The 57,671-nt window shown below is 51.2% G+C and carries 50 protein-coding genes and 1 riboswitch (2 of these 51 cut by a window edge); of the genes, 31 read left to right on the forward strand and 19 right to left on the reverse strand.

The window, feature by feature from the left end; genetic code table 11:
• The 5 genes from gtdA to dusC all read left to right on the forward strand — a co-directional run.
• Positions 1-830: the 3' portion of a gentisate 1,2-dioxygenase gene (gene gtdA, locus ACK8NJ_RS08565; protein ID WP_000131693.1), read on the forward strand. Its footprint begins 199 nt before the window's first position; 830 of the gene's 1,029 nt are visible here — the last part of the coding sequence; its start codon lies beyond the left edge, outside the window; it ends in the stop codon at positions 828-830.
• A gap of 15 nt (positions 831-845) precedes the next feature.
• Positions 846-1,547, forward strand: coding sequence for a fumarylacetoacetate hydrolase family protein (locus ACK8NJ_RS08570; protein WP_000196041.1), 702 nt, complete (start codon positions 846-848; stop codon positions 1,545-1,547).
• A 7-nt stretch (positions 1,548-1,554) separates the two neighbouring features.
• Positions 1,555-2,199, forward strand: a complete 645-nt coding sequence (gene maiA / locus ACK8NJ_RS08575; protein WP_000781176.1) for a maleylacetoacetate isomerase — start codon at positions 1,555-1,557, stop codon at positions 2,197-2,199.
• Positions 2,200-2,213: 14 nt separating this feature from the next.
• Positions 2,214-3,407 carry a 3-hydroxybenzoate 6-monooxygenase gene (locus ACK8NJ_RS08580; protein ID WP_000170155.1) on the forward strand — a complete coding sequence of 398 codons (1,194 nt, stop codon included), beginning with the start codon at positions 2,214-2,216 and terminating at the stop codon, positions 3,405-3,407.
• Positions 3,408-3,468: 61 nt separating this feature from the next.
• Positions 3,469-4,416: a tRNA dihydrouridine(16) synthase DusC gene (dusC, locus tag ACK8NJ_RS08585; protein ID WP_411962348.1), complete on the forward strand. Its 948-nt coding sequence runs from the start codon at positions 3,469-3,471 to the stop codon at positions 4,414-4,416.
• A gap of 372 nt (positions 4,417-4,788) precedes the next feature.
• On the opposite strand, the gene yohP is transcribed toward dusC, so the two are convergent.
• Positions 4,789-4,872 carry a small membrane protein YohP gene (gene yohP / locus ACK8NJ_RS08590; protein WP_407065918.1) on the reverse strand — a complete coding sequence of 28 codons (84 nt, stop codon included), beginning with the start codon at positions 4,870-4,872 and terminating at the stop codon, positions 4,789-4,791.
• 223 nt (positions 4,873-5,095) lie between these two features.
• Here yohP and mdtQ point away from each other — a divergent pair, with 223 nt between their 5' ends.
• Positions 5,096-6,532 (forward strand): multidrug resistance outer membrane protein MdtQ, encoded by a 1,437-nt coding sequence (mdtQ, locus tag ACK8NJ_RS08595; protein ID WP_411962349.1) that lies wholly within the window; start codon positions 5,096-5,098, stop codon positions 6,530-6,532.
• A 52-nt stretch (positions 6,533-6,584) separates the two neighbouring features.
• A complete protein-coding gene (locus ACK8NJ_RS08600; RefSeq protein WP_085458887.1) occupies positions 6,585-7,346 on the forward strand; it encodes an SDR family oxidoreductase in 762 nt (253 codons plus the stop codon).
• A 118-nt stretch (positions 7,347-7,464) separates the two neighbouring features.
• Here ACK8NJ_RS08600 and ACK8NJ_RS08605 read toward each other — a convergent pair whose 3' ends face one another.
• Complete coding sequence (locus ACK8NJ_RS08605) at positions 7,465-8,043, reverse strand: DedA family protein (protein ID WP_000365433.1); 579 nt, start codon at positions 8,041-8,043, stop codon at positions 7,465-7,467.
• A gap of 169 nt (positions 8,044-8,212) precedes the next feature.
• Here ACK8NJ_RS08605 and ACK8NJ_RS08610 point away from each other — a divergent pair, with 169 nt between their 5' ends.
• Positions 8,213-8,800: a Yip1 family protein gene (locus ACK8NJ_RS08610; RefSeq protein WP_001295454.1), complete on the forward strand. Its 588-nt coding sequence runs from the start codon at positions 8,213-8,215 to the stop codon at positions 8,798-8,800.
• A gap of 173 nt (positions 8,801-8,973) precedes the next feature.
• The gene (gene pbpG, locus ACK8NJ_RS08615) at positions 8,974-9,906 is read left to right on the forward strand and encodes a D-alanyl-D-alanine endopeptidase (protein ID WP_001319943.1); all 933 of its coding nucleotides are present in this window, start codon (positions 8,974-8,976) and stop codon (positions 9,904-9,906) included.
• Positions 9,907-9,953: 47 nt separating this feature from the next.
• Here the strand turns inward: pbpG and dld are convergent, their stop codons facing one another.
• Positions 9,954-11,660: a D-lactate dehydrogenase gene (gene dld, locus ACK8NJ_RS08620; RefSeq protein ID WP_256270433.1), complete on the reverse strand. Its 1,707-nt coding sequence runs from the start codon at positions 11,658-11,660 to the stop codon at positions 9,954-9,956.
• Positions 11,661-11,855: 195 nt separating this feature from the next.
• On the opposite strand from dld, the gene bglX reads away from it, so the two are divergent.
• From bglX to yehW, 5 genes are all read left to right on the forward strand, one after another.
• Positions 11,856-14,153, forward strand: coding sequence for a beta-glucosidase BglX (gene bglX / locus ACK8NJ_RS08625; protein ID WP_000871482.1), 2,298 nt, complete (start codon positions 11,856-11,858; stop codon positions 14,151-14,153).
• 148 nt (positions 14,154-14,301) lie between these two features.
• Positions 14,302-15,219: a glycine betaine ABC transporter substrate-binding protein OsmF gene (gene osmF / locus ACK8NJ_RS08630; protein WP_001578647.1), complete on the forward strand. Its 918-nt coding sequence runs from the start codon at positions 14,302-14,304 to the stop codon at positions 15,217-15,219.
• Positions 15,220-15,225: 6 nt separating this feature from the next.
• Positions 15,226-16,383 carry a glycine betaine ABC transporter permease YehY gene (gene yehY / locus ACK8NJ_RS08635; protein WP_411962350.1) on the forward strand — a complete coding sequence of 386 codons (1,158 nt, stop codon included), beginning with the start codon at positions 15,226-15,228 and terminating at the stop codon, positions 16,381-16,383.
• Complete coding sequence (yehX, locus tag ACK8NJ_RS08640) at positions 16,376-17,302, forward strand: glycine betaine ABC transporter ATP binding protein YehX (protein WP_000569343.1); 927 nt, start codon at positions 16,376-16,378, stop codon at positions 17,300-17,302. Before yehY ends, yehX begins: the two co-directional genes overlap by 8 nt.
• Positions 17,303-17,306: 4 nt before the next feature.
• Entirely contained in the window at positions 17,307-18,038 is a 732-nt protein-coding gene (yehW, locus tag ACK8NJ_RS08645) for a glycine betaine ABC transporter permease YehW (protein ID WP_000783144.1), read from the forward strand.
• Here yehW and ACK8NJ_RS08650 read toward each other — a convergent pair.
• Both ACK8NJ_RS08650 and mlrA read right to left on the reverse strand, forming a co-directional pair.
• Positions 18,019-18,126, reverse strand: a complete 108-nt coding sequence (locus tag ACK8NJ_RS08650; RefSeq protein ID WP_001216963.1) for a protein YohO — start codon at positions 18,124-18,126, stop codon at positions 18,019-18,021. The genes yehW and ACK8NJ_RS08650 overlap by 20 nt on opposite strands.
• A gap of 59 nt (positions 18,127-18,185) precedes the next feature.
• Complete coding sequence (mlrA, locus tag ACK8NJ_RS08655; RefSeq protein WP_001240398.1) at positions 18,186-18,917, reverse strand: HTH-type transcriptional regulator MlrA; 732 nt, start codon at positions 18,915-18,917, stop codon at positions 18,186-18,188.
• A 221-nt stretch (positions 18,918-19,138) separates the two neighbouring features.
• Between mlrA and btsS the strand changes: the two genes are divergently transcribed.
• Genes btsS through ACK8NJ_RS08670 form a run of 3 tightly spaced genes read left to right on the forward strand, consistent with a single transcriptional unit; the run spans position 19,139 to position 22,057 of the window.
• Positions 19,139-20,824: a two-component regulatory system sensor histidine kinase BtsS gene (gene btsS / locus ACK8NJ_RS08660; protein WP_001309587.1), complete on the forward strand. Its 1,686-nt coding sequence runs from the start codon at positions 19,139-19,141 to the stop codon at positions 20,822-20,824.
• The gene (gene btsR / locus ACK8NJ_RS08665; RefSeq protein ID WP_001308766.1) at positions 20,821-21,540 is read left to right on the forward strand and encodes a two-component system response regulator BtsR; all 720 of its coding nucleotides are present in this window, start codon (positions 20,821-20,823) and stop codon (positions 21,538-21,540) included. The genes btsS and btsR overlap by 4 nt, the downstream gene beginning before the upstream one ends.
• Before the next feature lie 46 nt (positions 21,541-21,586).
• Positions 21,587-22,057, forward strand: coding sequence for a DUF1456 family protein (locus ACK8NJ_RS08670; RefSeq protein ID WP_001295430.1), 471 nt, complete (start codon positions 21,587-21,589; stop codon positions 22,055-22,057).
• A gap of 41 nt (positions 22,058-22,098) precedes the next feature.
• Here the strand turns inward: ACK8NJ_RS08670 and ACK8NJ_RS08675 are convergent, their stop codons facing one another.
• The 9 genes from ACK8NJ_RS08675 to metG form a co-directional block, all read right to left on the reverse strand.
• Positions 22,099-22,560: a YehR family lipoprotein gene (locus ACK8NJ_RS08675; protein WP_001295429.1), complete on the reverse strand. Its 462-nt coding sequence runs from the start codon at positions 22,558-22,560 to the stop codon at positions 22,099-22,101.
• Between the two features lie 124 nt (positions 22,561-22,684).
• The gene (locus tag ACK8NJ_RS08680; RefSeq protein ID WP_411962352.1) at positions 22,685-24,685 is read right to left on the reverse strand and encodes an SWIM zinc finger family protein; all 2,001 of its coding nucleotides are present in this window, start codon (positions 24,683-24,685) and stop codon (positions 22,685-22,687) included.
• Entirely contained in the window at positions 24,682-25,818 is a 1,137-nt protein-coding gene (locus ACK8NJ_RS08685) for a VWA domain-containing protein (protein WP_411962353.1), read from the reverse strand. Before ACK8NJ_RS08685 ends, ACK8NJ_RS08680 begins: the two co-directional genes overlap by 4 nt.
• Positions 25,811-28,090 (reverse strand): DUF5682 family protein, encoded by a 2,280-nt coding sequence (locus ACK8NJ_RS08690; RefSeq protein ID WP_411962354.1) that lies wholly within the window; start codon positions 28,088-28,090, stop codon positions 25,811-25,813. Before ACK8NJ_RS08690 ends, ACK8NJ_RS08685 begins: the two co-directional genes overlap by 8 nt.
• Before the next feature lie 10 nt (positions 28,091-28,100).
• Complete coding sequence (locus ACK8NJ_RS08695; protein ID WP_097767189.1) at positions 28,101-29,189, reverse strand: ATP-binding protein; 1,089 nt, start codon at positions 29,187-29,189, stop codon at positions 28,101-28,103.
• A gap of 573 nt (positions 29,190-29,762) precedes the next feature.
• The gene (locus tag ACK8NJ_RS08700; RefSeq protein ID WP_001559439.1) at positions 29,763-30,068 is read right to left on the reverse strand and encodes a hypothetical protein; all 306 of its coding nucleotides are present in this window, start codon (positions 30,066-30,068) and stop codon (positions 29,763-29,765) included.
• A gap of 60 nt (positions 30,069-30,128) precedes the next feature.
• Complete coding sequence (yehI, locus tag ACK8NJ_RS08705) at positions 30,129-33,761, reverse strand: DUF4132 domain-containing protein YehI (protein ID WP_411962355.1); 3,633 nt, start codon at positions 33,759-33,761, stop codon at positions 30,129-30,131.
• A gap of 9 nt (positions 33,762-33,770) precedes the next feature.
• The gene (locus tag ACK8NJ_RS08710; protein ID WP_411962356.1) at positions 33,771-37,520 is read right to left on the reverse strand and encodes a DUF4132 domain-containing protein; all 3,750 of its coding nucleotides are present in this window, start codon (positions 37,518-37,520) and stop codon (positions 33,771-33,773) included.
• Between the two features lie 140 nt (positions 37,521-37,660).
• Entirely contained in the window at positions 37,661-39,694 is a 2,034-nt protein-coding gene (gene metG, locus ACK8NJ_RS08715; RefSeq protein ID WP_411962518.1) for a methionine--tRNA ligase, read from the reverse strand.
• A gap of 131 nt (positions 39,695-39,825) precedes the next feature.
• Here metG and apbC point away from each other — a divergent pair, with 131 nt between their 5' ends.
• The 6 genes from apbC (at position 39,826) to ACK8NJ_RS08745 (ending at position 46,613) form a co-directional block, all read left to right on the forward strand.
• Positions 39,826-40,935, forward strand: a complete 1,110-nt coding sequence (gene apbC, locus ACK8NJ_RS08720) for an iron-sulfur cluster carrier protein ApbC (protein WP_001005448.1) — start codon at positions 39,826-39,828, stop codon at positions 40,933-40,935.
• 262 nt (positions 40,936-41,197) lie between these two features.
• On the forward strand, positions 41,198-41,479 hold the full coding sequence (locus ACK8NJ_RS08725) for a YehE family protein (protein ID WP_001559436.1): 282 nt from the start codon (positions 41,198-41,200) through the stop codon (positions 41,477-41,479).
• Positions 41,480-41,774: 295 nt separating this feature from the next.
• Positions 41,775-42,317, forward strand: coding sequence for a fimbrial protein (locus tag ACK8NJ_RS08730; protein WP_000830468.1), 543 nt, complete (start codon positions 41,775-41,777; stop codon positions 42,315-42,317).
• A gap of 80 nt (positions 42,318-42,397) precedes the next feature.
• Positions 42,398-43,072, forward strand: a complete 675-nt coding sequence (locus tag ACK8NJ_RS08735; protein WP_000677340.1) for a fimbria/pilus periplasmic chaperone — start codon at positions 42,398-42,400, stop codon at positions 43,070-43,072.
• Between the two features lie 15 nt (positions 43,073-43,087).
• The gene (locus ACK8NJ_RS08740) at positions 43,088-45,568 is read left to right on the forward strand and encodes a fimbrial biogenesis outer membrane usher protein (protein ID WP_411962357.1); all 2,481 of its coding nucleotides are present in this window, start codon (positions 43,088-43,090) and stop codon (positions 45,566-45,568) included.
• 10 nt (positions 45,569-45,578) lie between these two features.
• The gene (locus tag ACK8NJ_RS08745; protein WP_137511327.1) at positions 45,579-46,613 is read left to right on the forward strand and encodes a fimbrial protein; all 1,035 of its coding nucleotides are present in this window, start codon (positions 45,579-45,581) and stop codon (positions 46,611-46,613) included.
• An 81-nt stretch (positions 46,614-46,694) separates the two neighbouring features.
• Here the strand turns inward: ACK8NJ_RS08745 and rcnB are convergent, their stop codons facing one another.
• Both rcnB and rcnA read right to left on the reverse strand, forming a co-directional pair.
• A complete protein-coding gene (rcnB, locus tag ACK8NJ_RS08750; protein ID WP_000153067.1) occupies positions 46,695-47,033 on the reverse strand; it encodes a Ni(II)/Co(II) efflux transporter accessory subunit RcnB in 339 nt (112 codons plus the stop codon).
• A gap of 218 nt (positions 47,034-47,251) precedes the next feature.
• Positions 47,252-48,076: a nickel/cobalt efflux protein RcnA gene (rcnA, locus tag ACK8NJ_RS08755; protein WP_096251654.1), complete on the reverse strand. Its 825-nt coding sequence runs from the start codon at positions 48,074-48,076 to the stop codon at positions 47,252-47,254.
• Positions 48,077-48,196: 120 nt separating this feature from the next.
• Here rcnA and rcnR point away from each other — a divergent pair, with 120 nt between their 5' ends.
• From rcnR to ACK8NJ_RS08780, 5 genes are all read left to right on the forward strand, one after another.
• Positions 48,197-48,469, forward strand: coding sequence for a Ni(II)/Co(II)-binding transcriptional repressor RcnR (gene rcnR, locus ACK8NJ_RS08760; RefSeq protein ID WP_000019944.1), 273 nt, complete (start codon positions 48,197-48,199; stop codon positions 48,467-48,469).
• 91 nt (positions 48,470-48,560) lie between these two features.
• A riboswitch (TPP riboswitch) is annotated at positions 48,561-48,657 on the forward strand.
• A gap of 34 nt (positions 48,658-48,691) precedes the next feature.
• Positions 48,692-49,480 carry a hydroxyethylthiazole kinase gene (thiM, locus tag ACK8NJ_RS08765; protein ID WP_411962358.1) on the forward strand — a complete coding sequence of 263 codons (789 nt, stop codon included), beginning with the start codon at positions 48,692-48,694 and terminating at the stop codon, positions 49,478-49,480.
• The gene (gene thiD / locus ACK8NJ_RS08770) at positions 49,477-50,277 is read left to right on the forward strand and encodes a bifunctional hydroxymethylpyrimidine kinase/phosphomethylpyrimidine kinase (RefSeq protein ID WP_001559421.1); all 801 of its coding nucleotides are present in this window, start codon (positions 49,477-49,479) and stop codon (positions 50,275-50,277) included. Before thiM ends, thiD begins: the two co-directional genes overlap by 4 nt.
• Before the next feature lie 64 nt (positions 50,278-50,341).
• Positions 50,342-51,160: a glycoside hydrolase family 25 protein gene (locus ACK8NJ_RS08775; protein WP_411962359.1), complete on the forward strand. Its 819-nt coding sequence runs from the start codon at positions 50,342-50,344 to the stop codon at positions 51,158-51,160.
• A 51-nt stretch (positions 51,161-51,211) separates the two neighbouring features.
• Positions 51,212-51,958, forward strand: a complete 747-nt coding sequence (locus ACK8NJ_RS08780; RefSeq protein ID WP_000434038.1) for a GntR family transcriptional regulator — start codon at positions 51,212-51,214, stop codon at positions 51,956-51,958.
• On the opposite strand, the gene ACK8NJ_RS08785 is transcribed toward ACK8NJ_RS08780, so the two are convergent.
• The 3 genes from ACK8NJ_RS08785 to ACK8NJ_RS08795 are packed head-to-tail and all read right to left on the reverse strand — an operon-like array spanning position 51,932 to position 55,172.
• Positions 51,932-52,897 carry a carbohydrate kinase family protein gene (locus tag ACK8NJ_RS08785; protein WP_000011967.1) on the reverse strand — a complete coding sequence of 322 codons (966 nt, stop codon included), beginning with the start codon at positions 52,895-52,897 and terminating at the stop codon, positions 51,932-51,934. The two genes, ACK8NJ_RS08780 and ACK8NJ_RS08785, sit on opposite strands and share 27 nt — an antisense overlap.
• Complete coding sequence (locus tag ACK8NJ_RS08790; RefSeq protein WP_000846191.1) at positions 52,894-53,898, reverse strand: ADP-ribosylglycohydrolase family protein; 1,005 nt, start codon at positions 53,896-53,898, stop codon at positions 52,894-52,896. Before ACK8NJ_RS08790 ends, ACK8NJ_RS08785 begins: the two co-directional genes overlap by 4 nt.
• The gene (locus ACK8NJ_RS08795) at positions 53,895-55,172 is read right to left on the reverse strand and encodes a nucleoside permease (RefSeq protein WP_000858471.1); all 1,278 of its coding nucleotides are present in this window, start codon (positions 55,170-55,172) and stop codon (positions 53,895-53,897) included. Before ACK8NJ_RS08795 ends, ACK8NJ_RS08790 begins: the two co-directional genes overlap by 4 nt.
• 256 nt (positions 55,173-55,428) lie before the next feature.
• On the opposite strand from ACK8NJ_RS08795, the gene fbaB reads away from it, so the two are divergent.
• The 3 genes from fbaB to gatZ form a co-directional block, all read left to right on the forward strand.
• Positions 55,429-56,481: a class I fructose-bisphosphate aldolase gene (fbaB, locus tag ACK8NJ_RS08800; RefSeq protein WP_000129551.1), complete on the forward strand. Its 1,053-nt coding sequence runs from the start codon at positions 55,429-55,431 to the stop codon at positions 56,479-56,481.
• A 229-nt stretch (positions 56,482-56,710) separates the two neighbouring features.
• The gene (gatY, locus tag ACK8NJ_RS08805) at positions 56,711-57,565 is read left to right on the forward strand and encodes a tagatose-bisphosphate aldolase subunit GatY (RefSeq protein ID WP_411962360.1); all 855 of its coding nucleotides are present in this window, start codon (positions 56,711-56,713) and stop codon (positions 57,563-57,565) included.
• Between the two features lie 28 nt (positions 57,566-57,593).
• A protein-coding gene (gatZ, locus tag ACK8NJ_RS08810; RefSeq protein WP_411962361.1) for a tagatose-bisphosphate aldolase subunit GatZ crosses the window boundary here: on the forward strand, positions 57,594-57,671 show its beginning. It continues 1,185 nt past the right edge of the window; the window shows 78 of its 1,263 coding nt (coding positions 1-78); it begins with the start codon at positions 57,594-57,596; its stop codon lies beyond the right edge, outside the window.

The following is a 57,671-nucleotide window of genomic DNA, read 5'->3' on the forward strand; positions in this document are numbered from 1 at the left end:
TGCGCCGCGTGCTGGTGCTGGAAAACCCGGCGCTGCGCGGGCAGTCTTCCATCACCGCGACTTTATATGCCGGTTTGCAACTGATCATGCCGGGCGAAGTGGCACCGAGTCATCGCCATAACCAGTCGGCGCTGCGTTTTATTGTTGAAGGTAAAGGGGCATTCACCGCCGTTGATGGCGAACGCACGCCAATGAATGAGGGCGATTTTATCCTGACCCCGCAGTGGCGCTGGCACGATCACGGTAACCCTGGCGACGAACCGGTTATCTGGCTCGATGGGCTGGATCTGCCATTAGTGAACACTCTGGGCTGCGGTTTTGCCGAAGATTACCCGGAGGAGCAACAACCAGTAACGCGTAAAGAGGGCGATTACCTGCCGCGTTACGCTGCCAATATGTTGCCGCTGCGCCATCAGACCGGGAACTCCTCGCCCATCTTTAACTACCGTTATGACCGTAGCCGCGAAGTGCTACACGATTTAACCCGCCTGGGCGATGCCGATGAGTGGGATGGCTACAAAATGCGCTACGTCAACCCGGTCACCGGTGGCTATCCGATGCCGTCGATGGGCGCTTTCCTGCAACTGCTGCCGAAAGGGTTTGCCTCACGCGTGGCGCGTACCACTGACAGCACCATCTACCATGTGGTGGAAGGTAGCGGGCAGGTCACTATCGGCAATGAAACCTTCAGCTTTAGTGCAAAAGATATCTTCGTGGTGCCGACCTGGCACGGCGTGTCGTTCCAGACCACGCAAGATACCGTTTTATTTAGTTTTTCGGACAGACCGGTACAAGAAGCCCTGGGGCTGTTCCGCGAAGCGCGTTATTAATTTGGGAGAGAGAAAATGACTCAATACGTATTCGAACCACAAGCGCCCGTTACCGTACCGGTTGTTGGCAGTGATGAACAGTTCCCCGTACGCCGCGTTTACTGCGTCGGACGTAACTATGCCGCCCACGCCCGCGAAATGGGCTTTGATCCGGATCGTGAACCGCCATTCTTCTTCTGCAAACCGGCGGATGCCGTTGTTCCGGTTGCCGCTGGCGAAACGCTGGCGCTGCCGTATCCGGCGCAGACCGATAACTACCATTATGAAATTGAACTGGTGGTGGCGATTGGTAAAAAAGGCAGTGATATCCCGCTGGAAAACGCCCATGAATATGTCTGGGGTTATGCCACGGGTCTTGATATGACTCGCCGTGACCGTCAAATGGAAATGCGCCAGATGGGCCGCCCGTGGGAAATCGGCAAAGCGTTCGATCTCTCGGCCCCCATCGCGCCGCTGCACAAAGCCAGCGAAACTGGCGGTATTGATAACGCACCTATCTGGTTACAGGTTAACGGCGAAGATCATCAGCGCAGCGATATTCGTCATCTCATCTGGTCAGTGAATGAAACCATCAGCTACCTGTCAGGCTTCTTTGAACTGCAACCGGGCGATCTAATCTTTACCGGTACGCCGGAAGGGGTTGGCCCAGTAGTCAAAGGTGATGTGATCACGGGCAACGTCGAGGGCTTAACGCCTATCGCGGTGAAGATTGTCTGAGGTGATGATGAAGCTGTACAGTTTTTTTAATAGTTCAGCGTCTTACCGGGTGCGCATTGCGCTGGCGCTGAAGGGTATCGATTACCAGACCGAAGGGGTGAATATCCGCATTGGTCAGCAAAACGAACTGGCCTACCGGCGGATGAATCCGGTCGGGCTGGTGCCGACGCTGCTGACCGACGAGGGCGAATCACTCGGACAATCGCTGGCGATTATTGACTGGCTGGAGAGTCACTACCCGCAAGTTCCGCTGATGCCGCAGGAAGAACCGGCCCGCAACAAGGTGCTGGAAATTGTCTATGCCATCGCCTGCGATATTCATCCATTGAATAACCTACGCGTGCTGCGCTACCTGACCGAAGAGCTGAACGTCAGTGAAGAAGATAAAAAACGCTGGTATGCGCACTGGATCCAGCAAGGGTTAAGCGCGGTGGAACAGCTACTGCGCCAGAGCCAGTCGGGGCAATTTTGTGTGGGCGAGACGCCGACGCTGGCAGATTGCTGCCTTGTTCCACAGTGGGCGAACGCGCTACGTATGAACTGCGATCTGAGCGGGTATCCGCGCTGCAAAGCGGTGTACGACGCCTGCACGCAGCTGCCAGCGTTCATTGCCGCAGCGCCAGAAAATCAACAAGATAAAATTTCAGCCTGACCAGGAGAACCATAATGACTAAAGTGACACGCGCAGTAATTGTGGGAGGCGGGATCGGCGGTGCGGCAACTGCGTTGTCACTGGCCCGCCAGGGGATCAAAGTGGTGCTGCTGGAAAAGGCGCATGAGATCGGTGAGATTGGCGCAGGTATCCAGTTGGGGCCAAATGCGTTTTCGGCGTTGGATAGCCTCGGCGTCGGCGAAATCGCCCGCCAGCGCGCGGTATTCACCGATCACATCACCATGATGGATGCGGTAAACGCCGAAGAAGTGGTGCGCATTGAAACCGGTCAGGCCTTTCGCGATCATTTCGGCGGCCCTTACGCGGTGATCCACCGGGTTGATATTCATGCCTCGGTGTGGGAAGCGGTACTGACGCATCCGGACGTGGAATATCACACCTCCACCAACGTCGTGGATATTCGCGAGACAGAAGACGATGTCACCGTTTTCGACGATCGCGGCAATAGTTGGATCGGCGATATTCTGATTGGCTGTGACGGCGTGAAGTCAGTGGTGCGCCAGAGCTTATTGGGCGATGCGCCGCGTGTCACCGGGCATGTGGTCTACCGTGCGGTTATCGATTGTGCCGATATGCCGGAAGATTTGCGCATTAACGCACCAGTATTGTGGGCGGGGCCGTGCTGTCACTTGGTGCATTACCCTTTACGCGGCGGCAAGCAGTATAACCTGGTGGTGACATTCCACAGCCGCCAGCAGGAAGAGTGGGGCGTGAAGGATGGCAGTAAAGAGGAAGTGCTCTCTTACTTTGAAGGGATTCACCCCCGTCCGCGCCAGATGCTGGATAAACCGACCTCCTGGCGACGCTGGTCAACCGCCGACCGTGAACCGGTAGCGAAGTGGGGAACGAAGCGCATTACGCTGGTGGGCGATGCGGCCCATCCGGTGGCGCAGTATATGGCGCAGGGTGCCTGTATGGCGCTGGAAGACGCGGTAACACTGGGTAAGGCGCTGGCGCAGTGTGAGGGTGATGCGGCACAAGCCTTTGCGCTGTATGAGTCGGTACGTATTCCGCGCACCGCGCGCATCGTCTGGTCGACCCGTGAAATGGGGCGGGTTTATCATGCCGCAGGAGTAGAGCGCCAGGTACGTAACCTGCTGTGGAAAGGGAAATCGCAGGCAGAGTTTTACCGCGGCATGGAGTGGCTGTACGGCTGGAAAGAAGATAACTGTTTGCAACCACGCTGAGTACTTTAATCCGCTGACCATAGGCGCTAACATAGCGCCTCATTTTTTTGCGGGTGATGATATGCGTGTGTTACTGGCACCGATGGAGGGTGTACTCGACTCTCTGGTGCGTGAATTGCTGACCGAAGTTAACGACTACGATCTGTGCATCACCGAGTTTGTCCGCGTGGTGGATCAACTGCTGCCAATAAAAGTCTTTCATCGCATTTGCCCTGAGCTACAAAATGCCAGCCGGACACCTTCCGGTACGCTGGTGCGCGTGCAGTTGTTAGGTCAGTTCCCACAATGGCTGGCAGAGAACGCCGCCCGTGCGGTGGAGTTAGGTTCCTGGGGCGTGGATCTCAATTGCGGCTGCCCGTCGAAAACGGTTAACGGTAGCGGCGGTGGGGCGACGTTACTCAAAGATCCCGAACTCATCTACCAGGGTGCAAAAGCGATGCGTGAAGCTGTACCGGCGCATTTGCCCGTCAGCGTGAAAGTGCGTCTGGGATGGGACAGCGGTGAGAAGAAATTTGAAATCGCCGATGCGGTTCAACAGGCTGGTGCTACAGAGCTGGTGGTGCATGGGCGGACGAAAGAGCAGGGTTACCGCGCGGAGCATATTGACTGGCAGGCGATTGGCGAGATTCGCCAGCGGCTGAATATTCCGGTGATTGCCAACGGTGAAATCTGGGACTGGCAGAGTGCGCAACAATGCATGACGATCAGCGGATGCGACGCAGTGATGATTGGTCGCGGGGCGCTCAATATTCCCAACCTGAGCCGGGTGGTAAAATATAACGAACCGCGAATGCCGTGGCCGGAGGTAGTTGCTTTGCTGCAAAAATATATCCGTCTGGAAAAGCAGGGCGATACCGGGTTATATCACGTTGCGCGGATTAAACAGTGGTTGAGTTATTTGCGTAAAGAATACGATGAAGCAACGGAATTATTTCAGGATGTTCGGGTGTTGAATAATTCCCCTGATATTGCAAGGGCTATTCAGGCAATTGATATCGAGAAACTCTAAAAAACCATAGTGATGTTTTTTGACAATGTGTTAGCTCTTTATCAATAGGCCGCACGGTTGTTTGGTGGCGTCAAAATCGCCGAGGCGTTCCCCGAAGGCCGGGGCAGCCCACATGGATGTGGGCTGAGGGCGCGTTTTACAGGGATGTTACCTCGCGCCCGACCCGGTAGCCGTAAGGGATAAGCCGAGGGCACCGCGCAGCGGCGATTTTGTTCGCCAGAGCCCGGGGGTGCAGGGGGCGGCGGCGATTGGTCGCCCCCTGCGCGCTCCTTGCGCCAGTGATTATATGAAGCAATGCACATGACAGGAGCGCAACAGGATGAGAGACTGAAATATTCTCGTTATTTTCGGATCTGATGACATTAATTAATTTTAAAATATCATCTTAAATACGCCAGTCACCACCAGTAGCCCAATCAGGAAAATAATCAATACAGCCCAGAATATAATTTTCATTGGCGTTCCTTTATTTGTGAGTGCTGAATAAGTATAGGAAAAAACGAAGCCCTTTGCCGCTATCCATAAACGATTAAGATAAATCGGAAGATATCATTCACTTAGTGTATATTTTTCTGGATATGTCGTTTTATTGCCACTGATGTATTGCCACGCGAAACTAAAAAATATATCGCAACACACGGTAATCTCCGCGCACCTTTTCTTACCTGATTATTCCCCCATGAATCGTGATTCTTTTTATCCAGCCATCGCCTGTTTTCCGCTGTTACTGATGCTGGCCGGGTGTGCGCCTATGCATGAAACCCGCCAGGCGTTAAGCCAGCAAACGCCCGCTGTGCAAGTTGACACCGCATTACCCACGGCGCTGAAAAATGGTTGGCCAGACAGCCAATGGTGGCTGGAGTATCACGATAATCAACTCACTTCACTAATTAACAATGCACTACAGAACGCACCGGATATGCAGGTGGCTGAACAGCGCATTCAGCTGGCTGAAGCCCAGGCGAAGGCAGTTGCCACTCAGGATGGTCCGCAGATCGACTTTTCTGCGGATATGGAGCGGCAAAAAATGTCGGCAGAAGGGTTAATGGGGCCGTTTGCTCTGAACGATCCTGCCGCAGGTACGACCGGTCCGTGGTACACCAACGGTACTTTTGGCTTAACGGCGGGCTGGCATCTCGATATCTGGGGAAAGAATCGGGCGGAGGTAACTGCTCGCCTGGGTACGGTTAAAGCACGAGCGGCGGAACGCGAGCAAACCCGCCAATTGCTGGCTGGCAGCGTAGCCCGCCTGTACTGGGAGTGGCAAACCCAGGCGGCGTTAAACACTGTCTTGCAGCAAATAGAAAAAGAGCAGAACACCATTATCGCGACCGATCGCCAGCTATATCAGAACGGGATTACTTCTTCAGTTGAAGGTGTGGAAACCGATATTAATGCCAGCAAAACCCGGCAGCAGCTCAACGATGTCGCGGGGAAAATGAAAATTATTGAGGCACGGTTAAGCGCACTTACGAATCACCAGACAAAGGCATTGAAGCTTAATCCAGTCGCGTTGCCGAAAGTGGCAAGCCAGCTTCCTGATGAACTGGGGTACTCCTTACTGGCCCGGCGGGCAGATTTGCAGGTGGCGCACTGGTACGTTGAGTCATCGTTAAGCACTATTGATGCGGCAAAAGCGGCATTTTATCCTGACATCAACCTGATGGCCTTCCTGCAACAGGATGCGTTGCACTTAAGCGATCTGTTCCGTCATTCCGCGCAGCAAATGGGCGTTACGGCAGGCCTGACGCTACCCATTTTCGATAGTGGTCGTCTTAACGCCAATCTCGATATCGCAAAAGCCGAAAGCAACTTGTCTATCGCCAGCTACAACAAAGCGGTGGTTGAAGCGGTGAATGACGTGGCGCGGGCAGTCAGTCAGGTTCAGACACTGGCGGAGAAAAACCAGCATCAGGCGCAAATTGAGCGCGATGCCTTGCGTGTGGTAGGTCTTGCGCAGGCGCGCTTTAACGCGGGCATCATTGCTGGTTCCCGCGTCAGCGAAGCCAGAATCCCCGCGCTGCGTGAGCGGGCCAATGGCCTGTTATTGCAAGGGCAGTGGCTGGATGCCTCCATTCAACTCACTGGTGCGTTGGGCGGGGGTTACAAACGCTGATGATATGCGCCTTCTATACTTAATGTTTATTCAGCGTTAAGTGGAGAACTCGATGGCACAGGTCGCGATTATTACCGCCTCCGATTCGGGGATCGGCAAAGAGTGCGCGTTATTACTGGCGCAGCAGGGGTTTGATATTGGCATTACCTGGCACTCTGATGAAGAAGGGGCAAAAGATACCGCGCGTGAGGTGGTTAGCCACGGCGTACGTGCGGAGATCGTGCAACTGGATCTCGGTAAACTGCCAGAAGGTGCGCAGGCGCTGGAGAAACTCATTCAACGACTGGGGCGCATCGATGTGCTGGTGAATAATGCGGGTGCAATGACCAAAGCGCCGTTTCTTGATATGGCTTTTGATGAGTGGCGCAAGATTTTTACCGTTGATGTCGACGGTGCATTCTTATGCTCGCAAATTGCGGCTCGTCAGATGGTGAAACAAGGGCAGGGCGGTCGCATCATCAACATTACGTCGGTGCATGAACATACGCCGTTGCCGGATGCCAGCGCCTACACAGCCGCTAAACATGCGCTCGGTGGGTTAACCAAAACGATGGCGCTGGAGCTGGTCAGGCATAAGATTTTGGTGAACGCAGTCGCACCTGGGGCGATCGCCACGCCAATGAACGGCATGGATGATGGCGACGTGAAGCCCGACGCGGAGCCTTCGATTCCTCTGCGGCGTTTTGGCGCAACGCATGAGATTGCCAGCCTGGTGGTGTGGCTTTGTTCGGAGGGCGCAAATTACACCACCGGGCAGTCGTTGATAGTGGATGGCGGCTTTATGTTGGCGAATCCACAGTTCAACCCAGAATAGCGCAGTGAGGTGCGTGGATATTTCATTGGGTTAGGCCAGATAAGACACGCCAGCGTCGCATCAGGCATGGAACACCCGGTGCCGGATGTGGCGTGAATGCTTATCTGTGGCAACTGCTTTACGCCTGATTATCCGGCTTTTTCTTCCCGCGTCGTTTCAGCCACCAGCGCACGCCTACCACCAGAACCACGACCAGAATCAACCAGACCCAGTGTTTCAAATGCTGGTCGAGATTGTGCAACCACGGCGCAATCACCTGACCACCAGCGTAACCGATAGTGGTAAAAATCAACGCCCAGGCAAATGCGCCAAGGATATTCAGTGGCAGAAAGATTTTCGGCGGCAGCTGGCTGGCACCAATCAGCGTCGGGCCAATCACCCTAAAGCCATACATAAAACGCGTACCAATGACAAACAGATACGGATGGCGTTGGATAAGTTTCTGCGCCCGCTCAATTTTATCCTGATGTTTCGAGAAACGGCGTAATAGCTTGCCGCCAAAGCGCCGCCCGCACAGATAAAGCACCTGGTCGCCAATCATGCCGCCAAGCGCCACAGAAAGTACCACCAGCGGGAACTTTAATAGCCCCTGATGTGCCGCAACGCCTCCCAGCAAAGTCACGGTTTCACCTTCCGCCAGGCTACCGATCACCAGCGCGGCATAACCATATTGTGAGATGAGTGTATTGAGATCCATAGGCCAGTCTGTCTCCCTTTAGTTGCCTGTAAGCATACACCCTGTGAATAGTTCACGCTGACAAAGGACATACATCAGACGCTGCAAATTACATGAGCGAACAAAAAATAATCACAAGCTGACTTATACTTGAACTGTCAGGTTCATGAACTCACAACAAGGGGGCGGTATGAGCCATGTATGGGGACTGTTTTCCCATCCCGATCGTGAAATGCAGGTGATTAATCGCGAAAACGAAACGATTTCTCACCATTACACCCACCACGTTTTGCTGATGGCGGCGATTCCGGTGATTTGCGCCTTCATTGGCACCACACAAATTGGCTGGAATTTTGGCGATGGCACTATCCTGAAGTTATCCTGGTTTACCGGACTGGCGCTGGCTGTCTTGTTTTATGGCGTTATGCTGGCTGGGGTCGCGGTGATGGGGCGGGTCATCTGGTGGATGGCGCGCAATTATCCGCAGCGTCCGTCACTTGCGCACTGCATGGTCTTTGCGGGCTACGTTGCAACTCCGCTGTTTTTAAGCGGTCTGGTGGCGCTTTATCCGCTGGTCTGGTTGTGTGCGCTGGTCGGCACGGTGGCGCTGTTTTACACCGGCTACCTGCTTTATCTCGGTATTCCGAGCTTCCTGAATATCAACAAAGAGGAAGGCCTTAGCTTCTCCAGTTCGACGCTGGCGATTGGCGTGCTGGTGCTGGAAGTGCTGCTCGCCCTTACCGTTATACTATGGGGTTACGGTTATCGTTTGTTCTAGAAAGTTCTTTTGTGTTGCATTGCTGGCGTAAATGTCAGCAATGCAGCATTTCCTCACGATTCTCCTTTGACGATCGCACTTTTTGCTCGTTATGATGGCGTCGCTAGCCTCAGTAAATCCTTACTCCGGCGGTGCGCAACCTGTGCGCGTGAACCACTATCTGAATGCTCATCATGCCGAAATTTCGAGTTTCTTTATTTAGCCTGGCCCTGATGCTGGCTGTGCCTTTTGCACCGCAGGCCGTTGCGAAAACGGCAGCCGCTACCACCGCTTCACAGCCGGAAATTGCCTCCGGTAGCGCGATGATTGTTGATCTGAATACCAACAAAGTGATCTATTCGAACCACCCGGATCTGGTGCGTCCGATTGCGTCTATCAGCAAATTAATGACCGCGATGGTTGTGCTGGATGCACGACTGCCGCTGGATGAAAAACTAAAAGTGGATATCAGCCAGACGCCGGAGATGAAAGGGGTCTATTCGCGCGTACGACTGAATAGCGAAATCAGCCGTAAAGATATGCTGTTGCTGGCGCTGATGTCTTCAGAAAACCGCGCGGCGGCAAGCCTTGCGCACCATTATCCCGGTGGTTACAAAGCCTTTATTAAGGCGATGAATGCGAAAGCGAAATCGCTCGGAATGAACAACACGCGCTTTGTTGAACCGACCGGATTGTCGGTGCATAACGTTTCAACCGCCCGTGACTTAACCAAACTGCTCATTGCCAGCAAACAATATCCGTTGATCGGGCAGTTAAGTACTACCCGGGAAGATATGGCAACCTTCTCTAACCCGACGTATACGCTGCCGTTCCGCAATACTAATCATCTGGTGTATCGCGATAACTGGAATATTCAGTTAACCAAAACCGGCTTTACCAATGCGGCGGGCCATTGTCTGGTGATGCGTACGGTTATCAATAATAAACCGGTGGCGCTGGTAGTGATGGATGCGTTTGGCAAATATACCCATTTTGCCGATGCCAGCCGCCTGCGTACCTGGATTGAGACCGGTAAAGTGATGCCTGTTCCGGCAGCAGCGTTGAGCTATAAAAAACAAAAAGCCGCCCAGATGGCGGCGGCGGGGCAGACGGCGCAGAACGATTAAGTGAAGTACGGATGGCGATACTCTGCCATCCGTAATTTTTACTCCACTTACTGCCAGTTTTTCCGCTTACTGGTTTTACCGATCCCCGGATTCATGCTGTTGGTCGGATCGTTCTCGCGATAAAACTTCTGCAACGTCTCCGGTGCTTTATACAAATGACCGACGTTATGCTCGGCAGGGTACTGCGCGCCGCGCTGCTGTAGCAGTTCCAGCATCTGTTCTTTCAACGCATGCACATCCACGCCTTTTTTAACGATGTAATCCTGATGGAAGACATAGCACATAAAATGGCCGTAATAGAGCTTGTGCACCAGCTGGCTGTCGATCTCCGGCGGTAAATGCTCATACCACTCGGTGTCGTTACGCCGCAGAGCGATATCCAGCGCCAGAATGTCTTCGACTTCATCGGAATGCACCGCTTGATAACGAATTGCTGCGCCCGCAGCGGCGAAACGGTGTAAAAACGCTTTGCTGCCTTCCTCCGGCGTACAGACAAAGAAATCGCCTTCGGCCTGTTTGAAATAATCCACCAGCCACGATTTGGCTTCACCGACGCCATCGCCCGCCATTTTTAACAGCAGATGATGTTCGTATTTATCGCGCCAGTTTTTCATGCGCGGCGGTAAATGGCTGGGGAACAGGTGACCGAATTTTTGCATCGCACGGTCGGTAAAATGCGGACGGAAGAATTTCACTTTCTCCAGCATCGCATCGGTGCGCCCCTTGAGATTAAAGAAGAACGGCATCTTGTCGGTGCCTAACTTATCAATCATCAGGAAGGTGTCTTTGCCGTATTTTTCCGCAATATCGTAGATATCCCGGTGCATATATTCCCCGGCAACCGGCAGATTTTCGAAGTTAGCCAGAATATGACGGCGGATTTCGGTCAGTACTTCCGGCTGGTTGGTGCCGACATAAAACACCTGCTGATTTTTTTCCGCTTCGAAGGTATCAAGACGTACCGCAAAGACGGCCAGCTTCCCGGCGCAACCAGAAGATTCAAATAACCGATCCGGATCGGCGTTATAACGTGCGGGCGTGTTGGCTTCAATATCACGAACGCGGTGGACATAGTCATAATCGTGGGCGTGACGACCATCGTGGCGCACATCGTCATCTTTGATGCGATCGTCATCCAGCTTGCTAAGGATTTGCTCCGGCGTTTCGCCCAGATCAATCCCCAGATGGTTCACCAGCGTCAGTTTGCCGTCTTCATTTATACGCGCGAATAACGACATTTCGGTATACGCCGGGCCACGCTGCACCAGCGAGCCGCCGGAGTTGTTACAAATACCGCCGATGACCGATGCGCCTATACACGATGAGCCAATCACCGAGTGCGGTTCGCGTCCCAGCGGTTTGAGGGCTTTTTCCAGCGAATAAAGCGTGGTGCCCGGATAGGCCAGCACCTGTTCGCCCTTACCGAGGACGTGCAACTTATCGAGACGCAGGGTGCTGATGATCACGATATCGCGATCATAATCGTTACCGTTTGGCGTCGATCCTTCGGTCAGGCCTGTATTGGCAGCCTGCATCAGAATAATTTTGTCAGCGGTGACGCAGGCTTTCAGCACCCGCCACAATTCCAGTAGTGAGCCAGGGAAAACGACAGCAAGCGCGTCGCCCTGACCAGAACGGAAGCCCTTGCGATAGCGGGCCGTTTTTGCGGGATCGGTGAGCAGGTGTGAATGACCGACCAGACGGGCAAGTTCATTCAAAAAGGCTTTATTATCAGTTGTTGTCATGGAAGACATTTTCCACTCCTTGTGGTGGCGAAAAAATATCACAAACTAGAATAGCGCCTTGTATGACAATTCAGCGAGTGAATATTTTGAAAATTCAGACAATAAACTGAGCATTCTTTTTCTCTCTCTATCATGCTTATGGCAAACTACGGTTTTTGCACCATTTTCGCTGCCTCGTCGGGCAACAGAGGAAGAAAAATCCATATGAAATGGCTATGTTCAGTAGGAATCGCGGTGAGTCTGGCCCTGCAGCCAGCACTGGCGGATGATTTATTCGGTAACCATCCCTTAACGCCTGAAGCGCGGGATGCGTTCGTCACCGAACTGCTTAAGAAAATGACAGTTGATGAGAAAATTGGTCAGCTGCGCTTAATCAGCGTCGGCCCGGATAATCCGAAAGAGGCGATCCGCGAGATGATCAAAGACGGGCAGGTTGGGGCGATTTTCAACACCGTAACCCGTCAGGATATCCGCGCCATGCAGGATCAGGTGATGGAATTAAGCCGCCTGAAAATTCCTCTTTTCTTTGCTTACGACGTGCTGCACGGTCAGCGCACGGTGTTCCCGATTAGCCTCGGTCTGGCCTCGTCTTTTAACCTCGATGCGGTGAAAACGGTCGGACGTGTCTCTGCTTATGAAGCGGCAGATGATGGCCTGAATATGACCTGGGCACCAATGGTCGATGTCTCGCGCGATCCGCGCTGGGGACGTGCTTCCGAAGGTTTTGGCGAAGATACGTATCTCACCTCAATAATGGGTAAAACCATGGTGGAAGCGATGCAGGGTAAAAGTCCGGCAGATCGCTACTCGGTGATGACCAGCGTCAAACACTTTGCCGCTTACGGCGCGGTAGAAGGCGGTAAAGAGTACAACACCGTCGATATGAGTCCGCAGCGCCTGTTTAATGATTATATGCCGCCGTACAAAGCGGGGCTGGACGCAGGCAGCGGCGCGGTGATGGTGGCGCTGAACTCGCTGAACGGTACGCCAGCCACCTCCGACTCCTGGCTGCTGAAAGATGTTCTGCGCGACCAGTGGGGCTTTAAAGGCATCACCGTTTCCGATCACGGCGCAATCAAAGAGCTGATTAAACATGGCACGGCGGCAGACCCGGAAGATGCGGTGCGCGTGGCGCTGAAATCCGGCATCAACATGAGCATGAGCGACGAGTACTACTCGAAGTATCTGCCTGGGTTGATCAAGTCTGGCAAAGTGACCATGGCAGAGCTGGATGACGCTGCCCGTCATGTACTGAACGTTAAATATGATATGGGGTTGTTTAACGATCCATACAGCCATTTGGGGCCGAAAGAGTCTGACCCAGTGGATACCAATGCCGAAAGCCGCCTGCACCGTAAAGAAGCGCGTGAAGTGGCGCGTGAAAGCCTGGTGTTACTGAAAAACCGTCTCGAAACGTTACCGCTGAAAAAATCGGCCACCATTGCGGTGGTTGGGCCACTGGCGGACAGTAAACGTGACGTGATGGGCAGCTGGTCCGCAGCCGGTGTTGCCGATCAATCCGTGACCGTACTGACCGGGATTAAAAATGCCGTCGGTGAAAACGGTAAAGTGCTGTATGCCAAAGGGGCGAACGTTACCAGTGACAAAGGCATTATCGATTTCCTGAATCAGTATGAAGAAGCGGTCAAAGTCGATCCGCGTTCGCCGCAAGAGATGATTGATGAAGCGGTGCAGACCGCGAAACAATCTGATGTGGTGGTGGCTGTGGTCGGTGAAGCACAGGGGATGGCGCACGAGGCCTCCAGCCGTACCGATATCACTATTCCGCAAAGCCAACGTGACTTGATTGCGGCGCTGAAAGCCACCGGTAAACCGCTGGTGCTGGTGCTGATGAACGGGCGTCCGCTGGCGCTGGTGAAAGAAGATCAGCAGGCTGATGCGATTCTGGAAACCTGGTTTGCGGGGACTGAAGGCGGTAATGCAATTGCCGATGTATTGTTTGGCGATTACAACCCGTCCGGCAAGCTGCCAATGTCCTTCCCGCGTTCTGTCGGGCAGATCCCGGTGTACTACAGCCATCTGAACACCGGGCGTCCGTATAATGCCGACAAGCCGAACAAATACACTTCGCGTTATTTTGATGAAGCTAACGGGGCGCTGTATCCGTTCGGCTATGGTCTGAGCTACACCACTTTCACCGTCTCTGATGTGAAACTTTCCGCGCCGACCATGAAGCGTGACGGCAAAGTGACCGCCAGTGTGCAGGTGACGAACACCGGTAAGCGCGAAGGGGCGACGGTAGTGCAGATGTACTTGCAGGATGTGACGGCTTCCATGAGTCGTCCGGTGAAGCAGCTGAAAGGCTTTGAGAAAATCACCCTGAAACCGGGCGAAACTCAGACCGTCAGCTTCCCGATTGATATCGAGGCGCTGAAGTTCTGGAATCAACAGATGAAATATGACGCCGAGCCTGGCAAGTTCAATGTCTTTATCGGCACTGATTCCGCACGCGTTAAGAAAGGCGAGTTTGAGTTGCTGTAATGCTTTAGTAAGGGCGCGACGTTTGCGCCCTTTAAGTATTTATCTGATTCTGCAACTGAATCCGCCCAGACAGGCTAACCCTGTCATTATCAACTATGCTTTTCTCTTAATTCGCTGAAAACAACAGTAAAAGAATGAGGAAAGCATCATGCCACTCTCAAAGCTCTGGGCAGGTTCATTGGTTTTGTTGGCAGCCGTGAGCCTGCCGCTACAGGCGGCTTCCCCCGTTAAGGTTGGTTCAAAAATCGATACCGAAGGCGCGCTGCTCGGCAACATTATTTTGCAAGTGCTGGAAAGCCACGGCGTACCAACGGTCAATAAAGTGCAACTTGGAACGACTCCTGTGGTGCGCGGGGCGATCACTTCCGGTGAACTGGATATCTATCCGGAATATACCGGCAATGGGGCGTTCTTCTTTAAAGATGAAAACGATGCTGCGTGGAAAAATGCCGGGCAAGGCTACGAGAAAGTCAAAAAGCTCGATGCAGAGCAAAACAAGTTAATCTGGCTGACGCCTGCGCCTGCAAATAACACCTGGACCATCGCCGTGCGTCAGGATGTGGCAGAGAAAAACAAACTCACTTCGCTTGCTGACCTGAGTCGTTATCTGAAAGACGGTGGCACCTTTAAACTGGCGGCCTCAGCAGAGTTTATCGAACGCGCCGATGCCTTACCCGCTTTTGAAAAAGCCTATGGCTTTAAGCTCGGTCAGGATCAGTTGCTGTCACTGGCTGGTGGCGATACGGCAGTGACGATCAAAGCCGCTGCTCAGCAAACCTCTGGCGTTAATGCCGCAATGGCTTACGGTACCGACGGTCCGGTCGCGGCGCTGGGGCTGCAAACCTTAAGCGATCCGCAAGGCGTGCAACCTATCTACGCGCCTGCACCAGTGGTGCGTGAATCGGTGTTGAAGGAGTATCCGCAAATGGCACAGTGGCTACAGCCAGTCTTCGCCAGCCTCGATGAAAAAACATTGCAGCAACTGAATGCCAGCATTGCTGTGGAAGGACTGGATGCCAAAAAAGTGGCTGCCGACTACCTGAAACAAAAAGGGTGGACGAAGTAATTTCCCGTGACTTATCTACGTATTAATCCTGTTCTGGCGCTGCTGCTGTTGCTGACGGCAATCGCAGCGGCGCTGCCGTTTATCAGTTACGCGCCTAATCGTTTAGTTTCGGGTGAGGGGCGTCATCTCTGGCAGCTGTGGCCGCAAACGATCTGGATGCTGGTGGGCGTTGGTTGCGCCTGGCTGATCGCCTGTTTTATTCCCGCTAAAAAAGGCAGCATTTGTGCACTCATTCTGGCGCAATTTGTCTTCGTATTGCTGGTGTGGGGAGCTGGAAAGGCTGCGACACAACTGGCGCAAAATGGCAGTGCGCTGGCGCGTACCAGCCTCGGCAGTGGTTTCTGGCTGGCTGCGGCGCTGGCATTGCTTGCCTGTAGCGATGCCATCCGACGAATCTCCACGCATCCGCTGTGGCGCTGGTTGTTGCATATGCAGATTGCCATCATTCCGCTGTGGTTGCTGTATTCCGGCGCGCTTAACGATCTCTCGCTAATGAAAGAATACGCCAACCGTCAGGATGTGTTTGATGACGCGCTGGCGCAACATCTGACGTTGCTGTTTGGTGCGGTGCTGCCTGCGTTAGTGATTGGTGTGCCGCTGGGCGTCTGGTGCTACTTTTCCACTGCGCGGCAGGGGGCGATTTTTTCTCTGCTGAATGTCATTCAGACCGTGCCTTCGGTGGCGCTCTTTGGCCTGTTGATTGCGCCGCTTGCCGCACTGGTTACGGCCTTTCCGTGGCTGGGTAAGCTCGGCATAGCAGGAACCGGAATGACACCCGCACTGATTGCGCTGGTGCTCTATGCCTTGCTGCCGCTGGTGCGCGGCGTGGTAGTCGGCTTGAACCAGATCCCGCGCGATGTGCTGGAGAGCGCCAGAGCGATGGGCATGAGCGGGGCGCAGCGATTCCTGCATGTTCAGTTACCACTGGCGTTACCGGTATTTCTGCGTAGCCTGCGGGTGGTGATGGTGCAAACCGTCGGCATGGCGGTGATTGCGGCGTTAATCGGCGCAGGCGGTTTTGGTGCGCTGGTTTTCCAGGGGCTGCTAAGCAGTGCCATTGATTTAGTGTTGCTAGGGGTGATCCCGGTAATTGTTCTGGCGGTGCTTACCGACGCGCTGTTCGATTTGCTTATCGCACTGCTGAAGGTGAAACGTAATGATTGAATTTAGCCATGTCAGCAAACTGTTCGGCGCACAAAAAGCCGTTAACGATCTCAATCTCAATTTTCAGGAAGGGAGTTTTTCGGTGCTGATTGGCACTTCTGGCTCCGGCAAATCCACCACCCTGAAAATGATTAACCGCCTGGTGGAGCATGACAGCGGCGTGATCCGTTTTGCCGGAGAAGAAATTCGCTCGCTGCCAGTGCTGGAGTTGCGCCGCCGGATGGGCTATGCCATTCAATCTATTGGCCTGTTTCCCCACTGGAGCGTGGCGCAAAATATTGCCACCGTGCCGCAATTACAAAAATGGTCACGGGCGCGGATTGACGATCGTATCGACGAATTAATGGCGCTACTGGGGCTGGAGCCAAATTTGCGTGAGCGTTATCCGCATCAGCTTTCTGGCGGTCAGCAGCAACGTGTGGGAGTGGCGCGCGCACTGGCTGCCGATCCGCAAGTCTTACTGATGGATGAACCTTTTGGCGCACTGGACCCGGTAACGCGCGGCGCGTTGCAACAAGAGATGACGCGCATTCACCGTTTGCTGGGGCGCACTATTGTGCTGGTCACTCATGATATTGATGAGGCGCTACGGCTGGCAGAACATCTGGTATTGATGGATCACGGTGAAGTGGTGCAGCAGGGCAATCCGCTGACGATGCTGACTCGTCCGGCGAATGATTTTGTCCGCCAGTTTTTTGGGCATAGTGAACTGGGTGTCCGCCTGCTTTCGTTACGTAGTGTGGCGGATTACGTGCGTCGCGAAGAACGGGCAGAAGGTGAGGCACTGGCAGAAGAGATGACGCTACGCGATGCGCTCTCCCTGTTTGTCGCGCGGGGATGCGAGGTGCTGCCGGTGGTGAACACGCAGGGCCAGCCTTGCGGCACGCTGCATTTTCAGGATCTGCTGGTGGAGGCGTAAGCGTATGAAGATGTTGCGCGATCCGCTGTTCTGGCTCATTGCTTTGTTTGTGGCACTGCTTTTCTGGCTGCCTTACAGCCAGCCGCTGTTTGCTGCCTTGTTCCCACAACTGCCACGACCCGTTTATCAGCAGGAAAGCTTTGCAGCTCTGGCACTGGCTCATTTCTGGCTGGTGGGAATTTCGAGTTTGTTTGCGGTGATCATTGGTACTGGTGCCGGGATTATTGTTACTCGCCCGTGGGGCGCGGAATTTCGCCCACTGGTGGAAACTATTGCCGCCGTTGGGCAGACTTTTCCGCCCGTTGCGGTGCTGGCGATTGCCGTTCCGGTGATCGGCTTTGGTCTGCAACCCGCGATTATCGCCTTGATCCTTTACGGCGTGCTGCCCGTCCTGCAGGCGACACTTGCCGGGCTGGGAGCGATTGATGCCAGCGTGACAGAAGTTGCGAAAGGTATGGGAATGAGCCGTGGTCAGCGACTGCGTAAGGTCGAGCTACCGCTGGCGGCTCCGGTGATTCTGGCGGGCGTGCGAACTTCGGTGATTATCAACATTGGTACGGCGACGATTGCCTCAACGGTAGGGGCCAGCACGCTGGGTACGCCGATCATCATCGGGCTTAGCGGATTTAATACCGCGTATGTGATCCAGGGGGCGTTACTGGTGGCACTGGCGGCGATCATTGCAGACCGCCTGTTTGAAAGGCTGGTGCAGGCGCTTAGCCAGCACGCAAAATAAAGGTATAACCTGCGAGCATGACGCCACCAATTCCGCCTAACGCCATAAACAGGAACAGGGCGATGACCCCAATTTTAGCTATGCGCATAATGCACTCCTTATGTTAACGAAAGGATTGTACAGTAAAGCGCATTTGTTAACGAATCATTAAATGCCGAGTGGGAAAATATCATGGCCTTGTTCCTGCCAACTGGTGAGTTGCTGCTGTTGGGCGGAGGTTCGATTTTCACCGCACCACACCAGCAATGTACGGCCTTCGAACAGTTCAGGGCGTAGTTGATTGAGCGAGTGGGCGAGGACATCAATGCGCCACCCTTGTTGACTGGCAATCCAGCCCTCCAGCCACAGACGGGTGGTATCGTGAATATTCCAGCCAACCACCAGCGCATCTTTACCCTGTTTTTTACGTGCCGAAGCCAGGCAAATGGCGATGTAGTTGATCAGTACGCCGTCGAGGATCGCCAGCAGCGCCTGGAGAGTCGGTTGTTGGCACTGAAGTCGTCGGCGCAGAGGAATAAACAGATGCGTGGTGAGTGTCTGGGCGGGGTAATCCTGACCGCGCTCTTTGATCCACGTTCGCAGGCTATGCAGATTGCCGCTTTGCAGGTAAGTCAGTAATGTTTCTTGCTGATCGCGCCAGCCGTTCTGCACATCAACATTTTCATTACTGAGCAGCATTTTTACTTTGCTGACCTGCACGCCGTTGTCGATCCAGCGTTTGATCTCGCGGATCCGGTCAATATCGGCATCGTTGAACAGCCGATGACCGCCGTCTGTCCGTTGCGGTTTCAGCAATCCGTAACGCCTCTGCCACGCGCGTAACGTGACAGGGTTAATATCACAAAGCAACGCCACTTCACCAATTGTGTAAAGCGCCATCGTCTCACCCTTGCTCGCGAGGTCCCGGTTTAACTTTAGACGCAGTTTTGCGAACCAGGTAGTTTTGCCCGTTTTTTGTGCATCTATAGGGTGATTTTATTTTTGCCAGGCGATTTTGAGTGATCGTACTCACGAATTCTCATTTTTCTGCAAGAGTTCAAAGAAAGTTAAACGCAGGCAATGTATGTTACGCGTTTTAAAGGGAAGTGTGGTTTGCGGGTATGTACGATTTTAATCTGGTGTTGCTGCTGCTTCAGCAGATGTGCGTTTTTTTAGTCATTGCGTGGTTAATGAGTAAAACGCCATTATTCATACCGTTAATGCAGGTCACGGTTCGTCTGCCGCATAAATTTCTCTGCTACATCGTCTTTTCCATCTTCTGCATCATGGGCACCTGGTTTGGGTTGCACATTGACGATTCTATTGCCAATACCCGTGCGATAGGCGCGGTAATGGGCGGCTTACTCGGCGGTCCGGTCGTCGGTGGGCTGGTTGGTCTGACCGGCGGGTTACATCGATATTCGATGGGGGGCATGACCGCGCTAAGTTGCATGATCTCGACCATCGTTGAAGGATTGCTCGGCGGCCTGGTACACAGCATCCTGATCCGTCGCGGGCGCACTGATAAAGTCTTTAACCCCATTACCGCCGGTGCCGTCACGTTCGTCGCTGAAATGGTGCAAATGCTGATCATCCTGGCAATCGCCCGACCTTATGAAGATGCGGTGCGTCTGGTGAGTAATATTGCTGCACCAATGATGGTTACCAATACCGTCGGCGCGGCGCTGTTTATGCGTATATTGCTCGATAAACGCGCGATGTTTGAAAAATACACTTCAGCTTTTTCTGCCACTGCGCTAAAAGTGGCGGCCTCGACGGAAGGCATTTTGCGCCAGGGGTTTAACGAAGTGAACAGCATGAAAGTGGCACAGGTGCTGTATCAGGAGCTGGATATTGGTGCAGTCGCGATTACCGATCGAGAGAAATTGCTGGCCTTTACCGGAATTGGTGACGATCACCATTTACCCGGCAAACCGATTTCTTCGACTTACACCTTAAAAGCGATTGAAACCGGTGAAGTGGTCTACGCTGATGGCAACGAAGTACCTTATCGTTGCTCTTTGCATCCGCAATGCAAACTGGGGTCGACGCTGGTAATTCCGTTGCGTGGCGAAAATCAGCGGGTGATGGGCACCATCAAATTGTATGAAGCCAAAAACCGTTTATTCAGTTCAATCAACCGCACGTTGGGTGAGGGGATTGCGCAACTGCTTTCGGCGCAGATCCTCGCCGGGCAATATGAGCGGCAAAAAGCGATGCTCACCCAGTCAGAGATCAAACTGCTTCACGCCCAGGTGAATCCCCATTTTTTGTTTAATGCGCTTAACACCATTAAAGCGGTGATCCGTCGCGACAGCGAACAGGCCAGCCAGCTGGTGCAGTATCTTTCCACTTTTTTCCGCAAAAACTTAAAGCGGCCTTCGGAGTTTGTTACTCTCGCCGACGAAATTGAACATGTGAACGCTTATCTGCAAATTGAAAAGGCGCGCTTCCAGTCGCGGTTGCAGGTCAATATTGCTATTCCGCAAGAATTATCCCAGCAGCAATTGCCCGCGTTTACCCTGCAACCGATAGTGGAAAACGCCATTAAACATGGGACATCACAACTGCTGGATACAGGGCGAGTGGCGATCAGCGCCCGACGTGAGGGGCAACATTTGATGCTGGAGATCGAAGACAATGCCGGTTTGTATCAACCGGTAACCAATGCCAGTGGGCTGGGGATGAATCTGGTGGATAAGCGTTTACGTGAACGGTTTGGCGATGACTATGGGATAAGCGTCGCCTGTGAGCCTGATTGTTACACCCGAATAACGTTACGACTACCATGGAGGGACGAGGCATGATTAAAGTCTTAATTGTCGATGATGAACCGCTTGCACGGGAGAACCTGCGCGTATTTTTGCAGGAGCAGAGCGATATTGAAATCGTTGGTGAGTGTTCAAACGCCGTGGAAGGGATCGGCGCGGTGCATAAACTGCGCCCGGATGTGCTGTTTCTTGATATCCAGATGCCGCGCATCAGTGGTCTGGAAATGGTGGGAATGCTCGACCCGGAACATCGTCCGTATATTGTTTTTCTCACCGCGTTTGATGAATACGCCATTAAAGCCTTTGAAGAACATGCCTTTGATTATCTGCTGAAGCCAATTGATGAAGCGCGACTGGAGAAAACGCTGGCGCGATTGCGTCTGGAGCGCAGCAAGCAGGATGTTTCGCTGTTACCGGAAAATCAACAGGCGCTGAAATTTATCCCTTGTACGGGGCATAGTCGGATTTATTTGCTGCAAATGAAAGATGTGGCATTTGTCAGCAGTCGGATGAGCGGTGTCTACGTTACCAGTCACGAAGGGAAAGAGGGCTTTACCGAACTGACATTACGTACCCTGGAGAGTCGTACACCACTACTACGCTGCCATCGTCAGTATCTGGTTAACCTCGCGCATTTACAGGAGATTCGTCTGGAAGATAACGGCCAGGCCGAGTTGATTTTGCGTAATGGCTTAACCGTGCCGGTCAGCCGTCGTTATCTGAAAAGCTTAAAAGAGGCGATTGGCCTGTAAAAGACTGCTAAAATGGCTTTTTGCCTCATCAACACCTGAAGGCCTCATGCTAAGTAACGATATTCTGCGCAGCGTGCGCTACATTTTGAAAGCCAATAATAATGACCTGGTGCGTATTCTGGCGCTGGGTAATGTCGAAGCCACCGCGGAACAGATCGCCGTCTGGCTACGTAAAGAAGACGAAGAGGGTTTTCAGCGTTGTCCGGACATTGTTTTGTCTTCCTTCCTCAATGGCCTGATTTATGAAAAACGCGGCAAGGATGAGTCTGCTCCGGCACTGGAGCCGGAACGTCGCATTAATAACAACATCGTGCTGAAAAAATTACGCATCGCGTTTTCGCTGAAAACCGATGACATTCTGGCAATCCTTACCGAACAGCAGTTCCGCGTTTCGATGCCGGAAATTACGGCGATGATGCGTGCACCGGATCATAAAAACTTCCGCGAATGCGGCGATCAATTTTTACGTTATTTTCTGCGTGGACTGGCAGCGCGCCAGCATGTGAAGAAAAGCTAAGACGGGTATGGCGGCCATGCAAAAACATGGCCGCCGACAGATTATTTCACTTCTTTAAAACCAGCGGCTTTCATCACCAGTTCCATTTGCGCCATAGTGATACCTTTTTTGGCATCTTCAGCAGAAACGTTGATTCCTGAAATACCCTGCAGGGCTTTGAAATCCACTTTTTCCATATCGATAGTCACGTTTTCCTGCGCGTAGGTATCGGTATAGGTTAATTTTTCTTCAACACCCGCGATGTTTTTGTATTTGGCGCTTAACGGCTCAAGTGTCTTGGCAGCATCTTCTTTGGTGGTTGCACCAATGGAGGCAAATTGAATTTTGGTTTCAGAAGATTGCTTAAGCACCTTGTCACCTTTGTAGACATAGGTAATGGCAATTTCAGTACCGTTCAGATTGGCGCTGAATTTTTTCGATTCTTCTTTGTCACCGCAGCCAGCAAGAGAGAAAACCAGAACAGATGCAACAACGAGGGAAAACAGCTTATTGAAAGCCTTCATGTAAAACTCCATTTTATTTAATCAAGAAACTGGTGACTCTCACCAGGGGCTATATAGGATATGCCTAATACCGTGGCGTGAGCAGTCCGGAACTGGAGTGGAACTCTTAGTAAAAAGCACTATTTCATCCTTGTTGCTGAAGCATGGGGAATAATTGTTCGCAAATCAAAACACCGTTATTCATTGCTTCTACCCGTGCCTCGCTTTCTGTATTACGAAATTGTGCCAACACATGTGCCAGCCGATAAAAACCGACCGCGGTGAGGTCATTCGCCAGCAACTCTGCCTGACCAATAGCACTCTGTTCCTGATAGCGCCAGCCGTTATGGAGCAGTTGAATAAGTAACGCCTGGCAGCGCATCAGCAACTGATGAGCGGTAGACGGCACAGGCAAAACGCTGGCAGAAGGTAGCGGTGCCACAGGCGCAGTTTCTGCGTCCAGCGCCCAGGCGCGGGTTTTGGTCATCATTACCCGTGGTTCCAGTGTCAATTGCCCCTCAACAAAACTGACAAAGCCAGAAACCAGACACACGGGGTCGTCTGTTTGTTGCAAAAGCGCCGCCATGCGTTCAACGGCATAAGGCGCGCTGGCTGAGGCTGGCAGTGATAACGTCAGCAGATTATCTTCACCTTCGCCGCTGATTACCTGCGCATCCAGCGTCTGGCGGCTGCTATCCCAACCGAGCGAAATACACTCAGCGACCGGCAGAATAAATAAGTTATCGACCTGATTAAGAGGCCGTATGCAGGCGGGGGGACGCTGGCGTAAATATTCCCGCAAAGCCACAATGCCCGGCTGGCGCAATGGCGCGCTCAACATTTGCCAGGCGTCTGGCGACAGCGGCACAACGCTGCTTAAGCGGTTGCGGGTAGCTAACAACAGCTCGCCATCGGCACTGCGTTTTGCTGCTTGTGAAACAATTTGCCCACCTGCCAGTGCGCCAGCCAGAAAACTAAACAGCCGACGCGTCGCTGCCGGTGAGTTTTCCTGTTCGCTTCTCGGCCAACTACGCGAAAGATGCAAAATACTGCCAGTGTCGGGATCGGTAAACCAGATGCGTAAACCATACTGCTCAATATCCTGCCAGCAACGCATACCTAAAGACACCAGCCGCAGATGATCAAGCTTTGCTTCTCCGGCAATGCCAGCGCCAACGACCGTGCGCCACGGCATCGGAGGAACTTCACCAACACTGTCGCGCCGCGCCATCTCTTGTGCGCAATTTAATCGACTGTTTAATGCCGCAAGCTGACGTAAGCATTCTCCGGCATGATAGTGGCTGGCGCGGGCGTGGAAGGCATCAACGCTGGCGCGCAGTTGCCGTAGCGATTCACTCACCCATCGCCAGTTGCAGCGTTCCGCCGCTTGCTGCGCGCGGCTGAAAGCAGCCTCGTAATGAATAAGCGGCTGGCTGATGCCGCCAAGCCATAACGCCTGGCTTAATTGCTGAACATATTGACGACACGCGTCGCCCTCATCGTTGGCAAACGGATCGTCAGATGATGTGACGTGTTCGCTGCGCATCTGCCAGATTAAATGAGTAAATTCCGCTTGCTGCGCTTTGGCCTGGACAAAGGCCTGTACTGCCAGTACGACATGTTCGCAAAGTGTTCCTTCAATACAATCACAGCGTGCGAAACGAATGCTGCTGCGGGAATAAAAACGTACATCGCTCATCGGTAAGCGGGCAGAGGGAATTTCGCCCGGCGTACAGAACAACTCAATGGTGATGCCTTTAGCGACCAACGCCTGTGCGCGTTTGCGGGTGGCATCGGGAAGGGTAGCCAATTCTTCCAGCCAGATTGCCGGATCCCACTCTTCTTCTTTTTCCGTAGGCTGGGCGTTGGCACAAAGCCGTTGATAACTTAACACCAGCATCACGCGATGACGGCACATGCCGCTGGCCCCGCAGGTGCACTGAGCCTCTTTCAGTGCCTGACTGTTCGCCAGCTGGGTACGGACACCGTCACTGAAGGTGGCGATTAAAGCGCCGTTCTCATGGCTGATCTCCGGGACGTTGCCATTTTCCAGTTCCTTAAGACTGCGCTTAACAAAACCGGCATTGCTTAACGCCGTCAAAGCTTGTGGTGTCAGTTCTAATAATTCCGGACGTAGTGAATTCATGACTGAAGATTCTCCGCAAGCCATGATGCCAGCTCGCCCGGTGTCATGGCGGCTATTTGTGCGCCGACATTAACCAGCGCCTGGGCCGTATCGTGGTCATAGCAAGGTGTTGCGGTGCTATCGAGCGCCGCCAGTCCCAGTACTTTGATGCCGCTCTGGACACACTTTTTCACCTGATGCGTCAGTAATGATGATGAACCCCCTTCGTAAAAATCGCTCACGAGGATAATGACGCTTTTCGCTGGTTGTTCAATAAGTTGCCGACCATATTCCATGGCACTGGCAATATTGGTTCCGCCGCCTAATTGCACTTTCATTAATAACTCTACCGGATCGGCAACGTCTGCCGTGAGATCAACCACGCTGGTGTCAAACGCCACCAGATGGGTACGAATGCCGGGTAACTGCCATAAACAGGCCGCCATCACCGCAGAGTGGATCACCGAATCGACCATCGATCCGCTTTGATCAACCAGTAAGACCAGTTGCCATTGTTCGCTTTGGCGTTTAATGCGGCTGTTAAAGCGGGGGGATTCGATATACAACTTGTCGTGTTGCGGGTGCCAGTGTTGCAGGTTGGCGCGCAGAGTACTTTTGAAATCAAAGTTTCGCGCCAGTGGAATAAATGAGCGGCGACGGCGATCGCGGACACCAGAAAAAGCCTGACGAACTTCCTTTGCCAGTCGCGCCATAATCTCTTCAACAACCTGGCGCACTATCCGGCGGGTGGCAGCCAGCACTTCGGGATTCATCAGATGTTTGGTGTGCAAAACGGCGCGTAGCAGGCTTTCAGAAGGCTGCATACGTTCCAGTACGTCGAGATTCGTCACCACATCTTCAATGCCGTAGCGCAGTACGGCATCGCTTTCCAGCCGCTCGATCACCTGTTGCGGAAACAGCGTGTGAATACTGTTGATCCACTCAGGGGTGGTGAGATTTGAGTCACCTAATCCACCGGAGCGTTCACCACGCTGGAGCCGTTCAGGATCGCGCCCATACAACCACTCCAGCGCGTGGTCTATCTGCCGGGCGTTGTCATCCAGCCCACAAAGCGTCGTTTCTGCCGCTTCGCCAAGAATTAATCGCCAGCGTTGTAGCTCACGGGTGGTCAGAAGATCGTTCAGTTCAGACATGGAAAACTCCCCAGTGTTGCAGCGATGCCAGTGCCTGCTGTTCGAGTTGTTGATGATGTGCAATGGCTTGCGGTGGACAATGCAACGGCATTTGCAGCGCTGAAACGGGAAGCTGTGCGAGCTGGTAATGCTCAAGCACCTGATGCGCCAGCGTCCCGCGTTCTCGTGGTGGTAGCCAGGCCATCGCCGCGCGTAAATCGGGCAGGGCGTTAATAAAATCGTCGTCACTCAGTTGATTTAAATGACTACTGAAACCGGCGATAAATGCCGGCTGACAGGCCAGTTGATGGCGGGCCAGCGCCAGCAAACCGTGCAGCGCTTCGCCGGATTGTGCCGGGGATAATTGCGCCAGCACTGTCAGCGCCGCTTCGGCACTGGCTTTGGGATGTTCCAGACGCATCAGTGCGCCAAGAGCCGCGCCGCGATCCAGCGCCGAGGCATGAATCGCCTGACTGCGGCGCTCCAGTAAGGCTACCGCCGCAGAAAGCGAAACGCCGGGTAAATTAACGCCGCTATGTAGATCGCGCAGGATATGGCAAAGCGCCTGCCAGCTATGCAGGTGAGCGTGAAACTCCTTTTCCTCCGGTCTGCCGTTGGATTCACACAGCCAGAGTGTGCGATCGATAGCCGCGCATAACGTCGTCTGTAATATCTGCGCGCCTTGCATACCGCTAATTTCATCCAGCCGCCATAAGGCGTATAGCACTTCCAGCGCCTGGCCCATTTCGGCAAACTGATTTTCCTGGGCGATTAATAATGTAAGTTGCTCCAGTAATTGTTGACTGAAGGACGCCAGACCCGCTAACGCCGCCTGGCTAAGACATGTGGTGATACTGCCGATTCCACCCGCGTCCAGCATATCGGCTTCTAATTTATGGCGTGCGGCTTCCTGGAGTGTTGCACCAAAGCAGGCGGCCTCAATCAATGCCGCATGCTGGCTAAGCGGGCGGGTTAATTTCCAGCGTTCTTCACCGTTGCCTGCAAGTGTCAGTGTGCTTCCCTGCTGGCGTACAATCCCTGGGATCTCCAGTATTGCCAGCCGATGTAACACCTGACTTTGCGCCAGTCCATCGGGGGTAAAGCGATTTAAAGTAAGCTCCGCCGGAAAAGAGATTCCTGTACGTTCCAGTTCGCAGGTGACATCTTTTGGCAGAGGCGGCTGTGGCGTAGAGGGGGCAAGTTTACCGAATCCGTCACCCGCTAATGTGTCTATCAACGTTAGCAGAATCGGATCGGTATCGGGATGAATAACGCCGCGATAGCTCCACGGCAACGGCGCATTCAGGGCTTCTTTAATCAGCGAGCCTGCTATGGCATCCAGCCAGTCAGTGCGTAACGGTAGTGTATGACCACGCAACTGTGCCAGAGCCATCGCATGCAGATGAGCGGCAGCCATATCCGCTGTCGAAGCAGGCAAGTGGTGCTGGCGCAAACGGGTAAGAACCGTTTTCAGCAGTTGTTCACCTGCCTGCTGCAAGCCCCACCGCCAGCACCAGTTTTGCCAGACCGGGGCAGGCATACCGGAAAGGTATCCTGCCAGCACATCAAGGCGCTTTTCACTGTAGGGTGTGAGATAACAACCTGTAACGGCATCTGCCAGCGAGGGCAATTCTGGCGTGTTAATTTCCTGCGGGCATTCGCGCCACATTTTTGCCAGTACCGGAGCGTGCCAGCCACCGCAGACAACTAACACGTCGCCATTATTTTGCTGCATCGCCCATCCAATCCAGCGGGCCATAAAGGCTTCGCGCTGACGATTGAGAGCATCTCCGGGGGAGTCGCCCCGCAGTTGGGCAAAATAGTGCGCCAGTGCAGAGGGTAATGCAGTTTGCTGGCTTTCATCTTCGAACAAGTGATCCCACAGGGTGTCGCTGTTATCCATGCGGGTGGCACGCAGCAGCAAGGTCTGGCTTTCCTCTTGCGTATCAGGCGAATCGTCCTCTTCTTCACTCTGTGCCCAGCAAGGCAAATCGATGAAGTAAGTTTGTGCCTGAATACGACGTGCGGCTTGTAGCGCCTGCCACTCCGGCGAAAATTCAGCAAATGGCGTCCAGGCACCACGCCCGGGGGCCGCACCGTCCTGATACTGGCAATAACTGTAAATAGCTACCGGAAGCTGGTGGGCTAAAAACAGTTCGTCTACCCGGTCATTAAAATCAGCCGGGCCTTCAATCAACACGTATCGTGGCCGCTGGCTTTCGATTAACGATTTCACCAGCCGGGCGCAGGCCGGACTATGATGCCGGATGCCGACAATTAACGGCTCGCTCATGCATCTTTCCTCACGGCAGGCGGTGGCGGGCTTGATAATAAGCCTGCCAGTGAGCTTCTTTATGTGTGGCGACACGCTGTTCGAAGTAACGGCGCAGACGAGCGCGATCTTCTTCGTTATCTTTAACGATGGTTCCGGCAATACAGTCCACCAGATCGGCTGGCTCACCTGCGCGATTCGCTAAAAACCAGGCGCGGACGCCCACTGCGTGGGCCACGTTCACGGCTTCAGCGGTGGACATAATTGCCGTCAGGGTATCCATTGACGTTTTCTTTTCGCCGTTGGCACGCAGATCGCGGAAGGTGCGGACCAGTAACTCCAGTACCGCGTCAGGCACTTTATGCGGAATACAGCTATGGGCCAGCAAACGCGCCGAAGCACTGGCGACCAGTTCCAGCTCCTGGGCGAAATCCATAATCGGAAAGACGGTTTCAAAATCGAAGCGACGCTTTAGCGCGGCACTCATCTCATTGACGCCGCGATCGCGGGTATTGGCAGTGGCAATAATATTAAAGCCTTCCCGCGCATAGAGCTGACTGGCTTCACCGGTGAGTTCCGGCACCGTCATCACCCTGTCAGAAAGCATACCTAACAGACAGTCTTGTACTTCCAGCGGTGTACGCGTTATCTCTTCAAAACGGACGATTTTGCCGTCGCGCATTCCCTGGTAAAGCGGGGCAGGGACCAGTGCTTCCGTTGACGGACCATGGTTGATAAGCAGGGCGTAGTTCCAGCCGTACTTGATTTGATCTTCAGTAGTAGATGCGCCGCCCTGGATGGTTAACCCGGCATCGCCGCTAATAGCGGTTGCCAGTAATTCAGACAGGAGAGATTTTGCGGTGCCAGGTTCCCCCACCAACATCAAACCGCGCCCGGTGGCAAGAGTGACTAACATACGTTCGACAGCGGAGGGACTAATCACCACTTTACGGCTAATATTTTGCGCTCTATCGCCAAGGATAAAAGCACGGGCCGCAGGCAAACTTAACTGCCAACCGGGCGGGCAAGGTGCATTATCATTTTGTTTTAATTTTGCCAGTTCATCGGCGTATAACACAGCAGCAGGCGGACGCTGCAGATGATTATTCTGCGGTGACATATATTCATCCCTGAAATGTATTAATGAAATAAACGATATTTTACGCGCAATAAATGTTTGGCGCATTAGTTGTTTGAGCGAAAAATATCTGGAAAGCAGATCACAGTAAATAAAAAAACCTGCTGGTGAGGCAGGTTCTTTTATTTACTACAGTGACGCTAACTTGCTGATTGTGCAACATTTCGTACCAACGAATAAATTATAACCATATCCACACTCCATTGCAATTCAGTGAATGAGATTTATAATCCTGCCCGTTGGGAAGTTGCGCCGGATCGGACCAATTTTAAGTCCTGGCTACCGGACGGGTGGTGCCGCAGGCGGTGCCCTGATCCGGAGAGCAACGTTTCGTACCAACATACGTAAACCAGTATCGACAGGCAGTGTAAGGGTAAGGTGCTGGTGTTGCGCTCCTTAATAAGGAGAGCGGATGGACACGCTGACACAAAAGTTAACCGTGCTCATTGCTGTACTGGAGCTATTAGTGGCTCTGTTACGGTTGATTGATTTGTTGAAGTAACGGGCAAATTGAAACGCATCTAAGGGGGAATACCGTTTCCCCCTTTAATAAAGCTATTTTTCTATTTGTTGGTTGAATATATTTTGTAGTTCGCGATTAAAAATTGCTATTACAGTTTCAGGTGATTCACCTCGTAATTTTCGCTCATCAATAAACTCATCTCTTATATAAATCAACGCATCATTTATTAGCGGGTCAGCATCATTAAATGTTGGACGTAGCCGGAATCGTTCCAGTCGATAGACGGAACCTGTAAATAATTCAGAGCGTTTATGGATCTCAAGCCTGAAGGAAAACGGCTCTTCAGGTACAGGGGCCTCATAATCGTAAATAGTGATCAGCTCTTTTTGCACGATCATCGCTTTTCCCGGTGGCAGGTCGTGTTAATAACGAGCAGTCGCATCACTGCCCGCTGTGTTTTAATGGAAAATAACGTCGGGTGCGCTTAACGCTTCACTCAAATCAAACACATCAAGTTCGGCAAAAGTGACAGATTTATTGTCACGGTATACACAAAGAGAACGGAAGCTCATTAGCGCTTTGCTATCAACATTGTAGTGGTTAAAACTGGATGAAAACTTAAGGACCAGCCGGTACTCGCCCAGGTCATAGACAAATGCGTTCTCATAGCATGACTCCCAGCCTTTGTATCGCATTCCCATAAGTTGCCCAACGGTAGCAGATTTACCTTCCCAGCGATTCAAACTATTACTGGCTGACTCGTCAGGCGTGAGCAGCACAGTGCGCCGCGTCAACTGGCGAAAAGGCGGCATAATTTCGTAATCGGCAAAAAGCTGTGCAAATTCACTGCGCATTTCTGCTGTCATTTCTAACGGGTGGGCAATGCCAATCAGAGCATCTGCAGGCAGGTCAATGGGCTCATCTTGCTCATTGCAGAACTCCCCCTCTGCGGCCACACGAAAGGCGTTGAGTAAACGACGCGGTTCATTTGCCAGATAAACACCCCATATTAATCGCTGAGTAACCTGGCGGGTAAAGGGATGATTAACAAACAGAGAATGAAAATCTGCCAGCGACCAGCGTCGGGTGGTGCGTAGGGCAGTTTCAAGACGCGGGAGCAGGTTTTTGCTCACCTGAGTCGCATCTTTTTTTAGCCCTTTTAGTCGGGCCAGTGCCTCGGGGGCTTTCAGTTGATCGTCATCGGCGCGCAACCGGGGAACGCTTTTCTGGCGAACGTTTTGTTGATCAAAGATAACCGGGTTGAGGTTTTCATCGAAGCGAACAGTAAACTGCCGGGGACCAAAATCAAAAATCAACGCCTGCGGATCATCAAGACCCAGTGTTGGGACTAATCTGTCCGCTAACTCTTCCTGGCTTAGCCCGCGATTTTCTGCGACCACCTGAAGAAATTCCGCCGCGTTATCACGTAAGGGGCGGGATTTCGCCCGTTGCGATATATGATGCAGCTGTATCAGTGCCATATCATTATTCATCTGAGTAAGTATATTCAGACCACTGACAGCACGGGCAGATTTGCCCTCTTGTGGCCAGGCGAGAATCAGTGTCGTCAGATCCCGTGCCGTGCTTTCGTCGCCAAAGAGACTTAACGCCAGAAATGCCCAGTTGTCTTTTGCGGGAGCACCAGCTTGTTGCCACGCGGTGAAAAGATCCCAGGCAAAGGCTGCCAGCGTTTGCGGCTGGCAAAACGTTTTCAGCTGTTCCAGTCCGCTATAAAAACGTCTGCCTTGGGTAAAGCGCAGCATTTCGCCGATAATTTCCAGAGCGTCATCGGTAACAGGCTGATTATTAGTGATAAGGCGCGGCCTGGACCACATTGCCGGCTGCCAGAAATCAGGGGTTTTTGGAATGCGTGTCGGGTAAATCTCTATTGGACTCTGTTTAAGTAATTGCTCCAGGGCAGGCCATACATCTGTACGCTGCCAGCGGTTTGCCACGGTTTGCAGTAACTCGCCATGTCCCTGTTCGTAAAGTAAACGCAGGGCAAGTAATGCAGCTTCGCTATTATCGCTGGATTTGGTGCAGACAAGAGGGATAAGTGCAGTAGCTGTATGTTCCGGCCAATGTAAAATCCACTGGCGAGCCAGATCACGCTGCGCCGCGAAACGTCGCCAGACGCGGGCAACGGGCAGGGCCAGTTCTGTTGCGCCAAAATTTAAAATTAACGGAAATGTTTCTTTTGGACGATGTGAAAAAGCCAACAGCAGACCTGGTAGAGCATCCAATCCGAAGATACTGAGAAAATAGTCCTCACCCGCGAACAGATGCTTTTTCTCATTGATACGTAGCCAGAAAGTCAAAGCCATCTCACGCGGCAACTGTGCCAATAAATACAGGTTCCAGATACTCTTTTCCCGACGATAGCGTGAGTAGCTGTCATTTTCCCATATGTTAATTAACACTTCTACGTGACCGCTGCGAAGCGCCTGTTCTGCTAATTGTGCTTCCGGGGAGTTCCAGCCATTCAGGATCTCTTCAACCCGCCCCTGGTAGTAATGCCACTGAACAATGAGTGAATTGCGTGCAGCATCCAGTTTTCCGGGGAGTATATAATTCAGAAACAGCCATACATCATCCCCAAAACCCAGTTCCTGTAATACAACTCGTCCACTTTTTTGTTCCATGCGTTCCGCAAGAGATTCCGTGCTGAAATAACGGGCAGACTCAGTGGAGGCAAGCCTCTCTTGTTCGCCTGGTTGCCAGTAAACTTGCGGGGTTAATTCGAGCGGTGCCAAATCAAGACGTGGAGCTGTCATTTTTTTCTTACTACGCCACGGTGGTGAAACGAGGATTTCAGGCAGATTGCTGTTATCGGTGCCATCAATAACCGGTTTGGGCGGTGCCGATAAATAACTATTCAGCACTGCCCGGGCTTGAGTACTTAACCACGGCATCACTTCTGCTGCCAGTTGTGGCTGCGATGCCATCAGCGTTTGTAACAGTGTACGCCAGTATTCATCTCGAGCTTTTTGCTGTGCAGGCAGCTTTTTGTCTTCGATGATTGGATAACCAGGGCGCGCAGGTGGTTCTTTTAGCGCCAGAAGCTCTGCCAGTGCGGCAAGCGTCGCATGGGGGAAATTTTTACTGTATTTAGCTACACGTTGCAGGCTGGGTTTGTTTTTATCAGCAACTAACAGCAGGGTGCGGATGACCTGCGGATGGTTAATTTGTACCAGCAGACTGCCGCAATCTTCTTTATGGGCATACATTGCCAGGCGTGGAACGGCTGCCAGTCCTTGTTCGCGCAAAAGGGCAGCGCAGGCCGCGTAGCCGAAGTGGTTTTCATGCGACATGTAGCTGGCTTCCCGATCGCTAAATATATCCTGGCTCCAGTAGCGTTCGAGTTTTTTCACCGCTCTGGGGTCATTAGCAACAACTTTTAACCACTCCTTAGAATGAAAATGAGTCCGCGGGCATTCAAGGCCTACCAACTCATTGGCGATTTCTGGTTTTTCCGGGAGGATCAGCGCAATAAAAGGGCGGCGAACTTTGGTTATTCCTGGCAGTGCGGCAATGAGTTTGTCGGCGCAACGCTGCCAGCTGCTTTCCTCTGCCAGAGAGAGATGCTTACGCAGTCGGAGATCGAATTCGTTATAGGTTTCTGAGCGATAACCATAGCCATAATCCTCGTCCTGATACTGCAATGTCACTAGCAGAGGATCACTTTCATAACACCGTGCAATAAACTGGCGTGCAATCACCACCTCAGTCGCATATTCCAGTCCCTCTTGTTGGACGATTTCGTCGAGCAACTGTTGGCTATCATTTTGCGCGATACAGGCTAGCGCCGCCATTGTCCGGGCCGGAACTGAGGGTTTGTGTTCTCCGATCAAGTTGATGGCCTGCGTAATGGCCGACTGCCACTCCAGTGAAAAATTTTCATAACGCCAGACAATGTTTTTTTTCTTCTCAGCTTTTTGTAGCAATTCATCACCCAGTGTCTGGATGAGGCTTTCAGTGATAACAGGCACTGGTTCGCCCGGCCAACTGCGATGGCTGAGCGGCGTTTTGCCTTTTTTATATTTCAGTTCCACTTGGGCGTTATCCGCCAGCCACGGTAATTCCTTGTCCATGCTCTTTCCTTATTCAAACAGGGCTTCAATATCGTTAATGAGTTCGCTGGCGGTGATGTCGTCGAGCACGGAGAACTGCGCTTCCTGTGTTGAATTACTCCCCCAGCCATAGCTTTCCGCTTTGCCTTCCCATAGCCACAGCTTACTTAAGAGTTGCTCGGCACTGAGTTCGGCTGGCGACATGCCGACCGCAAAACCTTCATCGATTTCCATGATTAACGACCAGCGGCCCAGCGGTTTGATCATCCAGCCGATCCAGCCACCGTCCTGCGGTTCACCACGCATCCAGCCTTTATTCGCCAGCCCCATTACCCGACCGCTCGGGCATTTTCTGCCTGCCCAGCGGGTCAATTCGCTGGCATTGCGCTCGGTTTCTGTCAGGGCGTAACTGTTACGGTCGAGCTGGCGGAACGGCGGTAGCAGTTCGTAGTCGGCAAAAAGTTGACCAAAGGCGGCAGCATCCGTGGGTGATATTTCCAGAACGTGAGGAATGCCAACAGAGATATCGCCTTCCGGCAGGGTGAAAAGATCATCGTCTGCGGTGCTGTAGCTGTTATCTTCCGCCACGCGAAAGCAAGCCAGTAGCTCGTTTTCGGTGCTATAAACGCCCCAAATCAGACGGCGGGTTAAGTGACGAACCAGCGGATGCTCAACCAGGAAGAGCTGAAAGTTTTCCGGCGACCAGCGGCGGCGCAGGCACATGGCGGATTCCAGCCTTGCTACCTGCTGGGCGGCGACGGTACGCGCATCTTTTTTCAGCAATTTGTAGCGGTTAACAGCATCGTTTGCCTGTGATTCATCATCGCTTTTATTGGGGTTAGGTAAGTCTTTCAGGCGGCTGCCGGAAACATCGCGCACAAACGGTTTTAAGGTTTCATCAAAGCTGACGGTGAACTGCCGTGGGCCAAAATCCAGCAGCAGCGAACCGTTATCATCCAGACCGAGATCCGGTGCTAACCGATCTTCAAGCTCCGCTACCGTCAGTTCGCGACTCTCGGCAATGTCGGCAATTTTTTCTTTTGCCCGCTCCTGTAATGCTTTGAATTTCAGTTTCTGGGCGATCCCGTTAAGCTGCATCAGGGCGATATCACTACCGATAGCAGCGAGAATATCCAGCCCGACGGTGGCGCGTTTATGCTGGGATTCACCAGGCCAGGCGCGAATCAAAGGCGTCAGTTTGCGGGCGGTGTCGTCGTTACCGAGAACACCTAACGCAGTGAACGCCCAGCTCTCTTTCGATGGTGCGCCAGCGGCCAGCCAGGCGGTAAACAGATCCCAGGTAAATTCAGCCAGTGAGTCGGCGGTACAGGCGGCTTTCACCTGCAATAATCCCGGATACAGTGCCTCTTCCTGAGGGAAGCGGAGCATTTCACCGAGGCGTAGGAGGGCGCTATCTGGCAGTGATTGGGCATTTGCTTTTAATACCGGGCGGGTCCAGATCGATGGCTGATAAAAGGCCGGAAGAGTGGGGATTTTTGTCGGGTGATTATCTAAGGGATCGAGCGCAAGCATAGCGTTCACCGCATCTGTTACTTCCGGCTGGTTATAACGCCGGGCGATTTCTTGCAGTAATGGCTGATGATCGTTTTCGATAAGCATACGCAAGGCAGCGCGGGCGTTATCCTGGGCTTCACCGGCTTTGCCGAGCGCCGCAGGCAGTAGGCCGGTAATGGCGTGTTCCGGGTATTTCAGCAGCCAGGTGCGGGCGTCTTGTCGTAGGGTTTTGAGTTTGTTGAAGGCGCGGGCGATCAGTGGCGCTAATTCGATAGCCGCAAAATATTGTGCTACAGGCAGAGCTTCTTGTGGATAGCGTGAAAAGGAGTGAATAAAACCCTGTAACCCAGCGAGTTGCAGGTGCGTCATGACAAACTCGACACCGACGTGTGGCTCTTTACTGAGGACATTCCACGCCTGCGCTGTTTTTTCGATAGGCAGGGCGGCTAACATGTAAAGCTGCCATTCCCGTTGATAGGAGTGCCAGAAGGTTTTAAATTCGCTGATTAGCGCAGAATAATCTCCCCTCTGCCAGAGTTCTACAACAGCATCAGACGCTTTCATATACTGGCCATTATTCCAGCGATTGAAACCCAGACGTGTCAGGTAGTTCTGAATATCCTCTTTTTGGCCGATGTCTATTTGATGTGCGTGCCAGCGATGCCTTGCATGAATCTCTTTTTCTGCCGTCTCGGTCAATGTGCAGCATGACTCCAGCGGTAATGGCGTTAAATCCAATACCGGCATTACAGATTTTTTCTTTTTCGAAAGCCAGGGCGGTGAGACTAATACGGCAGGCAGCATATCGGCGCTGGCATGGTTTGAGGGCTGTGTCAGTTGTTGCTGGCATGATTTCAGCACTGCAACTGCGGGTGTTGAGAGCCAGGGAGTGACCTGTTCTGCTAGTGCCGGTTGCGAGATAAGCATCGTCATCAGCATAATGCGCCAACTATTCTCTTCTTTTTGCGCAAGAAGTTCCGCCAGTGCAGCCAGTGCTGCGTGTGGGAACGCAGCGCAAGCCTTAGTCATTCGTTCATGGCAGCGTTTAGTTTTGCCAGACACACGTATAAGTAGCATTAATGCTTGTGGGTGATTGATCTCTTCGAGAATACTTCCACAAAGATCAGCATAAGCATAGGGGGCGAAGCGAGCGATTCCGGCAATCCCTTGCTCCTGCAAAACGGTGACATTCCAGATGCAACCATGGTAATAGTCATTAAAAAGGTCGTACGCGCAATAAGATTCCAGTGCTTTGAGCAAGGAGGATTCTTGAACAACAAGTTTCAGCCATTCAACAGTTTGGACATTTTTCTGCTTCAGTAACCGTCGTGCGACTTCTTCTGCAATCTCCGGGCGTTCCGGTAGCATTAGCGCTACCATCGGTTGTTGAACGGGAGGAATATCAGGCAAAGCTGTAATGAATTTATCTACACAGCGTTGCCACAAAGTTTCTTCTGCTAGAGCCAAATGCTTACGCAGTCGAACGTCAAAGGGGGTAACACAATGTGCGTGGTTTAATAATGGCTGAAAAGTAATGTGTATGCTTGTTCTGTGATAAGTGCAATCGAACGAGATATATTGCATCGCAATAAACATATCCACGGCAAATTCTAGTCCGTAGACATAGACAATTTCATCCATGAGTTCAGGGCATTCGCCCCAGAATTTACGCGAAACCAGAACAACCTGTACAGCCAACGCAGCAGGAGAAAGTGGACCATTAGCGAGAGCTTCATTGATATTCTGCTGCCAGTTAGCAGAACATGCACTGAAATCGTATGTTGTTATTTTTCCTGATAGATTATGAATATCCTGACCTAAATTCATAAGGAGGCTGTCTTGTGGTTCGCTTACAGCATCCCCAGGAAAACGTCGGGAAGGTAAAGCCTCCTGAGACTTTTTCTCCGATAGATGGATAGTGGAATCATCTGTCAGCCACGGGCATGGTGTCTCAGCAGGTTCAGCAACCATACTTTGGTCAAATACGACAGTGGTTTCTGCCACGCCAGTTGTATCTACTTCGATCGTTTCTATTTTGATTGCGGGTTGGGATGGCGAAGATAATTCTTCCACATACCCCTTCTTCACCTTCTCCGCAATCAGCTTCAGTCCCGCTTTTTCCGCCGCTGCTGCATCCGCAAAACTTTTTACCTGGCTTTGTCCGTTGGTGCCGACTTTACCCCAGTTGATGTGCAGTTCGTTTCCCTGCTGCTCCACCGCCCAGAATTTATGTGATTTTTCGTCCTGATAGATAAAGTGTTTCATTCTGCATCCCTGTAATTTTATCCAGTTGAATGCAGATGCTACCAGTATTTATGCGGGTTAGAGAGAGACAAAATCGCAAGAAAACAACTTTAGGAATTTATAAAGAAAAGGCGCTGTCGATGCAGCGCCTTGAAGGGGAATTATTTCACCTGATGACCCGGTTTAGCACCGGCATCCGGGCTTAGCAGGAAAATATCTTTCCCGCCAGGACCGGCAGCCATCACCATGCCTTCGGAGATACCGAAGCGCATTTTACGTGGTGCCAGGTTAGCCACCATAATGGTATGACGACCAATCAGTGCCTGCGGATCCGGGTAAGCAGAACGAATGCCGGAGAAGACATTGCGTTTTTCACCGCCGAGATCCAGCGTCAGGCGCAGCAGTTTGTCAGAACCTTCAACAAACTCTGCATTTTCAATCAGCGCCACGCGCAGGTCAACTTTAGCGAAGTCGTCAAAGGTGATGGTTTCCTGAATCGGATCATCTGCCAGTGGGCCAGTTACTGGCGTGGCAGCTGCTTTCACTTCTTCTTTAGACGCTTCCACCAGTGCTTCAACCTGCTTCATGTCGATGCGGTTATACAGTGCTTTGAACGGATTCACTTTATGCGCCAGCAGCGGTTGCTGGATACCATCCCAGGTCAGTTCCGTATTGAGGAATGCTTCTGCGCGCTCGGTCAGTTTCGGCAGTACCGGCTTCAGGTAAGTCATCAGCACGCGGAACAGGTTGATGCCCATCGAGCAAATTGCCTGCAGGTCGGCATCGCGGCCTTCCTGTTTCGCCACCACCCACGGAGCCTGTTCATCGACATAGCGGTTAGCCAGATCAGCCAGCGCCATGATTTCGCGGATCGCTTTACCAAATTCGCGGCTTTCCCATGCTTCACCAATCACTTCGGCGGCATCAGTGAAGGTTTTGTACAGTTGAGGGTCAGCCAGTTCGCTTGCCAGCACGCCGTCAAAACGCTTGTTGATAAAGCCAGCGTTACGGGAGGCCAGGTTAACCACTTTATTCACGATATCGGCATTCACACGCTGAACGAAATCTTCCAGGTTGAGATCGATATCATCAATGCGCGAAGAGAGTTTCGCAGTGTAGTAGTAACGCAGGCTGTCGGCGTCAAAATGATTCAGCCAGGTGCTGGCCTTAATAAAGGTACCGCGAGACTTAGACATCTTCGCGCCGTTCACCGTCACATAGCCATGAACAAACAGGTTAGTCGGCTTGCGGAAGTTGCTGCCTTCCAGCATTGCTGGCCAGAACAGGCTGTGGAAGTAAACAATATCTTTGCCGATGAAGTGATACAGCTCGGCGGTGGAATCTTTCTTCCAGTATTCATCGAAGCTGGTGGTGTCGCCGCGTTTGTCGCACAGATTCTTGAAGGAACCCATGTAGCCAATCGGCGCATCCAGCCAGACGTAGAAATATTTGCCCGGTGCGTTCGGAATTTCAAAACCGAAGTATGGCGCATCGCGGGAGATATCCCACTGTTGCAGGCCAGATTCAAACCACTCCTGCATTTTGTTTGCCACTTGCTCCTGCAACGCGCCGCTGCGGGTCCATGCCTGCAACATTTCGCTGAAAGAGGGCAGATCAAAGAAGAAGTGTTCAGAATCACGCATTACCGGCGTAGCACCAGAAACCACCGATTTAGGCTCGATCAGCTCAGTCGGGCTGTAGGTCGCGCCACAAACTTCACAGTTATCGCCGTATTGATCCGGGGATTTACATTTCGGGCAGGTGCCTTTTACAAAACGGTCCGGCAGGAACATGCCTTTTTCCGGATCGTACAGCTGAGAGATAGTGCGGTTTTTAATAAAACCGTTCTCTTTCAGGCGAGAATAAATAAGTTCTGACAACTGGCGGTTCTCTTCGCTGTGCGTCGAGTGATAGTTGTCATAGCTGATGTTAAAGCCTGCGAAATCAGTCTGATGCTCCTGACTCATTTCGCCAATCATCTGCTCCGGGGTGATACCAAGCTGCTGAGCTTTCAGCATGATCGGTGTGCCGTGGGCATCGTCGGCGCAAATGAAGTTGACCTCGTGGCCGCGCATTCGCTGGTAACGGACCCAGACATCAGCCTGGATGTGCTCCAGCATATGGCCGAGGTGGATTGAGCCGTTAGCGTACGGCAGTGCGCACGTCACCAGAATTTTCTTCGCGACTTGAGTCATAGTAGGCATTACTTCTTAATAGTGAAAAGGGGTTAGATAGTACCAAATGGGAAAATGTTAAGTAAGTACTTCTCTATATTCTTCAGGTAAACTATCAGCTGATGGTTTATCTATACAAAAAAGGAGTCGGGATGAACGAACAATCCCAGGCCAAATCACCAGAAGCCTTGCGCGCAATGGTCGCCGGGACACTGGCCAATTTTCAGCACCCAACCCTGAAGCATAACCTCACCACGCTGAAAGCGTTGCACCATGTCGCCTGGATGGACGACACGTTGCATGTGGAACTGGTTATGCCATTCGTCTGGCATAGCGCGTTCGAAGAGTTAAAAGAGCAATGTAGCGCCGAACTGCTGCGCATCACCGGGGCGAAAGCTATCGACTGGAAACTGTCGCACAATATCGCCACCTTAAAACGCGTGAAGAATCAGCCGGGAATTAACGGCGTGAAGAACATCATTGCGGTCAGCTCCGGTAAAGGCGGCGTGGGTAAATCCTCCACGGCGGTAAACCTGGCGCTGGCACTGGCGGCGGAAGGGGCGAAAGTCGGCATTCTGGACGCCGATATCTACGGCCCATCAATCCCCACCATGCTGGGCGCAGAAAATCAGCGTCCAACTTCGCCGGACGGTACCCATATGGCACCGATTATGTCTCATGGACTGGCAACCAATTCAATTGGTTATCTGGTCACTGACGACAATGCGATGGTGTGGCGTGGTCCGATGGCGAGCAAGGCGTTAATGCAGATGTTGCAGGAAACCTTGTGGCCGGATCTCGACTATCTGGTGCTTGATATGCCGCCAGGCACCGGTGACATTCAATTGACACTGGCACAAAACATTCCAGTAACTGGTGCGGTCGTGGTCACCACCCCACAAGACATCGCGTTGATCGATGCGAAAAAAGGCATTGTGATGTTCGAGAAAGTCGAGGTTCCGGTGCTTGGTATTGTCGAGAACATGAGTGTGCATATTTGCAGTAACTGTGGTCACCATGAACCGATTTTCGGTACCGGTGGTGCTGAGAAACTGGCTGAAAAATACCACACACAGCTGCTGGGGCAGATGCCGTTACACATCTCCTTACGTGAGGATCTCGATAAAGGCACGCCAACGGTTATCAGCCGTCCGGAGAGCGAATTTACCGCTATCTACCGCCAGCTGGCTGACCGCGTTGCAGCTCAGCTCTATTGGCAGGGTGAAGTCATTCCAGGCGAGATTTCCTTCCGCGCGGTCTAACGCCTATTAACCATTCTGGTTATTCTTCATACACCGCAGAGATGTTACATTGATGCGGTGTATTTGTTTTTGCCGCATTAATGAACACTTATTTAATACTGCGAATATTCTGCGGACCTTCGTCCGAAACTCTACAAAGTCGATTGATCATACAGGCAATGCTTCATTATCATCCTTCGTGGCTGTGTAGTGGATGTACAGCTATAGTTTGTTATGCACTCATTCTATCCAGGCATAACCTTTACTACAGGGATAACGTTCAATGAATAAGTACTGGCTGTCAGGAATTATTTTTCTTGCCTATGGAATGGCTTCTCCCGCGTTCTCTTCACAGACTGCCACATTAACGATTAATGGCAGGATCAGTCCCCCAACATGCAGTATGGTTATGGTTAATGGTCAACCTCAACAGCATTGTGGTCAGTTAACGTATGATGTTGATACCCGTCATCAGGTTTCTTCGCCAGTCAAAGGTGTAACGACAGAAGTGGTTGTTGCAGGTAGCGATAGCAAACGTCGAATCGTGTTAAATCGCTACGATTAATTTGCCACCCTGGTTTTTTAATCGGATTTAGAAAGCTGAAATCATTCGTGTGAATGATTTCAGCTTTTTTATTGATATCAATAATACCATTTACAAAAATCTGCATTAATTAATAGATGTGATAAATATTTAATATGCTTAAGTATTTGTTGTATTTATATTGCAATAGTTAATTTGTTTTAAATCAATAAAACAATATGTTTACATTGCGGCAACTTTTTTGATGTGAGAAATTTGTTTCCAAGAGATACAGACTCTTAACAACCAAAAAATAAATTTTATTAAGGAACATATTATGAAACGTTCAATTATTGCTGCCGCTGTCTTTTCTTCTTTTTTTATGAGCGCTGGGGTATTTGCCGCAGACGTTGATACCGGAACATTAACCATTAAAGGGAATATTGCAGAATCTCCGTGTAAATTCGAAGCGGGTGGCGACTCAGTAAGTATTAATATGCCAACTGTACCAACCACTGTCTTTGAAGGTAAAGCTAAATACTCGACCTATGATGATGCAGTCGGTGTAACCAGCAGCATGTTAAAAATTAGCTGTCCGAAAGAAGTTGCTGGTGTAAAACTCTCGTTGATTACCAACGATAAAATAACCGGAAACGATAAGGCGATAGCCAGTAGCAACGATACCGTGGGGTACTATCTCTATTTAGGTGATAACAGCGATGTCCTGGATGTTTCTGCACCTTTTAACATTGAGAGTTATAAAACAGCGGAAGGTCAATATGCTATTCCGTTTAAAGCAAAATACCTGAAGCTGACAGATAATTCAGTGCAATCAGGTGATGTGTTATCTTCTCTGGTTATGCGTGTGGCGCAGGATTAATAAATAAAATTTCAAGTTTCTCCAGTTAATAAACATGGCCGCTATCCCCATGGCGGCCTTTTAATTTAAGAGGCATTAAGATGAAAGGATTATTAGCTTTACTCATTTCTTCTATGGTCCTTCCTGCACATGCCGGTATTGTTATCTATGGGACGCGTATTATTTACCCGGCAGAAAATAAAGAAGTGATGGTGCAGTTGATGAATCAGGGAAACCGTTCTTCGCTGCTGCAGGCGTGGATTGATGATGGCGATACGTCGTTACCACCAGAAAAAATTCAGGTTCCTTTCATGTTAACGCCACCAGTGGCAAAAATAGGGGCAAATTCCGGGCAGCAAGTAAAAATCAAAATTATGCCGAATAAACTGCCCACTAATAAAGAGAGCATTTTTTATCTGAATGTTCTGGATATTCCACCAAATAGTCCAGAGCAAGAGGGCAAGAATGCACTGAAATTTGCAATGCAAAACAGAATCAAATTGTTTTACCGGCCTGCGGGTATTGCGCCGGTAAATAAAGCGACATTTAAAAAGTTACTGGTAAATCGCAGTGGCAATGGATTGGTGATAAAAAATGACTCAGCAAATTGGGTAACGATTTCGGATGTCAAAGCTAATAATGTCAAAGTCAATTATGAAACTATTATGATTGCCCCCTTAGAAAGTCAGAGTATTAATGTCAAAAGTAATAATGCGAATAACTGGTATCTGACCATTATCGATGACCATGGCAACTATATTAGTGACAAAATTTAATTGCAGGAGCTGCCTATGTTGAGAATGACCCCACTTGCATCAGCAATCGTAGCGTTATTGCTCGGCATTGAAGCTTATGCAGCTGAAGAAACCTTTGATACCCATTTTATGATAGGTGGAATGAAAGACCAGCAGGTTGCAAATATTCGTCTTGATGATAATCAACCCTTGCCGGGGCAGTATGACATCGATATTTATGTCAATAAGCAATGGCGCGGGAAATATGAGATTATTGTTAAAGACAACCCGCAAGAAACATGTTTATCAAGGGGAATTATCAAGCGGTTAGGCATTAATACCGATAACTTTGCCAGCGGTAAGCAATGTTTAACATTTGAGCAACTTGTTCAGGGTGGGAGCTATACCTGGGATATCGGAGTTTTTCGTCTCGATTTCAGTGTACCGCAGGCGTGGGTGGAAGAACTGGAAAGTGGCTATGTTCCACCGGAAAACTGGGAGCGGGGTATTAATGCGTTTTATACCTCTTATTATGTGAGTCAGTATTACAGCGACTATAAAGCGTCGGGTAATAGCAAGAGTACATATGTACGTTTTAACAGCGGGTTAAACTTACTGGGGTGGCAACTGCATTCTGATGCCAGTTTCAGTAAAACAAATAGCAATCCAGGGGTGTGGAAAAGCAATACCCTGTATCTGGAACGTGGATTTGCCCAACTTCTCGGCACGCTTCGCGTGGGTGATATGTACACATCAAGCGATATTTTTGATTCTGTTCGCTTCAGCGGTGTGCGGTTGTTTCGTGATATGCAGATGTTGCCTAACTCGAAACAAAATTTTACTCCACGGGTGCAGGGGATTGCTCAGAGTAACGCGCTGGTAACTATTGAACAGAACGGTTTTGTGGTTTATCAGAAAGAGGTTCCTCCTGGCCCGTTTGCGATTACAGATTTGCAGTTGGCCGGTGGTGGAGCGGATCTTGATGTCAGCGTGAAAGAGGCGGACGGTTCGGTAACCACCTATCTGGTGCCTTATGCAGCGGTGCCAAATATGCTGCAACCTGGCGTATCGAAATATGATTTTGCGGCGGGTCGTAGCCATATTGAAGGGGCAAGCAAACAAAGTGATTTTGTCCAGGCGGGTTATCAGTATGGTTTTAATAATTTATTGACGCTGTATGGTGGCTCGATGGTCGCGAATAATTATTACGCGTTCACTTTGGGGACTGGCTGGAATACACGCATTGGTGCCATTTCCGTCGATGCCACGAAGTCGCATAGTAAACAAGACAACGGCGATGTGTTTGACGGGCAAAGTTATCAAATTGCCTACAACAAATTTGTGAGCCAAACGTCGACGCGTTTTGGTCTGGCGGCCTGGCGTTATTCGTCGCGTGATTACCGGACATTTAACGATCACGTTTGGGCAAACAATAAAGATAATTATCGCCGTGATGAAAACGATATCTATGACATTGCCGATTATTACCAGAACGATTTTGGCCGTAAAAATAGCTTTTCTGCCAATATGAGCCAGTCATTGCCAGAAGGCTGGGGTTCTGTGTCCTTAAGTACGTTATGGCGAGATTACTGGGGGCGTAGCGGCAGCAGTAAGGATTATCAGTTGAGTTATTCCAACAACCTGCGACGGATAAGCTATACCCTCGCGGCAAGCCAGGCTTATGACGAGAATCATCATGAAGAGAAACGATTTAATATTTTTATATCGATTCCCTTTGATTGGGGTGATGACGTTACGACGCCTCGTCGGCAAATATATATGTCTAACTCAACGACGTTTGATGATCAGGGGTTTGCCTCAAATAATACGGGATTATCAGGAACCGTTGGAAGCCGGGATCAGTTTAACTATGGGGTCAACCTGAGTTATCAGCATCAGGGAAATGAAACGACAGCTGGGGCGAATTTGACCTGGAACGCGCCGGTTGCGACAGTGAATGGCAGTTATAGTCAGTCGAGTACTTATCGACAGGCTGGAGCCAGTGTTTCAGGGGGCATTGTCGCCTGGTCGGGGGGCGTTAATCTGGCGAACCGTCTTTCCGAAACGTTTGCAGTGATGAATGCGCCAGGAATTAAAGATGCTTATGTCAATGGGCAAAAATATCGCACAACAAACCGTAATGGAGTGGTGGTATATGACGGAATGACACCTTATCGGGAAAATCACCTGATGCTGGATGTGTCGCAAAGCGATAGCGAAGCAGAATTACGCGGCAATCGGAAAATTGCCGCCCCTTATCGCGGCGCGGTTGTACTGGTTAATTTTGATACCGATCAGCGCAAGCCCTGGTTTATAAAAGCGTTAAGAGCGGATGGGCAACCATTAACGTTTGGTTATGAAGTCAATGATATCCACGGTCATAATATTGGCGTTGTCGGCCAGGGAAGTCAGTTATTTATTCGCACCAATGAAGTACCGCCATCGGTTAATGTAGCAATTGATAAGCAACAAGGACTTTCATGCACAATCACCTTCGGTAAAGAGATTGATGAAAGTAGAAATTATATCTGTCGGTGAGAGGTGGAATATGATGTTCAGAAATGGAATGTTACTAATATTTATTTTATGGGTTAATTTTACCTGGGCTGGATGTCGTACCACTGCATCATTAAATATTACTGATAGTATTAATGTGGGGGAGATTTTAGCGAATGAGGTTTCCTTTAGTAAAAGTGTTGTGTTTACTGGGATATCTTGTGATACGAGCACGGATAAAATAGTCTATAAAAATATCCAAAGTGATTGGGTTGAAGTCGGGCCTTTTGGTAATGGCGAAAAGTTAAAGGTTAAAATAGAGTCTTTAGGTAAAACCAGTGACACGATTGGGAAATCCAGCAATGCGCAGGCAGTATTACCCTATGTGGTTAAAATATCTAAAGGCACACCTGATTTTACTGGAGAAAGAAAACCTACCTGGTTTCTTTCAGATACTGTGATTGCAAATATTGGCGGTGAGTCATCTTCATCCATTGACTTTTGGTTGAGCATTTGTAAGACATTGAAGATTAACTGGTGTGTAAGTTATCTCACCAGTAAACTGGCGGGGGATACATTTACGCTTGGATTAAGTATTTCCTATTATCCTAAAAATACGACCTGTAAGCCTGAAAACACAATAATAAAAGTAGATGATATTGCCTTGTCCCAACTCAGAAGTCAGGGAAAGATTACGGCGAATAGTAAGGAAGGAATAATTACGTTGAAATGTGATAATCTTTTCGGCGACACAAAACAAGCATCGCGGAATATGGTCGTATATCTTTCCAGCAGTGACTTAGTTACAGGAAGCAATACAATTTTGCGCGGCAACATAGATAATGGTGTAGGATTTGTGTTGGATCTAAAAGAACCACCCAAAGGGACTGAAGCAGCCATCAAAATTTCTGCTAGCGGCGATCAGGGCGCGGCGACATCATTATGGAAAACAGATAAAACCGGGGCTTCTTTAAATAGTAATATTATTAATATACCTGTCCTGGCCAGTTACTACGTCTACGATACAAACAAAGTTAAATCTGGCGCACTGGAGGCAACCGCATTAATCAACGTGAAATACGACTAATAACAAGCAAGACGAGCAAGTGGCTAATAATAAAAAATAACAAGGTGTCTGCATTTCCCCCTCATGATGAGGGGGCTTTTTTTAGCGATGATAAAAAATCTCACCGTCGTAGGCTTTAATGATTTTACCGTCGGTGTCGCTGATCAACACGTACGCGCCACCCATATAGGTCCAGTGCGTCCCGGCATCAGGCGCGGGCAGGTTACGTAACTGCCACTGCTTAATGTTGTACTCATCGGTGCGGTACATCTCTGGGACGGTATCGCCTGGTTTGAAATGCTTAAAGTCAGCAATGAAACTGCTTAACTCATACTTAGAAATTCCCGAGGTATTGGTCGAACCCGCGGTGGCTGGTGCGGCCCAGGCGGCACTGGTAACCAGCAAAAGCGCACCCAGCAACATCTTATTTTTAATGGTCATAAACTCTCCACTTTGGGGATCTGTAATATCAGTCGCATATCTTTCCTGCCATACAATATAACTGACAAGCGATATTTTGTTAGTGATCCCATGATTTCGTAAAAAGTGTAAATGAAAGGATGCCCTAAAAGCATCCTTAGCGAGCAGAGAGTCAGCGGAAATAGCTGATTTAAGAATCATCCTGGGCTGAAGATAACATGCAAGCCTAAAGGATTGAGTTATCGCATTATGCCCATGAAGCCATGTATGCCCATATACACACCAACTAAGCCAATCAACAGACTGGAAAAATAGGGGGCGCGTTTAGCGAGAGTGTTAAATCCGCTCCAGCGTTTTGCGACCTGCTGAACGCTGATTGCTGCGCCAACGCCTACGGTGACAAGCGTTAACGCCAGGCCAATGCTGAAACTGACGACCAGTGTTGCGCCCAGTGTCAGGGCTTTCAACTGAATGCATATCAACAGCACGGTAATTGCTGCCGGGCAGGGGATAAGGCCACCGGTTAAGCCAAATAGCAAAATTTGCCAGTTGGTGACCTCTCTACCATCAAAGCGTCGTTTAATGTCATTGGCATGGGCTCGTGCATGGGCATCCTGATACTCGCCATGTTCGTGATGGTGATGATGTCCATGGTCGTGGTGATCTTCGTGATCGTGGTGATGATGCTCATGATCATGCTCGTGCATATTCTCCAGCCAGTTGCGTTCGCCGCGCCAGGTACGCCAGAACATCCAGAACGCGGTGCCAATAATGATCACTGCGGAAATCAACTGGAGCCACGGTTCCGCCGACTGCGCAGTAAAGCGTTTGCTGATCACCATCCCGCCAAAGGCAATTAACCAGACCACTGCGGTATGCGAAATGGTTGCTGCCAGTCCAAGCATCACCGCCTGTTTAATGGTGCCTTTGATGGCGATGATAAACGCCGCCATCATCGTTTTTGAGTGCCCTGGTTCCAGGCCATGAAGCGCACCAAGTAAGATGGCGCTGGGGATGAAGAACCAGGCGTTTCCTTGCTGAAGAAGAGTGGTAAATTCGGTCATGATAATAATTCTTAGTATTAATTCGGCAATCTGATTCTACTCCCCCCCAGTACCTGATACTACCCCCCAGTAGATTAATAGTGCTATGATTTTTCATGTTCTTGTTAACCAGGTGTTGCCATGTCTCATACAATCCGTGATAAACAGAAACTGAAAGCGCGTGCCAGTAAGATTCAGGGCCAGGTCGTGGCGCTCAAGAAAATGCTCGACGAGCCGCACGAATGCGCTGCAGTTTTACAACAGATTGCTGCTATCCGTGGCGCGGTAAACGGTCTGATGCGGGAAGTGATTAAAGGTCATCTGACGGAACACATCGTTCACCAGGGGGATGAGCTAAAACGTGAAGAAGATCTGGATGTCGTTCTGAAGGTGCTGGATTCTTATATCAAATAATTTATTAACGCGATTGTAAAACTGCGGTTTTTACTCGTTTACAACGCGTGCGCTGGACATTACCATCCTCCTCTGCGATTTATTATCGCAACCAAACGACTCGGGGTGCCCTTCTGCGTGAAGGCTGAGAAATACCCGTATCACCTGATCTGGATAATGCCAGCGTAGGGAAGTCACGGACCACCAGGTCATTGCTTCTTCACGTTATGGCAGGAGCAAACTATGCACGTCGACCTGCTGAGTTCCGCGCAATCTGCGCACGCGTTACACCTTTTTCACCAACATTCCCCTCTTGTGCACTGCATGACCAACGATGTGGTGCAAACCTTTACTGCCAATACCTTGCTGGCGCTCGGTGCATCGCCAGCGATGGTTATCGAAACCGAAGAGGCCAGTCAGTTTGCGGCTATCGCCAGTGCGTTGCTGATTAACGTTGGCACACTGACGCAGCCACGCGCACAGGCGATGCGTGCCGCCGTTGAGCAAGCAAAACGCTCTCAAACACCCTGGACGCTTGATCCGGTTGCGGTTGGTGCACTCGACTATCGCCGCCGTTTTTGTCTGGAACTTCTGTCTCATAAGCCAACCGCCATACGTGGTAATGCTTCGGAAATCATGGCATTAGCTGGCATTGCTAATGGCGGACGGGGAGTGGATACCACTGACGCCGCAGCTAATGCGATACCCGCTGCACAAACACTGGCACGGGAAACTGGCGCAATCGTCGTGGTCACTGGCGAGGTGGATTATGTTACCGATGGTCGTCGCACCGTTGGCATTCACGGCGGCGATCCGTTAATGACCAAAGTGGTAGGAACTGGCTGTGCATTATCGGCAGTTGTCGCTGCCTGTTGTGCGTTACCAGGCGATATGCTGGAAAACGTCGCATCTGCCTGTCACTGGATGAAACAAGCCGGAGAACGCGCAGTCGCCAGAAGCGAGGGGCCAGGCAGTTTTGTTCCACATTTCCTTGATGCGCTCTGGCAATTGACGCCGGAGGTGCAGGCATGAAACGAATTAACGCTCTGACGATTGCTGGTACTGATCCGAGTGGTGGTGCGGGGATTCAGGCCGATCTTAAAACCTTCTCGGCACTTGGCGCTTATGGTTGCTCAGTGATTACTGCACTGGTGGCGCAAAATACCCGTGGCGTACAGTCGGTGTATCGCATTGAGCCTGATTTTGTCGCCGCCCAGCTCGATTCGGTGTTCAGCGATGTGCGAATCGACACCACTAAAATCGGTATGTTGGCGGAAACCGATATTGTTGAAGCGGTGGCAGAACGGTTGCAACGTTATCAGATCCAAAACGTGGTACTCGACACCGTTATGCTGGCAAAAAGCGGCGACCCACTGCTTTCACCTTCGGCAGTTGCCACGCTACGCAGTCGATTATTGCCACAGGTTTCATTAATAACGCCAAACTTGCCCGAAGCAGCCGCCTTGCTCGACGCGGCACACGCGCGCACCGAACAGGAAATGCTGGAACAAGGGCGATCGCTGTTGGCGATGGGCTGTGGCGCAGTGCTAATGAAAGGTGGTCATCTGGATGATGAGCAAAGCCCGGACTGGCTGTTTACTCGCGAGGGAGAACAACGATTTACTGCACCGCGCATTATGACCAAAAACACCCACGGCACTGGTTGTACGCTCTCTGCGGCGTTGGCTGCACTACGCCCGCGCCATACAAACTGGGCTGACACCGTACAGGAGGCAAAAAGCTGGCTTTCATCGGCGTTAGCCCAGGCCGACACGCTGGAAGTTGGTCACGGTATTGGTCCGGTTCACCACTTCCACGCCTGGTGGTGAGCACCTTACTATAGCTGCTTTGGTTATTGTCAGCCTTTGGCACTGACATTCAGGGATGAAACCAATGCAGCTAAGAATCACCAGTCGAAAAAAACTCATCGCTTTATTATGCGCTCTTGGGCTAATTTCCATCGTTGCGATTCATCCGCGTCAGACGGTGAATTTTTTCTATTCGACAGCAATTCAGATTAAAGACTACATCCACTTCTACGGTTATCGCCCGGTTAAATCTTTCGCTATTCGCATTCCTGCCAGTTACACCATTCACGGAATAGATGTTTCGCGCTGGCAGGAGCGAATCGACTGGCAGCGGGTGGCAAAAATGCGCGATAACGGTATTCGCTTACAATTTGCCTTTATTAAGGCGACGGAAGGCGAAAAGCTGGTGGACCCCTATTTTTCGCGTAACTGGCAACTAAGCCGCGAAAATGGCCTGCTGCGCGGGGCGTATCATTATTTTTCCCCGTCGGTATCCGCTTCAGTTCAGGCGAGATTATTTCTGCAAACGGTGGATTTCTCACAAGGCGATTTCCCTGCCGTGCTGGACGTAGAAGAACGGGGAAAATTATCGGCAAAAGAATTACGCAAGCGGGTAAGTCAGTGGCTAAAAATGGTCGAAAAAAGTACGGGGAAAAAGCCAATTATTTACTCAGGAGCCGTTTTTTATCACACGAATCTGGCGGGCTATTTCAATGAATATCCGTGGTGGGTGGCTCACTACTATCAACGTCGTCCGGACAATGACGGAATGGCCTGGCGCTTCTGGCAGCATTCCGACCGTGGACAGGTAGATGGCATCAATGGTCCGGTGGATTTTAATGTATTTAATGGCACGGTGGAGGAGTTGCAGGCATTCGTTGATGGGATTAAAGAAACGCCTTAAATAAGAAGCAGTGATATACTCCCACCAGACTCCCTGGCAGGAAAAAGACAAATGGAACAAGCGCATACCCAGCTGATTGCCCAACTGAACGAACGTATTTTAGCGGCGGATAACACGCCGCTTTATATTAAGTTTGCCGAAACGGTAAAAAATGCCGTGCGCAGCGGGGTGCTGGAGCATGGCAATATTTTGCCCGGTGAGCGTGATTTAAGTCAGTTAACCGGCGTTTCGCGCATTACGGTGCGCAAGGCGATGCAGGCGCTGGAAGAAGAGGGCGTGGTGACGCGTTCGCGTGGTTACGGCACGCAGATCAACAACATCTTCGAATACTCGTTGAAAGAAGCGCGAGGTTTTTCTCAGCAGGTGGTGTTGCGCGGGAAAAAGCCCGATACGCTATGGGTTAACAAGCGTGTCGTGAAATGTCCCGAAGAAGTCGCGCAGCAGCTGGCGGTCGAAGCGGGAAGTGATGTCTTTTTGCTTAAGCGTATTCGCTATGTCGATGAAGAAGCGGTATCGATTGAGGAATCGTGGGTTCCGGCACATTTAATTCATGATGTTGATGCCATCGGGATTTCTCTTTATGACTACTTCCGCAGCCAGCACATTTACCCACAACGTACGCGTTCCCGCGTTAGCGCCCGGATGCCGGATGCCGAGTTTCAGTCACATATTCAGTTAGATAGCAAAATACCGGTGCTGGTGATCAAGCAAGTGGCGCTTGACCAACAGCAACGGCCTATTGAGTACAGCATCAGCCACTGTCGCAGCGATCTATACGTTTTTGTGTGCGAGGAGTAGTTCCTCGCGCGTTGGCGCACAATCACCGCCCCGATGCCCGACAACCCACGACGCCACTGCATTGCCCAGTAATACGGCATCCGCCAGTGGCAGACCAGAGGCCAGCCCGGCAAGTACGCCACCTGCATGACTGTCGCCCGCCCCAATGGTGTCTACAACTTGCGTTGGAAATGCCGGAATGCAGCCAGAAGCGTCGTTGCTGAAATACCATGCGCCCTCTTTATCGAGACGAATGATCAACGGCGCGGCAAATTTCTCCTGCCATTGCTTGCCAAGTGTTGTTATCTCTGCGGATAAAGCAAAACGTTCGGCGGCAATCTCAGCCTCCTGACGATTGAGTGACACTAAAGGTCGACAGGCCATGATCCGCGCCAGTAATGCGTCCGGGATATCGCCAATACGTGGGCCAAAATCGATAAACGGCGTCACGTCTTGCAGCTTTTCCAGCCATTCCACTAACAATTCGCCGCAGGGCGAGGCCAGTTGATAACCGGAAAAATAGAGCAGGCTGCCAGGTGCAACGGTTAATCGCGCCAACCATTGGCGATTCCATTGATTTTCCACACCGCTGAACGACATAAACGTGCGTTCGCCATCCGGCTCAACCAGCGCCAGACACCAGCCGTTATCACCTTCGGCGTTATCGATCAGGCTGATTAAGCCCTCTTTTGCCATCCGGTTGCGAATAATCTCCGCCCATACCCCCTGACCGAGCGGCAAGGCATTACCCGCTTCGATGCCGAGGCGCTTTAACGCCACGGCAATATTCAGTGCGCAGCCGCCAACGTTAACGCTCTGCTGTTTCAGTTCGATATCGCACCCACGCCAGGGGAGGGCATAAGCGTCGGCGATCACATCAATGACCGCCGCGCCAATCACCATAACAGGCTGACGCGTGGTTAATTCAGGCAGCAGCGTGTGTAATCGAGCGCCGCTCATACCGCCTCCCGTTGTTGACGATATTTCGCCAGCGCTGTGGCATAGCGGTTGAAATCAAGCTGATTTACCGCATCCAGCTCCGCCTTTAACGCAGGATCGATAGCGTTAATGCCATGCAACGCGCCGCAGATTGCCGTCGCCATAGCACCGATGGTGTCTGTATCGCCGCCAAGGTTAGCGCACAGGACGGCGCAACGGTTCGGGTCGGTTTGTGCCAGTTCAACCAGCGCAATGGCGCACGGAACGGACTCAATAGTGCTGGTACCTGCGCCAACGACCTGATACAGCTGTTCGCTGGCGGATTCGGTGCCGTCGGCATTGCGCACAATTTTCAGCGCAATCTCCAGACGTGCTGCCAGTGAGGCGCTGAAGGTGGTGATGCGTTTTTGCTGTGCATGTCGCGCAATTGAAGGCAGTGAATCAACAATCGCTGACCAGCTTTCTCCGTCAATGGCACGAGAAATCGCCCATGCGATGACTACCGCACCTGCAACCGCCAGATCGGATTTATGGGTCGGGCTGGACGCCAGCGCCACATCATCAATAAAGGAATCAACATCGCGCGCCGGAAGCAAACAACCTAATGGCGAGACGCGCATCGCTGCGCCGTTGGTCACGCCGTTGTTTTCCAGTTCAGCAACGGGTTTACCGTCGCGAATGGCGTTAAGCGCAATCTTCGAGGTCGGACCTAGTACGTTTTTATTAAAGGCGTCGAAACGCAGCGCCCAGTCGAGAATATTACGCCCAATCAGATCCGGATCGATCTTGCCTTTACGTTCCAGCAACGCATCCGCCAGACACAGCGCCATCGAGGTATCGTCGGTGAATTCGGCGCGGTTAAAATAACAGGCCGCGTTATTCTCCTTTGGTCCAGGCAGAAAATGGTCAATCCAGCCAAAGTGTGCTTTAACGCGGCTGCGTGGCCAAAGCTCGGAGGGCATCCCCATCGCATCCCCTAACGCCTGCCCATAAAGAGCACCGAGAATACGTTCTGTTTTCATTTAACTTCCCCTTGTGTCAACGCAATATCGCGATCATCGACCTTGATAGCCGTAATTTCGTTGTCGGATTCGCGGAAAAAAATCATGAACAGTACGGCGATAATGGCTATCATCACCGCGCCGAAAGTCCACATCCCGGACCAGTTGAAAGTCAGTCCGTTTACCGGTTCCTGATAAGCGAACATCTTTTCCATCATCACACCGCCAAGACGATAGCCGAGCAAACTGCCGAATCCCTGGCAGCAGAGCGTGATCAGCCCCTGCGCGGCGGTACGCATATGCACGGGGGCTTTTTTATCGACATAGATGTAAGCGGTAACGTAGTAAAAATCGTAACTTACGCCGTGAAGCAAAATACCGAGGAACAGTAACGCGTAGGTGAAATATTCATCCGCACTACCGTAAATAAAGAAGCCATAGCGGATCGCAGCGGTGACCAGACCAAGCAATAATACCTTTTTGATACCAAAGCGTTTAGTGAAAAACGGCAATGCCAGCATAAAGAAGATTTCAGAGAACTGGCCGAGCGTCATCCAGCCGGTAGCGTTTTTCATGCCGACTTCGGTCAGATACCCGTTGGCAAAGATGTAATAGAACGCCAGTGGCATCGCAAACAGAAATGAACAGAAGAAAAAGACGAGGAAGTTTTTATCGCGCAGCAGGATCAGAGCATCCAGGCCGAGCATGACTTTAATGTCCATTTTGCCGGTGCTTTTTGGCGGCGTGTCGGGCAGGAAAAACGCAAACACACCGAGCAGAGCAGAACTTCCGGCGGTAATCAGCAGCGGGATGTTAGTCGGAGAGATATCGGCATAACCCAGCATTTGCGGCAAAAATCCACATGCCAGACCGGAGGCAATCCAGCCGATAGTGCCCATCACACGAATGCGCGGGAAATCACGCTCCACATCCGGCACGTTGGCAAAAGCGATACTGTTAGTCAGCGCAATGGTCGGCATATAGGTTAGCGAGTAGGCCAGCAGTAACGGGAAGAACCCGGCAAAAGTGGTCTGTTGCGCAGCGAAATACATCAGCGCCGCACCAGCGAACATCAATACCGCCAGCACTTTCTGCGCCGAGAAAAAGCGGTCAGTGATGGAGCCAACCAGAATTGGCGACAGGATCGCCGCAATGGCGGTACAGGCATACGACCAGCCAATTTCTCCGGCACTAAAACCGCTTTTACTTAACCACAACCACAATGGCACAAACCACGCGCCCCAGATAAACCATTCAACAAACATCATGAACGACAGCTTTGCTGTTGTTTTCATCTTTTAATTCCTTCATGACAGGTAATGTAAGGTACGCGATGACAATACCATTTAATAATACCTTTTAAATACCTTTGCGGTGAAAACTTGACCGCGGTAACATTTTTTCTGATGAATCGAGCCAACAGAAAACGCTGAAAAAACATCCAAAAGATGGAAAAACTCGCCCTTAACGACCAGGATTATGATTGCCCGCAAAAGGCGGGCCAGGACAATCCATAGCCGATATCCAATCGGAATTTACGGGAGCATAGTAATGACAGATATTGCGCAGTTGCTTGGCAAAGACGCCGACAACCTTTTACAGCACCGTTGTATGACTATTCCTTCTGACCAGCTTTATCTCCCAGGACATGACTACGTAGACCGCGTGATGATTGACAATAATCGCCCGCCAGCGGTGTTACGTAATATGCAGACGTTGTACAACACCGGGCGTCTGGCTGGCACAGGATATCTTTCTATTCTGCCGGTTGACCAGGGCGTTGAGCACTCTGCCGGAGCTTCATTTGCCGCTAACCCGCTCTACTTTGACCCGAAAAACATTGTTGAACTGGCGATCGAAGCGGGCTGTAACTGTGTGGCGTCAACTTACGGCGTGCTGGCATCGGTATCGCGGCGTTACGCGCATCGCATTCCATTCCTCGTCAAACTTAATCACAACGAGACGCTAAGTTACCCGAATACCTACGATCAAACGCTGTATGCCAGCGTGGAGCAGGCCTTCAACATGGGCGCGGTGGCGGTTGGGGCGACTATCTATTTTGGCTCGGAAGAGTCACGTCGCCAGATTGAAGAAATTTCTGCGGCCTTTGAACGCGCGCATGAGCTGGGCATGGTGACCGTGCTGTGGGCCTATTTGCGTAACTCCGCCTTTAAGAAAGATGGCGTTGATTACCATGTTTCCGCCGACCTGACAGGTCAGGCGAATCATCTGGCGGCAACCATAGGTGCAGATATCGTTAAACAAAAAATGGCGGAAAATAACGGCGGCTATAAAGCGATTAATTACGGTTATACCGACGATCGCGTGTACAGCAAGTTGACCAGCGAAAACCCGATTGATCTGGTGCGTTATCAGTTAGCTAACTGCTATATGGGCCGCGCAGGGTTGATAAACTCCGGCGGTGCTGCAGGCGGTGAAACTGACCTCAGCGATGCAGTGCGTACTGCGGTTATCAACAAACGCGCTGGCGGAATGGGGCTGATTCTTGGACGTAAGGCGTTCAAGAAATCGATGGCTGACGGCGTGAAACTGATTAACGCCGTGCAGGACGTTTATCTCGATAGCAAAATTACTATCGCCTGATACGCCTCATACGAACAGCACTACCCCGTAGGACGGAAAAGGCGTTTACGTCGCATCCGGCATAAAAACACGCGCACTTTGCTACGGCTTCCCTATCGGGAGGCCGTTTTTTTGCCTTTCACTCCTCGAACAATTTTCATATTGTCGTTTTTGTGATCGTTATCTCGACATTTAAAAACAAATAATTTCATTATATTTTGAAATCGAAAACAAATGGCAGGATATGAAAATGTACGTGGTATCGACAAAGCAGATGCTGAACAACGCACAGCGCGGCGGTTATGCGGTTCCGGCATTCAATATTCACAATCTCGAAACGATGCAAGTGGTGGTAGAAACCGCTGCCAACCTGCATGCGCCGGTCATCATCGCCGGAACGCCTGGCACATTTACTCATGCTGGTACAGAAAATCTGTTGGCGCTGGTCAGCGCGATGGCGAAGCAATATCACCATCCACTGGCAATTCATCTCGACCATCACACGAAATTTGACGATATCGCTCAGAAGGTTCGTTCTGGCGTGCGCTCAGTCATGATTGACGCCTCGCATTTGCCTTTTGCGCAAAATATTTCACGGGTCAAAGAGGTGGTGGATTTTTGCCATCGCTTTGATGTCAGCGTCGAAGCGGAGCTGGGGCAACTTGGCGGCCAGGAAGATGATGTGCAAGTCAATGAAGCCGATGCTTTTTATACAAACCCCGCTCAGGCGCGTGAATTTGCCGAGGCAACCGGAATTGATTCCCTGGCGGTCGCCATCGGCACGGCTCATGGTATGTATGCCAGCGCACCGGCGCTTGATTTTTCTCGACTGAAGAACATTCGCCAGTGGGTGAACTTACCGCTGGTGCTGCATGGCGCGTCAGGGTTATCGACTAAGGATATTCAGCAAACCATCAAACTGGGGATATGCAAAATCAACGTTGCAACAGAGCTGAAAAATGCCTTCTCGCAGGCGTTAAAAAATTACCTGACCGAGCACCCTGAAGCGACCGATCCCCGGGATTATTTGCAGTCGGCTAAATCCGCAATGCGCGATGTGGTGAGCAAAGTGATTGCCGATTGTGGCTGCGAGGGCAGGGCATAACGCACCTGCCATTTAACAAGGAAAAAATATGAAAACGTTAATTGCCCGGCATAAAGCTGGTGAACATATCGGCATATGTTCAGTCTGTTCTGCCCATCCGTTGGTT

This window comes from Escherichia sp. F1, assembly GCF_046764225.1.
Lineage (GTDB): Bacteria > Pseudomonadota > Gammaproteobacteria > Enterobacterales > Enterobacteriaceae > Escherichia > Escherichia coli.

Bases quoted from the DNA above. Each gene is read 5' to 3' on its own strand.
- ACK8NJ_RS08570 (WP_000196041.1), top strand. From the start codon at position 846: ATGACTCAATACGTATTCGAACCACAAGCGCCCGTTACCGTACCGGTT.
- maiA (WP_000781176.1), top strand. From the start codon at position 1,555: ATGAAGCTGTACAGTTTTTTTAATAGTTCAGCGTCTTACCGGGTGCGC.
- ACK8NJ_RS08580 (WP_000170155.1), top strand. From the start codon at position 2,214: ATGACTAAAGTGACACGCGCAGTAATTGTGGGAGGCGGGATCGGCGGT.
- dusC (WP_411962348.1), top strand. From the start codon at position 3,469: ATGCGTGTGTTACTGGCACCGATGGAGGGTGTACTCGACTCTCTGGTG.
- yohP (WP_407065918.1), bottom strand. From the start codon at position 4,872: ATGAAAATTATATTCTGGGCTGTATTGATTATTTTCCTGATTGGGCTA.
- mdtQ (WP_411962349.1), top strand. From the start codon at position 5,096: ATGAATCGTGATTCTTTTTATCCAGCCATCGCCTGTTTTCCGCTGTTA.
- ACK8NJ_RS08600 (WP_085458887.1), top strand. From the start codon at position 6,585: ATGGCACAGGTCGCGATTATTACCGCCTCCGATTCGGGGATCGGCAAA.
- ACK8NJ_RS08605 (WP_000365433.1), bottom strand. From the start codon at position 8,043: ATGGATCTCAATACACTCATCTCACAATATGGTTATGCCGCGCTGGTG.
- ACK8NJ_RS08610 (WP_001295454.1), top strand. From the start codon at position 8,213: ATGAGCCATGTATGGGGACTGTTTTCCCATCCCGATCGTGAAATGCAG.
- pbpG (WP_001319943.1), top strand. From the start codon at position 8,974: ATGCCGAAATTTCGAGTTTCTTTATTTAGCCTGGCCCTGATGCTGGCT.
- dld (WP_256270433.1), bottom strand. From the start codon at position 11,660: ATGTCTTCCATGACAACAACTGATAATAAAGCCTTTTTGAATGAACTT.
- bglX (WP_000871482.1), top strand. From the start codon at position 11,856: ATGAAATGGCTATGTTCAGTAGGAATCGCGGTGAGTCTGGCCCTGCAG.
- osmF (WP_001578647.1), top strand. From the start codon at position 14,302: ATGCCACTCTCAAAGCTCTGGGCAGGTTCATTGGTTTTGTTGGCAGCC.
- yehX (WP_000569343.1), top strand. From the start codon at position 16,376: ATGATTGAATTTAGCCATGTCAGCAAACTGTTCGGCGCACAAAAAGCC.
- yehW (WP_000783144.1), top strand. From the start codon at position 17,307: ATGAAGATGTTGCGCGATCCGCTGTTCTGGCTCATTGCTTTGTTTGTG.
- ACK8NJ_RS08650 (WP_001216963.1), bottom strand. From the start codon at position 18,126: ATGCGCATAGCTAAAATTGGGGTCATCGCCCTGTTCCTGTTTATGGCG.
- mlrA (WP_001240398.1), bottom strand. From the start codon at position 18,917: ATGGCGCTTTACACAATTGGTGAAGTGGCGTTGCTTTGTGATATTAAC.
- btsS (WP_001309587.1), top strand. From the start codon at position 19,139: ATGTACGATTTTAATCTGGTGTTGCTGCTGCTTCAGCAGATGTGCGTT.
- btsR (WP_001308766.1), top strand. From the start codon at position 20,821: ATGATTAAAGTCTTAATTGTCGATGATGAACCGCTTGCACGGGAGAAC.
- ACK8NJ_RS08670 (WP_001295430.1), top strand. From the start codon at position 21,587: ATGCTAAGTAACGATATTCTGCGCAGCGTGCGCTACATTTTGAAAGCC.
- ACK8NJ_RS08675 (WP_001295429.1), bottom strand. From the start codon at position 22,560: ATGAAGGCTTTCAATAAGCTGTTTTCCCTCGTTGTTGCATCTGTTCTG.
- ACK8NJ_RS08680 (WP_411962352.1), bottom strand. From the start codon at position 24,685: ATGAATTCACTACGTCCGGAATTATTAGAACTGACACCACAAGCTTTG.
- ACK8NJ_RS08685 (WP_411962353.1), bottom strand. From the start codon at position 25,818: ATGTCTGAACTGAACGATCTTCTGACCACCCGTGAGCTACAACGCTGG.
- ACK8NJ_RS08690 (WP_411962354.1), bottom strand. From the start codon at position 28,090: ATGAGCGAGCCGTTAATTGTCGGCATCCGGCATCATAGTCCGGCCTGC.
- ACK8NJ_RS08695 (WP_097767189.1), bottom strand. From the start codon at position 29,189: ATGTCACCGCAGAATAATCATCTGCAGCGTCCGCCTGCTGCTGTGTTA.
- ACK8NJ_RS08700 (WP_001559439.1), bottom strand. From the start codon at position 30,068: ATGATCGTGCAAAAAGAGCTGATCACTATTTACGATTATGAGGCCCCT.
- yehI (WP_411962355.1), bottom strand. From the start codon at position 33,761: ATGGACAAGGAATTACCGTGGCTGGCGGATAACGCCCAAGTGGAACTG.
- ACK8NJ_RS08710 (WP_411962356.1), bottom strand. From the start codon at position 37,520: ATGAAACACTTTATCTATCAGGACGAAAAATCACATAAATTCTGGGCG.
- metG (WP_411962518.1), bottom strand. From the start codon at position 39,694: ATGACTCAAGTCGCGAAGAAAATTCTGGTGACGTGCGCACTGCCGTAC.
- apbC (WP_001005448.1), top strand. From the start codon at position 39,826: ATGAACGAACAATCCCAGGCCAAATCACCAGAAGCCTTGCGCGCAATG.
- ACK8NJ_RS08725 (WP_001559436.1), top strand. From the start codon at position 41,198: ATGAATAAGTACTGGCTGTCAGGAATTATTTTTCTTGCCTATGGAATG.
- ACK8NJ_RS08730 (WP_000830468.1), top strand. From the start codon at position 41,775: ATGAAACGTTCAATTATTGCTGCCGCTGTCTTTTCTTCTTTTTTTATG.
- ACK8NJ_RS08735 (WP_000677340.1), top strand. From the start codon at position 42,398: ATGAAAGGATTATTAGCTTTACTCATTTCTTCTATGGTCCTTCCTGCA.
- ACK8NJ_RS08740 (WP_411962357.1), top strand. From the start codon at position 43,088: ATGTTGAGAATGACCCCACTTGCATCAGCAATCGTAGCGTTATTGCTC.
- ACK8NJ_RS08745 (WP_137511327.1), top strand. From the start codon at position 45,579: ATGATGTTCAGAAATGGAATGTTACTAATATTTATTTTATGGGTTAAT.
- rcnB (WP_000153067.1), bottom strand. From the start codon at position 47,033: ATGACCATTAAAAATAAGATGTTGCTGGGTGCGCTTTTGCTGGTTACC.
- rcnA (WP_096251654.1), bottom strand. From the start codon at position 48,076: ATGACCGAATTTACCACTCTTCTTCAGCAAGGAAACGCCTGGTTCTTC.
- rcnR (WP_000019944.1), top strand. From the start codon at position 48,197: ATGTCTCATACAATCCGTGATAAACAGAAACTGAAAGCGCGTGCCAGT.
- thiM (WP_411962358.1), top strand. From the start codon at position 48,692: ATGCACGTCGACCTGCTGAGTTCCGCGCAATCTGCGCACGCGTTACAC.
- thiD (WP_001559421.1), top strand. From the start codon at position 49,477: ATGAAACGAATTAACGCTCTGACGATTGCTGGTACTGATCCGAGTGGT.
- ACK8NJ_RS08775 (WP_411962359.1), top strand. From the start codon at position 50,342: ATGCAGCTAAGAATCACCAGTCGAAAAAAACTCATCGCTTTATTATGC.
- ACK8NJ_RS08780 (WP_000434038.1), top strand. From the start codon at position 51,212: ATGGAACAAGCGCATACCCAGCTGATTGCCCAACTGAACGAACGTATT.
- ACK8NJ_RS08785 (WP_000011967.1), bottom strand. From the start codon at position 52,897: ATGAGCGGCGCTCGATTACACACGCTGCTGCCTGAATTAACCACGCGT.
- ACK8NJ_RS08790 (WP_000846191.1), bottom strand. From the start codon at position 53,898: ATGAAAACAGAACGTATTCTCGGTGCTCTTTATGGGCAGGCGTTAGGG.
- ACK8NJ_RS08795 (WP_000858471.1), bottom strand. From the start codon at position 55,172: ATGAAAACAACAGCAAAGCTGTCGTTCATGATGTTTGTTGAATGGTTT.
- fbaB (WP_000129551.1), top strand. From the start codon at position 55,429: ATGACAGATATTGCGCAGTTGCTTGGCAAAGACGCCGACAACCTTTTA.
- gatY (WP_411962360.1), top strand. From the start codon at position 56,711: ATGTACGTGGTATCGACAAAGCAGATGCTGAACAACGCACAGCGCGGC.